We start from the raw sequence: 57,671 nt of genomic DNA on the forward strand, positions 1-57,671 counted from the left end.
GCACGCTGTCAGTGGCCGTGAGCTGATACGCCTCCTGCATCCAGGCCAGGCGGTTGTGCAAGGCGACATGGCGGTTGCCGGCGCCCTTCGGCTTGCCGGTGGAGCCGGAGGTGTAGATGACGTAGGCCAGGTTTTCCGGGTGCAGTGCCACCTCCGGGTTGTGCGCACCCAGCGCACCCCAGGCTTCGGTTCGATCCAGATCGAGCACCGTCAGCCCGGCCGGGATCGGCAGGCCGTCGCGCAGGTGCGACTGGGTCAGCAGCAAGGTAATGCCGCTGTCCTCGAACATGTAGGCCAGGCGGTCCTGCGGATATTCCGGGTCCAGCGGCACATAGGCGCCACCGGCCTTGAGGATTGCCAGCAGGCCGACGACCATTTCCACCGAGCGCTCGGCGGTGATGCCGACCAGCACGTCCGGGCCGACACCCTGACCGCGCAGATACAGAGCCAGGCGGTTGGCCTCGGCATTGAGTTCGGCATAGCTCAAGGTGCGGTCGGCGAAGGTCAGTGCCGGCGCTTGCGGTTGGCGGGCGGCTTGCTGTTCGAACAGCTGGTGTACATAAGGCGTGCCCGGGTAGTCCCGTGCCGTGTCATTCCAACCCTTCACGATTCGCGAATGAGCCTCTGCGTCGACCAGCCCGAAGCTGCCCAGCAAGGCGTGCGGCGCATTGGCGAAGCCTTGCAGCAAGTGGCGCAGCTCGGCCGCTATTTGCTGCACCTGCGCATCGCCTAAGACCTGGCGCTGGTAGGCGAAGGTCAGCTGCATCTGATCCCGCGCTTCGGCAATCAGGGTCAGCGGGTAGCCGCTGTATTCCTGATAGTCCAGGCCAGACAGACGCAACCCGGCACTGTTGTCGGACAGGCTCTGGGCCAGCGGGTAGTTCTCGAACACCAGCAGGCTGTCGAACAACGCCTCGCCATGGCGCCCGGCCGCTGCCTGGATGGCGTAAAGCGGCAGGTACTCGTACTCGCGCAGGCGCAGGTTGAGCGCCTGCACTTCACGCACCCAGTCGGCGACCGGCATCTGCCCTTGCGGCTCGGCGGCCACCGGCAGGGTGTTGATGAACAGGCCCAGTTGCTGCTCGATCCCCGGCAACTCCGCCGGGCGCCCGGACACGGTGGCGCCGAAGCACGGCCGCCGCTGGCCGGTGCGGCGCTGCAACAGCAGTGCCCAGGCAGCCTGCAGCACGCTGTTGAGGGTGACTTGCTGAGCCTGCGCAAAGTGCTTCAGGGCCTGGCTCAAGGCCTCGCCCAGCTCCAGCACTACGGCGCCCTGCCCGGCTTCACTGGCATCGCGTGTGCCGCCGAGCAGTGTCGGGCCGTCCAGGTCGAGCAGTTGGGCTTTCCAGAACGCATCGGCAGCGGCGCGATCCTGCTGCTGCAACCAGCCGAGGTAGTTGCTGCGGGTGGCCTGCGCCAGCGCGGCAGGCTGCCCCGAATAAGCCTGCATCACGGCGGCAAAGAGCAACGAATTGCTCCAGCCGTCCATCAGGATGTGGTGGCTGGTGTAGATCAGGTGATGGCGCTGCGGCCCGGTGCGCACCAGTACCAGGCGCAGCAGCGGCGCCTGGCCAAGGTCGAAGGCACGAGCCTGCTCGGCCTGCGCCAGCGCTTCCAGGCGGGCGCCGATATCGGCCTCGCCAGCCCAGTCGAAGCGTTCGACCGGCAGCTGGACGTGGCGCAGAACCACTTGGCGTGGCGCTTCCAGGCCCTGCTCCCAGGCAAACCCGGCACGCAGCGATTCGTGCTGGTCCAGCGCCTGCTGCCAGGCCTGGATGAAGCGCTCGGGGTCGAGCTCGTCGAGGTCCAGGCGCAGGCGGTTGACGTAGCTGCTGGCTTGGCCGTCGTACAGGCTGTGGAACAGCATGCCTTCCTGCATCGGTGCCAGCGGGTAGATGTTCTCGACCTGGCGCAGGTCGACCGGCAACGCATCAAGCTGCGCCTGGGTCAGGCCAGCCAGCGGGAAGTCAGCCGGGGTGGCGCCGCCGGCCTGGCTGTCGAGGCAGTGGGCGACCAGCGCGGCCAGCTCACCGGCGTAGTCATCGGCCAGGCTGGCGATCACCGGCTCGTCGAACATCGCCTGGCTGAAGGTGAAGCCCAGCTCCAGTTCGCCGCCCAGCACCTGGCCGTTGACGCTCAGCCAGTTGCCCAATGGCGCATCGGCCGCCTGGGTAGCGCCAACGCTTTCCAGGGCGGGCGCGAACAGCCGGTCTTCGCCGAAGCCCTGGTCGAACTGGCCGAGGTAGTTGAAGGTCACCCGCGCTTGCGGCAGCGCTTGCAACGCCGCCTGCTGCGCCGGGCTGCCGAGGTAACGCAGCACGCCATGGCCGATGCCGCGCCCGGGCACGCCACGCAATTGTTCCTTGATGGCCTTGAGCGAACCGCTCAGGTCGTCGGTCGGGGTCAGCGCCACCGGGAACAGGCTGGTGAACCAACCCACGGTGCGGCTCAGGTCCACGCCGTCGAACAGGTCCTCACGGCCGTGACCTTCCAGCTGGACCAGCGCACTGCCCTGCCCGGTCCAGCGGCACAGCACCCGCGCCAGGGCAGTCAGCAGCAGGTCGTTGACCTGTGTGCGATAGGCGGCTGGAGCCTGCTGCAGCAGGCTCTGCGTGGTGTCGGCATCCAGCCGGCAGCGCACGGTGCGTGCGTGACGCACCTGCAGCCCGGCGTCGCGGCGTGCTGCAGGCAGGTCGCCGGTCTGCCCCGCGAGAGTCGCTTGCCAGTAGGCCAGCTCTGCATCACGGGCAGGCGCCTGGGCCCAGCCCACCAAGCCCTCGGCCCAGACCTTGAATGCCGTGCCCTTCTCCGCCAGTGCGGGTGTGCGCCCGGCCAACAGGGCGACGCAGGCCTGCTCCAGGTCTTCCAGCAGCACCCGCCAGGACACACCGTCGACCACCAGGTGATGAATCACCAGCAGCAGGCGCTGCCCGCCTTCGGCGAGGTCGCAAAGCACGGCGCGCAGCAGCGGCCCCTGGGCGAGATCGAGACTGCCCTGCGCTTCTTCGGCGATGGCCAGCAGTTGCGCGGCATCGGCCGCCTGGCGGTGCCAGAGCAGCCCACCAGGCACGCCGGTGCGGTGCTCGGCATGCCAGCTGCCGTCCACCTTGCTGAAGGCCAGGCGCAGTGCGTCGTGCTGGTTGACCAGCAACGCCAGGGCCTGTTCGACGATGCTCGCCGTCAGCGCCTGGCGTGGCTGCAGCATGACCGCCTGGTTGTAATGCCCAGGCTGATCCAGGCCCAGCTCGAAGAAGCGCGCCTGCACCGGCAGCAGCGGCATGCCACCACTGACCTGCGCAACAGCGGCAGGCTTGGCCGCTGCAGTGATCACCTTGGCGACCTGGGCCAGCTGGGCGATGGTCTGCTTCTCGAACAGCTGGCGCGGGCTCAGCCTGATGCCCTGGCGCTTGGCCCGGGCGATGATCTGCAGGCTGAGGATGGAATCGCCCCCGAGCTCGAAGAAGTTGTCCTCGACGCCGATGTCGTCACGCTTGAGCACCGCTTGCCAGATGGCCAGAAGTTGCTCTTCCAGCGGTGTGCTGGCGGCGACATGGCGCTTGAGCTGCACCTGCGGCTGCGGCAGGGCGCGGCGGTCCAGCTTGCCGTTGGCGGTCAGCGGCAGGCGCTCCAGCAACAGCAGATGGGCCGGTACCAGGTAGTCCGGCAGCAGCGCCTGCAACTGCTCGCGCAGGGCCTCGACGCTCAGCTGAGGTGTGCCCGGCACACACCAGCCGACCAGTTGCAGCTGCGCGGCGTCATCCCCTTGCGGGACGGCCAGCACCACGGCGTCATGCACGCCCGCCAGGCCACGCAGCACGCGGCCGACCTCTCCCGGCTCGACACGATAGCCACGGATCTTCACCTGATCGTCGGCACGCCCGAGGAAGTGCAGCAAGCCTGCGTTGTCGCGCTGCACGCGGTCACCGCTGCGGTACAGGCGCGTGCCCGGCGCGCCGAACGGGTCGGGCACGAAACGCTCGGCGGTCAGAGCCGCCTGGCCCAGGTAGCCTTGCGCCAGGCTGTCGCCGCCAATGTACAGCTCGCCAGCGACCCGCGCCGGCACCCCGTTGAGCACATCGTCCAGCACCCGCACGCTGGCCCCCGGCAGCACAGTGCCCAACGGCACCGCCTGGGTCACTGCACCTTGCAGCTCATGGGTCAGTACACCGACCGTGGTTTCGCTGGGGCCGTAATGGTTGATGAAGCGGCAGCCTGGCTTGAGCTCGCGCACCTTCTGGTACAACGCGGGTGAGCAGGCCTCGCCACCGACGATCAGCGCATGATCGGGCAACACGTCGCCAGCATTGGCCGCCTGCAGCAAGCCGTTGAGGTGGCTGGGGACGATCTTCAGCACGCCGATGCGCTGCTCGGCCATGTAGGCGGCGAAGGCATCCGGGTCGAAGCCCAGCGTCTCTGGCAACACATGCAGCGTGCGCCCGGAGCACAGGGCGCCGAACACTACCGTGTGACCAAGGTCGGCGGCGACGGTGGAGACCAGCGCCATGCTCGCGTCCGTGGCCAGATCCAGGCGTTGCAGCAGGCCGTCGACATAGCTGGCCAGCGCGCCATGGCTGACCACCACCCCCTTCGGTTGGCCGGTGGAGCCGGAAGTGTGGATCACGTAGGCTGGCGCACCTGCCAGTGTCCCGGTTTCTGGCGCATCACCCGGCAGCGAGGCCCAGCGCTCTGGCGCATAGGGCTGTACCTGGCAACCAGACGCTGCCAACGCCTGCTGACGCAGTTCAGCAGCCTCACACAGCAGTACCTGCGCGCCGCTGCGCTGCAGCATGCCTTGCAGGCGTTCGGCTGGCGCCTTGCTGTCCAGCGGCAGGTACACGCCACCGGCCTTGAGAACGCCCAACAGGCACACCAGCCAGTCCAGCGAGCGCTCCATCAGCACCGCGACCGGTGCCCCCGTGGCGACACCCAGGTCGCGCAGCTGATGGGCCAGGCGATTGGCTTGGCTGTCCAGTTCGGCATGGCTGAGCTGCTGCCCCGCACACGCGGCCGCGATGCCTTCGGGCTGGCGGCGCACCTGCTCGTCCCAACGCTGCAGAACCAGGGCCGGCTGCTCACGGTGGCTGGCAACCTCTGCGACAGGCCCCTTGACCAGGGTATGCAGCGGCGTGTCTGGCGCAGTCAGCAACGTGTCGAACAGCTCACGCAACGCAGCGATGAACCCTTCGATGGTGGAACGCTGGTAGAGATCGCTGGCATAGGTCATCTCGCCGTGCACCAGGCTACCGTCGTCGGTGATGTCCAGGGCAAGGTCGAAGTGGGTGCCTTCCTTGCGCAGCGGATACTCGCTGACGGCCAGCCCTGGCAGTTGCAGCGCGGTCTGCTTCTGCACGCCGACGTTCTGGTTGAACTTGGCCTGGAACAACGGGTTGTGGCCAAGGCTGCGCTCGGGCGCGAGCACTTCCACCAACTGCTCGAAGGGCAGCTCCTGATTGGCCTGGGCGGCCAAGGTCGCTTCGCGCACCTGCACCAGCAGTTCACTCAGCGACAGGCGCTCGTCGACCACGCAGCGCAACACTTGGGTGTTGACGAAGAAGCCGATCAACCCCTCCACCTCCTCGCGCCCGCGGTTGGCGTTGGGCACGCCGATGCGCATGTCGCGCTGGCCGGAATGGCGCGAGAGGAACACGGCGTAACCGGTCAGCATCAGCATGAACAGCGTCACCCCCTGCGCCCGGGCTGCGTCGCGCAGGCGCTGTGACAGCGGCCCGCCGAAATCGAACTTGAGGGTCTCGCCTTGCAGGCTCTGCACTGGCGGGCGCGGGAAGTCGGCCGCCACCTCGAGCAAGGGGTGGTCATCGCCGAGCTGCTCGCGCCAGTGCTGCAACTGCCGCTCGCCCTCGCCGGCTTCCAGCCAGCGGCGCTGCCACACGGCATAGTCGGCATACTGCAACGGCAAAGCTGGCAGGCTCTGAGGACCGGCCTGGTAGCACTGGACGAACTCGCGGACCATCACGTCCATCGACCAACCGTCGCAGACGATGTGGTGCATGCACACCACCAGCACGTATTCGTCCTGGCCCAGGCGGAACAGGCTGGCGCGCAGCAGTGGGCCCTTGAGCAGGTCGAACGGGCGACTGACTTCGTCTTCTACCTGTCGGGCCAGCTCAGCCTCGCCGGCGGTGCCAAGGTCGACATGCCGCAAGGCCAGGGGCTCGGCCGCCAGCACCCGTTGCAGCGGCTGCTCGCCGTCGACCTGGAACACAGTACGCAGCGCTTCGTGGCGCTCGATCAGGGCGTCGAAGGCGCCTTGCAGACGGTCATGGTCCAACTTACCGCGCAGGCGCAGGCCGGCGGCCATGTTATAGGCCGCGCTCTGCGGGTCCAGTTGCCAAAGGAACAGCAGGCGCTGCTGGGCGTAGGACAGTGGAATGGCCTCAAGGCCATGGCGGCTGACCGGGATCGGCAGCAGGCCGAAGTCCTTGCCATCCTGGCGCAGCCTGGCGAGGAACTGACGGCGTTGTTCGAGCGGCAACCCGATGAACTTCTCGGCGATACGCAGCGTCGTGTTGCGGGTCATGCTCAAACCTCCTCCAGTGAATTCATGAACGCTTCCATGTCGGCCCAGTCCTCGTCGGCGCTACCGCCCAGGGTCTCCAGCTCTTCGGCCAGGGCAGCCAGGTGTGGGCGTTCGAACAGGCTGCGCATGGGCAGCGCGACGCCCAGTTCGGACTTGATCCGGGCAATGACCTGGGCTGCCAGCAGCGAATGCCCGCCCAGGTCGAAGAAACTGTCGTCGAGGCCGACGCGGGGCACCTGCAAGACTTCCATCCAGATTGCCGCCAGGCGTTGCTGCGGCTCGCTGACTGGCGCACGGAAGCCGGCCTGCAACTGGCTCGGGTCTGGCACGGGCAGGGCCTTGCGGTCGAGTTTGCCGCTGGCGGTCAGCGGCAGGCGGTCCAGCAGCACCAGATGCGACGGCACCATATAGTCCGGCAGCGTCGCACGCAGGCCTTGGCGGATCGCCTGGCGCTGTGCTTCGGCATCGCTGCCGTCGGCGTCGGTGACCGCATAGGCCACCAGCTGCCGCCCACCTGCCATGTCCAGGGCCAGCACCGCCGCTTCGCGAACGCCGGGGCATTGCTGCAGGCGCATCTCGATCTCGCCAAGCTCGATACGGAAGCCGCGCACCTTCACTTGATGATCGACCCGGCCGATGTACTCGATGGCGCCATTGGCGTCGAAACGGGCACGGTCGCCCGTGCGGTACAAGCGTGTGCCGGGCACGTCGGGGTCGGGCAGGAAGCGTTCGGCGCTGAGTGCGGGCTGGCCGTGGTAACCGCGCGCCAGGCCCGGGCCACCGATATACAGCTCGCCAATGGCGCCAACCGGTACGGGCTGCATCTCGCCGTCGAGGATGCACAGGCGCCGGCCGGCCAGCCCCTGGCCGATGGGGATGCCGCGCCAGGACACATCCCGCGAGGCAAGCGCCGTGCAGTCGTGGATGCTGGACACTACCGTGGCCTCGGTCGGGCCATAGGTATTGAGCAGGCGCACACCGGCCAGGCCGGCGCGGCGCCACAGGTCAAGCCCGTCCACCGCCATGGCTTCGCCGCCAACATGCACTTGGCGCAATGCGGCAAATGCCGGTGGCGTGTCGCGCGCGTAGTCCTGCACCAGCATGTGCCAGTAGGCAGCCGGCAGGTCGGCGACAGTGATGCCGTGCTGTTGCAGTGCGTGCAGGAAGCGGGTGCTGTCCCACAGGTGGTTGTCGCGCAGCACCACACCGGCACCGACGCACAGCGGTGGGTAGAACTGCTCGACGAAACCGTCGAAGCTGCAGGTGGCGAACTGCAGCACGCGATCATCGGCGGACAGGCGCGAATAGTCGCTGGCCAGTTCGCAGAACTCGGCCAGCGCGCCGTGGCTGATGGCGACGCCCTTGGGACGGCCGGTGGAGCCGGAGGTGTAGATCACATAGGCCAGGTTGCCCGGCTGCAGTGATACCTGTGGTGCATGCTCAGGTTGCTCGCCCTGTGCCTGGTCCAGGCACAGAACCTCGATACCCTCAGCCACTGGCAGTTGGCTCAGCAGGGTCGATTGGGTCAACAGCAGACGCAGGCCGCTGTCGGCGAACACCTGGGCGATGCGTTCGCCGGGCGCTTGCGGGTCCAGCGGGACATAAGCACCGCCGGCCTTGAGCACCGCGAGCAGGGCGACCCCCATGTCCAGCGAACGCTCAAGCGCCACACCGACCAGTACCTCGGGGCCGACACCCGCCCGCACCAGGCACTGGGCCAGGCGGTTGCTGCGACGCTCCAGCTCGGCATAGCTCAGGCTGGCGCCCTGCCCTTCGCCAGCCAGCACCAGCGCGACCGCCTCGGGCGTACGCGCTGCCTGGGCCTGAAAGCGCTGGTGGGCCAACGCCGCTGCCTGAGGTGCAGGTGCTCGCAGTGCCCAAGCCTGCAGTTGGCGGGATTCAGCCGCATCGAGCAATTCCAGCTCGCCGATTCGACATTGCGGGTTGGCCAGCACGCTGCGCAGCAGGTTGCGCCAGTGGCCGGCCATGCGCTCGACGGTGGCGGCATCGAACAGATCCGTGGCGTAGGTGAAGGCCGCCAGCAGGCGTTCGCCTTCCTCGCGGGTTTCCAGCATCAGGTCGCTGGCAGCGGCATGGCTGCGGGCGCCGGCCACGCTCTGCTCGGCGTCCAGATGCGCCAGTTGCAAGCCGCAACCCAGGCGCATGCCCTGGATGTCGGTGACCAGCGGCTGATGGTTGTACATTACCTGGAACAACGCGTTGTGGCTCTGGCTGCGGTTGGGCTGCAGCGCCTCCAGTAGCGCATCGAATGGCAGCTCCTGGTGGGCCTGGGCGCCGAGGGCAGTCTGACGCAGCGCTGTCAGTAGCTGCTCGAACGTCTGCTGCCCATCCAGCTGACTGCGCAGCACCTGGGTATTGACGAAGAAGCCGATCAGTCCCTCGACCTCACCGCGGTTGCGGTTGGCGATCAGGCCTCCGACGCGGATATCACCCTGCCCGCTGTAGCGGTACAACAGGGTTTTGAAGGCTGCCAGCAGCACCACGAACAAGGTCGTACCCTGACGTTGGGCCAGCGCCTTCAGGCCGCTGCGCAGCTCGGCGTCGATGGCGAATTCAAGGCGCGCACCGGCATGGCTCGGCTGTGCCGGGCGTGGCCGGTCGGTGGGCAATTCCAGGGGTTCATGCTCCTCGCCCAGCTGAGCTCGCCAGTAGTCGAGCTGACGGGCCTGCTCACCGGCTTCCATCCAGCTGCGCTGCCACAGGGCGTAGTCACGGTAATGCACGGCCAGCGCTGGTAATTGGGCCTGGTTTCCGGCGCTGCGGGCGTCCAGGCAGCGCATGAACTCGTCGATCAGGATGTTCATCGACCAGCCGTCGGCAATGATGTGGTGCATGGTCAGCAGCAGCACATGTTCATCCGCAGCCAGTTGCAGCAGCGCGGCCCGCAGCAGCGGGCCTTGTCGCAAGTCGAACGGCTGGCCGGCTTCGCGGGCGACTTCTTCACGGGTTCGCTGCAGGCGCTGATCCGCATCAAGGGCGGACAGGTCGACATGGCGGACCTGCACCTGCGCACCGTCACCGACACGCTGCAACACCTGCCCGTCAACTTCCTCGAAGGTGGTACGCAGGCACTCGTGGCGCTGCACTAGGTCGGCAAAGGCCAGGTCAAGCGCCTGATGATCAAGCCTGCCGAGCAGGCGCACGGCCCCTGGCAGGTTGTAGGCAGCGCTGCCCGGCTCCAGCTGCCAGAGGAACCACATGCGCTGCTGGGCATAGGAGAGCTGGTCGCGGCCGGCGATGCCGCTGCAGTCGGGGATGGGGTAGCTGGTGAAATCGACCTGCTCGTCGCGCAGGGCGGCGAAGAAGACACGGCGTTTTTCCAGCGGCAGTTCAATGAAGCGGCGCGCCAGCTTCAGGGATTGATCGAGGGTGCTCATAGGTCGTCCGAACCGGTGATGGGAGCCGCCCTGGGCTCCGCGATACCTGTTGAACGAATGATTACGGCTCGCATTTAGGTGCTATATGTAAAACCCGCCGGTACGCCCGAAGGTGTGCCGGCGGACTCCGCCCTGCCGCCTGATTCAGCCCGCAGCGTGGCCTTCAGCCATGGCCACGATCACCTTGCGCTTGCCGGTGAAGGTGCTGCGGGCGTGGGCGGCGAGCATGTTGTCGAGCATCAGCACATCGCCTTCCTGCCACGGGAAAGCGATGGTGCACTCATCCAGCACACCGCGCACCTCGTCGAGGATCGAGTCTTCGATGGGCGAACCGTCGCCGTAGTAGACATTGCGTGGCAGGTCTTCCTCGTCGACGACCTCCAGCAGGCTCTCGCGCACCTCGGGCGGCAGGTTGGACACATGGAACAGGTGCGCCTGGTTGAACCACACATCCTCGCCGGTTCGCGGGTGGCGGGCCACGGCCTGACAGATCTGGCGGGTGCGCAACTCGCCGTCGTCCTTCCAGTCGCAGGTGATCGCCTGGCGCTGACAGTAGGCTTCCACCACTGCCGGGTCGTCACTGTTGAACACCTGCTCCCAAGGCACATCCAGGCCATTGCCGAAGTTGCGCACATACATCAGCCCATGGCGGTTGAAACGTTCGTGGATGCGCGGGTCGATCCGGCGGAACACTTCGCGGCTGTCGGCGATGGGTGTTTCCCCTCCACTCTCGGCGGCGATCATGCTGTAGAACCAGATCTTCATCGGCCATTCACGGGTGTAGGCCTGTTCGTTGTGCAGCGGGATCTTCTGGTGCGGCGGGTACTCGGTGGAGGTGTACACGCCTTGGGTAACGTTGCTGCGCGGGGTAGAGCCGAATTCGTAATTGAGCAGCGGGTGGCCGAAGCCGCCGGCGAAGCTACGGAAAGCCTCGGCGCCGCCCACATCGAAGCCGCGAAAGAGGATGCCGCCGGCGTCGAGCAAGTGGCGGTCGACCAGCTCGCGGATCGGCTCCAGCGCCTCGTTGAGGTCCAGGCCGGCGTGGGGCGCCTCGACCAGCAAGGGCAGGCTGCGCTGGCCAGGCAGCAGAGGCCGGGCCAGCAGTTCCAGTATGGCGCTCATGATCTCCCCCTTGCGGCAACCGGCCGCAGCGGGCTGAGCAGCAATTGATAGGCAACAGGCAGCGCCTGGCTGGCCTTGAAGCAGGTGGCGGCAAGCATCCTTCGACCCTCGATGAAATGACAGCAAGCTCCGGTTCGGGCGCGCGCAGCGCACGTCGGCCTTGTGCAAAGGAAACGAGGGGAAGAGGGAGGGATTTAGCGTGGATGGCGTCCCCGGCAGGAATCGAACCTGCACCAGAGTCTTAGGAGGACCCCGTTCTATCCATTAAACTACAGGGACTGAAACCCGCCAGCCATGTGCTGACTGAATGCAGCAACAGCGGGACGGCGAGCATGTTAACCAGCGCGCCACCGTTTGTCATGCCTGAATCGGGCTTTTTGCACGCAGGTTTTTTCTGAGTGCCGTTCAGGCAATCAATTTTTCCTGACGCAGCAGACCGAGCAGGGCCACAACTGCCGTTGCCAGGTCACCTGAATTGTCGAGGTGGTGGATCGACGGTGCAGCTTCCAATTTCAGCCGGGCATTGCGCGCCAGGCGCTGGTCGACCTGCCCCGGCGTTTCCCGCCCACGGGCGAGCAAGCGTTCACGCAGCACCTCGGGTTGCACTTCCAGGCACACGGCCAAAAGATCAGGGTAGCGCGCCTGCGCTTCAGGCAGATAAGCCCGCGAACCATTGACCAGCACCGAGTGCCCTTGCGCCAGCCACTGATCCACCTGGGCCGGGATCCCGTACTCCAGGCCATTGGCCCGCCAGTGCATGGCGAAGGCGCCCTCCTCGCGCATCTGCGCGAACCGCTCCGCGCTTACGCCATGGGCTGCTTCACCCTTGGCCTCGGCGGAACGCGTGATAACGCGACGGGCAATTTCCACCCCTGCGGCGGACAATTGCGCGCGAGAAGCATCGATCAGGGAATCTTTTCCCGAACCCGAGGGTCCTATCAGGAATATCAGGCGGCCTGAGGCTCCATCTCGGGCGCTTGCGTCATGTTGCATAGCCACTATGCTCTATGGAAGGAAACCCGCGCATTCTAGGTGTTTTCTGTGTCCTTTGCTGCGTTTTACAGGTTTTTGGCGGCAAAAGGCTGACGGTGCGACGGGCCGGATGATGTAAAACTTTTCAAACCAGTACTCATTTCTGATAATTGGTACTGGCAAAAAGCCTTTATCCGGCTCACTATTTGTCACAGAATTGACGCCAAGGAAACGGCGACCATGAGGCAAGATGACCTTCCAAATATTCATGACGGTTGAACATTTTGTCGTCGCCACGGTCGTACTTCCACCCCGTGCGGCCAATTTGAGAACCGCTTCCCCTGAACCAGTAAATCCGGTCAATTTATATGCGCCCAATGAAACAGGCTATTTATTCGAGCCGCACCGCTGACAAGTTCGTCGTCCGCCTGCCAGACGGGATGCGTGAGCGCATTGCCGAGGTAGCGCGCAACCATCACCGCAGCATGAACTCCGAGATCATCGCGCGCCTGGAGCAGAGCCTTATCCAGGAAGGTGCGCTGGGCGACGAGCTGAGCATGCGCCTGGACAGCCCGGAGCTGTCGCTGCATGAGCGCGAGCTCCTGCAACGTTTCCGCCAGCTGTCACACCGCCAGCAGAATGCGCTGGTGGCCCTCATCGCTCACGATGTGGAAATGGCCGCCGACGCCTCCTGAGGCCGGCAGCGAGCAGACACGAAAAAGCCAGCGTATGCTGGCTTTTTTGGTTGCGTCTTAAAAGCGACACGGCCGCTCCTGCATGATCCGTCTCAGAGCAGGAACAGTGTCGCCAGGCCCAGGAAGATGAAGAAGCCGCCACTGTCGGTCACGGCGGTGATCATCACGCTCGAGCCCATGGCCGGATCGCGCCCCAGGCGCGTCAGGGTCATGGGAATCAGCACGCCCATGAAGGCCGCCAGCAACAGGTTCAGCGTCATGGCGGCGGTCATCACCACGCCAAGAGACCAGCTGCCATAGAGCCAGAAGGCCACCGCGCCGATGACCCCACCCCAGACCAGGCCATTGAGCAGCCCCACCGCCAGCTCCTTGCGCATCAGCCGGCTGGTATTGCCCGGCGACACCTGGTCCAGCGCCATGGCACGGACGATCATGGTGATGGTCTGGTTGCCCGAGTTGCCACCAATACCGGCAACGATTGGCATCAGCGCAGCCAGCGCCACCAGCTTCTCGATCGATCCTTCGAACAAACCGATCACCCGTGAGGCGACAAAGGCGGTAATCAGGTTGATCGCCAGCCAGGCCCAACGGTTGCGCAGCGAACGCCAGACCGAGGCGAAGATGTCTTCCTCTTCACGCAAACCGGCCATGTTGAGGACTTCGCTTTCGCTCTCCTCACGGATCAGGTCAACCATTTCGTCAATCGTCAGACGGCCGATCAGACGATCACCCTTGTCGACCACTGGCGCCGAAACCAGGTCATAACGCTCGAAGGCCTGAGCCGCGTCGTAGGCATCTTCCTCAGGATGGAAAGACACGGGGTCGGTCGCCATGACCTCCGCCACTTTCTTCTCTGGGTCGTTGACCAACAGGCGCTTGATTGGCAATACGCCCTTGAGAATGCCTTCATAATCGACCACGAACAGCTTGTCGGTATGGTTGGGCAGCTCTTTCAGGCGGCGCAGGTAACGCAGCACCACTTCCAGGCTGACGTCTTCGCGGATGGTGACCATCTCGAAGTCCATCAGCGCACCGACCTGCTCCTCGTCGTAACTCAGTGCCGAGCGCACCCGCTCGCGCTGCTGGGCATCGAGGCTTTCCATCAGCTCGTGAACCACGTCACGCGGCAGCTCTGGCGCCAGGTCGGCCAGTTCGTCGGCGTCCATTTCCTTGGCGGCAGCCAGGATCTCGTGGTCGTCCATGTCGGCGATCAGCGACTGACGAACAGAGTCGGAAACCTCGAGGAGGATGTCGCCGTCGCGGTCCGAGCGCACCAGCTGCCAGACCGTCAGACGGTCTTGCAAGGGCAAGGCTTCGAGGATGTAGGCGATGTCGGCAGGGTGCAGGTCGTCCAGCTTGCGCTGCAGGTCGACCAGATTCTGACGGTGGACGAGGTTTTCCACCAGGTCGTTGTGCTGACCTTCCTGACGGTGGGTCAGGTCTTCCACCACACGTTGGCGCTGCAGCAGTTCGACCACCTGGGCCAGGCGATCCTGCAGGCTCTCTTGAGCTTTCTTTACTTCTACTTCAGTCATAGGCGAACTCCACTCCCAGCAGCGGAGCACGCCGGGAGAATCAATCAGTCAGATCTAGCTGTAAGAAACTTGTTAGGGAGTAACTACTGGGTAAGTCCATGGTGGTTTTCCACAAGCCCCGGCGGGGCTGACGGGCGCAATCATACACTGCCTGAGCTGTCAGATCGCTTAAAATTTCGGCCAGAACAATCGTTTGCGAGATAAAGCTGGGACAACGCTCGATGCCACCTGTGCGACGGCATGCGCGTGATAAAGAACACATTTACCGCGCAAAAGTCAGTCGGGCTGGTTACTGTGCAGTCTAGTCAGGCATCACTGACAAAACAGTGAAAGAGAAAAACAAAAAGCCCGCTCAAGTGAGCGGGCTTCTTATCGTGTATGGCGGACTCAGCAGGATTCGAACCTGCGACCGCTCGGTTCGTAGCCGAGTACTCTATCCAGCTGAGCTATGAGTCCGTGGGTGGCAGTTTCAAACCAGATACCGCTGGTGAATGAAGCGACTTTGCAAGCAGAGCCACTTCAAAAGTGGCGGACTCAGCAGGATTCGAACCTGCGACCGCTCGGTTCGTAGCCGAGTACTCTATCCAGCTGAGCTATGAGTCCGTGGTTGGCAGTTTCAAACCAGATACCGCTGGCGCATGAAGCGACTTTGCAAGCAGAGCCACTTCAAAAAAGTGGCGGACTCAGCAGGATTCGAACCTGCGACCGCTCGGTTCGTAGCCGAGTACTCTATCCAGCTGAGCTATGAGTCCGCGTTTGGTAATTTTAGACCAGGTTACCACTGGTGATTTGAAGCAGCCTTGCATGCAAAGCCACTTCAAAAGTGGCGGACTCAGCAGGATTCGAACCTGCGACCGCTCGGTTCGTAGCCGAGTACTCTATCCAGCTGAGCTATGAGTCCGTGTCTTGCCGCGCATGATAGTTCGCTGAAACATTTTTGCAAGAACTTTTTCGTTTAACTTCAACGACTTAGCGTTCTTACCGTTTACAGCGCCCTACGCAAATAATGGCGGTGAAGGGGGGATTCGAACCCCCGATACCCTTATGAGGTATACTCCCTTAGCAGGGGAGCGCCTTCGGCCACTCGGCCACCTCACCGCAACACGAGGCGAATATTAAACAGGCTCTTCCTCGTTTGCAACCCTTTTTTTGAAAAAAACTTCAAAAAAATTAAAGGCTTGGCTCCTCGTCCTTCTCTTTCTTGATCCGCAGGTAGATTTCTTCGCGGTGAACGGCCACTTCTTTAGGGGCGCTGACACCAATACGCACCTGGTTGCCTTTCACGCCAAGCACCGTCACGGTGATCTCGCCGTCTCCAATGATCAGGCTCTCGGCGCACCGACGAGTCAGAATCAACATAGCTTTCTCCTTACGCAAAACATTCAGGGATTACAGTCTTGGGATGTCAGGCCTGAGCGCGGACGACGCACATGGCCTGGATGATCGCCCCGCTGGCAGGCCAACGCCTGCGTGGCGACCAGAAACGCGAAGGGCGCGGCCAAGCCGCGCCCTCCAGGCAAGGCGTTACTCGCCCTGTCGGGCCGGAGCGTCAAGTTCGAACGCGGTGTGCAGCGCGCGTACGGCCAGCTCCAGGTACTTCTCTTCAATGACCACCGAGACCTTGATTTCGGAGGTGGAGATCATCTGGATGTTGATGCTCTCCTTGGCCAGGGCTTCGAACATGCGGCTGGCAACGCCCGCGTGGGAGCGCATGCCAACGCCGACGATCGACACCTTGGCGATCTTGGTGTCGCCGATCACTTCACGGGCACCGATCTCACGCGCGGTGTTTTCCAGCACGCTGTAGGCCTTCTCGTACTCGTTGCGGTGCACGGTGAAGGTGAAGTCGGTGGTGTTATCGTGGGAAACGTTCTGCACGATCATGTCCACTTCGATGTTCGAAGCGCTGATCGGGCCGAGGATCTTGAAGGCAACGCCCGGGGTGTCCGGTACGCCACGAATGGTCAGCTTGGCCTCATCACGGTTGAAGGCGATACCGGAAATGATCGGCTGTTCCATGGATTCCTCTTCATCAATGGTAATGAGGGTACCTGGACCCTCCTTGAAGCTGTGCAGCACGCGCAGCGGAACGTTGTACTTGCCGGCGAACTCCACCGAGCGGATCTGCAACACCTTGGAACCAAGGCTGGCCATTTCCAGCATCTCTTCGAAGGTGATCTTCTCCAGGCGCTGCGCCTGCGGCACAACACGCGGGTCGGTGGTGTAGACGCCATCGACGTCGGTGTAGATCTGGCACTCGTCTGCCTTCAGCGCAGCCGCCAGGGCCACGCCGGTGGTGTCGGAGCCACCACGGCCGAGGGTGGTGATGCTGCCGTGCTCGTCGACACCCTGGAAACCGGCCACCACGACCACGCGGCCTTCCTTGAGGTCGGCACGGATCTTCTGGTCGTCGATCTGCAGGATGCGCGCCTTGTTGTGCGCGCTGTCGGTGAGGATGCGCACCTGGTTGCCGGTGTAGGACACCGCTGGCACACCACGCTTGATCAAGGCCATGGTCAACAGGGCAATGGTGACCTGCTCACCGGTCGACACGATCACATCCAGCTCACGCGGAACCGGCTGATCGGTGATCTGCTTGGCCAGATCGATCAGGCGATTGGTTTCACCGCTCATGGCCGACAGCACAACCACCAGGTCGTCGCCCGCTTCACGGTGTTTCTTGACCTTTTCGGCTACCTGCTCGATCCGCTCGATGGAACCGACAGAGGTGCCGCCAAATTTCTGTACGATCAACGCCATTTCAATGGTGCCTCAGCCCGTACCGGGCCTCAAAAAAACCATCCAACATGAAGGGGCAGATGACTAGACCACCCGCCCCTTCATCTCAAAGTCCCTGCTCTGCGAACGGCACGGCCAGCGCCAGCGCCTGGTCCAGCGCAGCGACGTCGACGCCACCACCCTGGGCCATATCCGGACGGCCACCGCCCTTGCCACCCACTGCCGCAGCGGCTTGTTTCATCAGGTCACCAGCCTTGAGTTGGCTGGAGAGGTCCTTGGTCACGCCGGCCACCAGCACGACCTTGCCCTCATGCTCGCTGCCCAGCAGGATCACTGCGTGGCCGAGCTTGTTCTTCAGCTGATCGACCAGCGCCAGGAGTGCCTTGCCATCCTGCCCATCCAGGCGGGCGGCAAGCACCTTGACACCTTTGACCTCAACGGCCGCATTGGAGAGATCGTCCCCGGCGGCGCTGGCGGCCTTGGCCTGCAGCTGCTCGAGCTGCTTTTCCAGCTGGCGGTTGCGCTCGAGCACAGCCGACAGCTTGTCGATCAGGTTGTCACGGTTGCCCTTGACCAGCTGCGCGGCTTCCTTGACCTGCTCTTCGGCAGCGTTCAGGTAGGCCAGTGCAGCGGCACCGGTAACCGCTTCGATACGGCGCACACCCGAGGCCACGCCGCCTTCGCTGATGATCTTGAACAGGCTGATATCGCCGGTGCGCTTGGCGTGGATACCGCCGCACAGCTCGACGGAGAAATCGCCGCCCATGCTCAGCACGCGCACGGTGTCACCGTACTTCTCGCCGAACAGGGCCATGGCGCCCTTGGCCTTGGCGGTTTCGATATCGGTCAGCTCGGTTTCAACCGGGGTGTTCTTGCGCACTTCACGGTTGACGATGTCTTCCAGGGCCTTGATCTGCGCAGGCGATACCGCCTCGAAGTGGCTGAAGTCGAAACGCAGGCGCTGGCTGTCGACCAGCGAGCCCTTCTGCTGTACGTGCTCGCCCAGCACCTGGCGCAGCGCTTCGTGCAGCAGGTGAGTGGCCGAGTGGTTCAGCGAGGTGGCGTGCTGCACGTCGGCATCGACCTTGGCCTCGACAGGCGAGCCGATGACCAGCGCACCGCTGGCGACCACGCCGTGGTGCAGGAAAGCACCGCCGGTCTTGGTGGTGTCGCGCACGTCGAAACGTGCGGCGCCGGCCTGCAGGAAGCCGCTGTCGCCGACCTGGCCACCGGATTCGGCATAGAACGGGGTGCGGTCGAGCACCACGACGCCGTGCTCGCCTTCACCCAACTGGTCGACAGACTGGCCGTCCTTGTACAGGGCGATGATCTTGCCCTGGCCTTCGGTGGCGTCATAGCCGAGGAACTCGGTGGCGCTGTCGATCTTGACCAGGCTGTTGTAGTCCATGCCGAAGCTGCTGGCAGAGCGGGCACGCTCGCGCTGGGCTTCCATTTCACGCTCGAAGCCGGCTTCGTCGATGGTCAGCTCGCGCTCGCGAGCGATGTCGGCGGTCAGGTCCATCGGGAAACCGTAGGTGTCGTACAGCTTGAACACCACGTCGCCCGGGACCACGTCGCCCTTGAGCTGAGCCAGGTCCTGCTCGAGGATGCGCAGGCCCTGCTCCAGGGTCTTGGCGAACTGTTCTTCCTCGGCCTTGAGCACGCGCTCGATGTGCGCCTGCTGGCTCTTCAGCTCGGGGAAGGCCTCGCCCATCTCGGCGGCCAGCGCAGCGACGATCTGGTAGAAGAAGCTGCCCTTGGCGCCCAGCTTGTTGCCGTGACGGCAAGCGCGGCGAATGATGCGGCGCAGCACGTAGCCACGGCCTTCGTTGGACGGCAGTACGCCGTCGGCAATCAGGAAGCCGCAGGAACGGATGTGGTCGGCAACCACTTTCAGCGAAGCCTGGCCGTCGTTGCTGCAGCCGATGGCCTTGGCCGCGGCAGACAGCAGGTTCTGGAACAGGTCGATCTCGTAGTTCGAGTGCACGCGCTGCATGACCGCACTGATGCGCTCCAGGCCCATGCCGGTATCCACCGACGGCGCTGGCAGCGGGTGCAGCACGCCGTCGGCGGTGCGGTTGAACTGCATGAAGACGTTGTTCCAGATCTCGATGTAGCGGTCGCCGTCTTCTTCCGGCGAGCCGGGTGGGCCACCCCAGATGTCGGCGCCGTGGTCGTAGAAGATCTCGGTGCAAGGGCCGCACGGGCCGGTGTCACCCATGGTCCAGAAGTTGTCGGAGGCGTATGGGGCGCCTTTGTTGTCGCCGATGCGCACCATGCGCTCGGCCGGCACGCCGACTTCCTTGGTCCAGATGTCGTAGGCTTCGTCATCGGAGGCGTAGACGGTGACCCAGAGCTTTTCCTTGGGCAGGTTCAGCCACTTGTCGGAGGTCAGGAAGGTCCAGGCGAAGGTGATCGCATCGCGCTTGAAATAGTCGCCGAAGCTGAAGTTGCCCAGCATTTCGAAGAAGGTGTGGTGACGCGCGGTGTAGCCGACGTTTTCCAGATCGTTGTGCTTGCCACCGGCACGCACGCACTTCTGGCTGCTGACAGCGCGGGTGTAGGCACGCTTCTCGGCACCGAGGAAGCAGTCCTTGAACTGGTTCATGCCAGCGTTGGTGAACAGCAGGGTCGGGTCGTTGTTCGGGATCAGCGAACTGGAGGCGACTCGGGTATGGCCCTGCTCTTCGAAGAAGCGGAGGAAGGCTTCACGGATTTCTGCGCTTTTCATAGGTTCTTCCACGGAAACGGCGGCCCTAGGGGGCAAACACGTCGACGAAACGACGGCAAAGGGCCGCATTATATCGGTCCTGCAAGCAAGGTGCAGTGTGTTTATGCGATAGAAAGCGTCGATTGGACGGCTTTCAAGGCGCTTGCAAACGAAAATGACATGCCCGGATGCTAAATGCAGCCTTTCGCCACTGGCAAGCCAATTACCGCCCAAGGGAAGGGAAAATGGAACAGGCGGTGAATTAAAAGGTTTTCATCAGCGATCGGATCCGACAACCTGCCGCCGTTTTCAGCGGCGGCCACGGCCTCAGCCCAGGCGCTGCCCCGAATCAGGCACGATCAGGATGCCGGCGCGCAGGCCATTCTTGACCCTGGGATTGGGAAAAATGATCCGCGCCCCCTCCTCCTCCACCACCCAGCGCATCTCCGCCAGGTCCTCGGCCAACAAGTACCCTTTGCTCAGCTCGGAGAAGTTTTCGATGTCCGCCGGCAGGTGCAGGTGGAAGTTGTCGCTGTGCTTGATGATCTCGCGGGCGACGCTGAACAGCTTGAGGCCGTCCAGCGAGCCGTCGATTTCAGGCTCGGTATCCTCGATGATATGAATCAACCGTTCTTCAAGCCTGTCGAGGTTGACGAGCTCGTTCTGCCCGAACGGCCGCGCCTTGCCCAGCTCCAGGGTGAACGCCTCGGCATCCAGTTGCTCGTAGGTGAAGGCACTGAAGGTGATGGATGACTTGCTTTGCAACAGCACCGCCTCCATGCCGGCAGCAGCCAGGCGGGCCAGCTCGCGACGGGAATGCTTGCGCCCCTCCTTGTAAGGGTAAAGGGCGAACTGCTCGATCTTCGAACCACGGATGGCGGTATGCAGGTCGTAATGCAGGCGGGTACGCCCAGGCTTGCTGAAGAACACCCGGGCGAACTGTTCCAGCTCGGCAGCACGCAATGCCTCGAACCCACTGGAGAGCTCATGACGACCGTTGAACAGCCGGTTGATATCCTGCTCGATAAAACGCTCGCCCTTGCGGATGGCGACCGGGTTGCCGAACAGGAACAGAATCCGTGCTCGCGGCTTGATCTTGCCATTGGCCACGCCATGCAGGAGCCTTTCGAGCAGTTCGATCGGTGCTGTTTCGTTACCGTGAATACCGGCCGACAGCAGCAGATCGAGCCCACAATCCTCGTTTTCGGGCGGACGCACTTCCAGTGCGCCCTCCCCCAACCAGCGCAAGCGCACGCCCTTGGTTGTCACTTGGGTCTTCTCGGCCGGTTCGTGATCGGTCAGGGTCAGCTCGAGCAATTTGCCAAGGGCGAGCATAGGCGCTTCCTTAGTGGTGGTGGCCGCAGTCAGGGCCATGGACATGATCGTCCTCTTCGCCGACTTCCGCCGGCTCCATTTCCAGCTGCAGGCTGACCAGGTTGGTGGCCATCGGACGCAGCAGCAGGTTGGCGTATTCGACATCGCCTTCCTCGACATCCACGCCGATCAGCAGCTGGCCACGGCCGTCCTGCTGGACCCACACTTCCTTGCCTTGCCAGACAATGGCAAAACGGGTGCAGGAGGTTTCCAGCTGGGTGCCGTCTACATCTTCGAGGATCAGGCGCAGGGCGTCGGTCATTGCAAATTCTCTCTTCAAGGTTGGCGTTGGAACGGGTACACCGAGCCCAACTTCAGGATCTGGGTCAATTCATCCAGCGCGGTGCGGCACTCCAGCAGCAGCTGCGGGTCGGCAAGGTCGGCTTCGCCAAGGCGATCGCGGTAGTGCTTGTCGACCCACTGCAGCAGAGTGTCGTACAGCGGGGCGGTCATGATAACGCCTGGATTGACCGCTGCCAGTTCCGATTCCTTCAATGCCACGCGCAACCGCAGGCAAGCCGGGCCACCGCCGTTCTGCATGCTCTGCTTGAGGTCGAACACCTTGACCTCCTTCACCGCACCGCCTTGGGCGGTCAACTGCCCCAGGTAGGCCCAGACCCGCTCATTGTTGCGGCACTCTTCCGGCACCACCAGCAGCATCGAGCCATCGTCACGGCTGAGCAGCTGGCTGTTGAACAGGTAGGAGCGCACGGCATCTTCTACCGTCACCGCCGCACGCGGCACACGGATGGCCTGGAAGTTGCCACCCTTGCTGGCCAGTTTAGCCTGCAGCTGGCCAAGCACCGCGTCAGTCTCGAGGAAAGCGTCCTCATGATAGAAAAGCACTTCACCGTTACCGACCGAAATCACATCGTTGTGAAACACGCCCTGGTCGATCACCGCCGGGTTCTGTTGAGCGTAGACCACACCGTCCTCGTTCAGGCCGTGCAGCCGCGCCACAGCCTGGGAGGCCTCCAGCGTTTGCCGCGCCGGATACTTCTGCGGCGCGGGGTAGCGGCTATCGAAGGCACTGCGGCCATAGACGAAGAACTCCACCCCGGCTTCACCGTATTCGCGGCAGAAGCGCGTATGGTTGGCCGCGCCTTCATCGCCGAACTGCGCCACGGCGGGCAGCGCTTCGTGGTGGGCGAAGTGCTTGTCGTCGTTGAACATCGCCGCCAGCACACGGCTGGTGGTCGGGTGCTCGATACTGCGGTGGTACTTGCAGTTGAGGTTGGCAGCCGTGAAGTGCACGCGACCATCGGCCGTGTCGGCGCTCGGGCTGACGGTGGCGGCGTTGGCCACCCACATGCTTGAGGCCGAGCAGCTGGCGACCAGCAGTGGCATGGCCTCCTTGGCGGCACGCCGAATCACCTCGGCATCGCTGCCGCTGAAGCCCAGGCGGCGCAGGGCGGCCACGTCCGGGCGTTCCTGCGGCGCCAGCACGCCCTGCTTGAAGCCCAGGTCGGCCAGCGCTTTCATCTTGGCCAGGCCCTGGCGCGCCGCTTCCCGCGGGTTTGACCCTTGCTGGCTGTTGCTCTGCGAAGCCACGTTACCGTAGGACAGGCCGCCGTAGTTGTGGGTTGGCCCCACCAGGCCATCAAAATTCACTTCATAGGATTTCATCGGCTAGGCTCCGTGACCTGTTGTTATAGGGTGACGCCCGGCGTCAGGGTCGCCGGCAGGGCAAGGCTGGCGGTCTCCAGCGAAGCCACGGGGTAAGCGCAGTAATCAGCTGCGTAGTAAGCACTGGCGCGGTGGTTGCCACTGGCACCGACCCCACCGAACGGCGCACTGCTGGCGGCGCCGGTCAGCTGTTTGTTCCAGTTGACGATACCGGCGCGGCTGCGCAGCCAGAAGTACTGGTAACGCGCCCGGGAATCGGACAGCAGGCCGGCGGCCAGGCCGTACTGGGTGTTGTTGGCCTCGTCGATGGCGGCATCGAAGTCGGCGTAGCGGATAACCTGCAGCAACGGGCCGAAGAACTCTTCGTCCGGGCGCTCGGCCAGCGCAGTCACATCCACAATACCCGGGGTGAGCAGCGCGGCGTCGGCCTGGGGCTGGGTCATTGCCAGCAGCTCCAGCGCACCTTTGGCCAGCAGTTCGGCCTGGGCCGTCATCAATGCCTGCGCAGCCTGCAACGAGATCACCGAGCCCATGAAAGGTGCCGGCTTTTGGTCGAAAGCGCCGACGGTAATGCTGCGGCACACCTCGACCAGCCTCGCGATCAGCGCATCGCCCCAGGCGCCCTGCGGTACCAGCAGACGGCGCGCACAGGTGCAGCGCTGGCCGGCAGAAATGAATGCCGACTGGATGATGGTGTACACCGCGGCATCAAGGTCCTTGACCTCATCCACCACCAGCGGGTTGTTACCGCCCATTTCCAGGGCGAGGATCTTCTCCGGCCTGCCGGCGAACTGCTGGTGCAGCAGGTTGCCGGTGCGGCTGGAGCCGGTGAAGAACAGGCCATCGATACCCGGGTTGGCGGCCAGCGCCACACCGGTTTCACGGGCGCCCTGCACCAGGTTGAGCACACCGGCCGGCAGGCCAGCGGCGATCCAGCAGTTGACCGTCAGTTCGGCGACCTTGGGGGTCAGCTCGCTGGGTTTGAACACCACGCAATTGCCCGCCAACAGTGCCGGCACGATGTGGCCATTGGGCAAATGGCCGGGGAAGTTGTACGGGCCGAACACCGCCACCACGCCGTGGGGCTTGTGCCGCAGCACGGCGGTGGCATCGGCCAGCGGGCCACTCTTCTCGCCGGTACGTTCGCGGTAGCTCTGCACGGAGATCGCCACCTTGTTGACCATGCTGGTCACTTCCGTGGCCGATTCCCACAGCGGCTTGCCGGTTTCCTCACCGATGCAATGTGCCAATGCCTCGGCATGCTGCTTCAGCTGCTCGGCGAACTTCTCCAGCACCTCGATGCGGGCGTCCAGGCTCAGTTGCGCCCAGGCCGGGAATGCCTGGCGAGCCGCCTTGACGGCTGCGTCGACCTGGCCGGCATCGGCCCCCTGCCCTTGCCAGACGACCGCCTGGGTCACCGGGTTGAGCGACTGCAGGGCTTCGCCCTGGCCTGCCAGCCAGTTGCCTGCGATGTAATGCGTAGTCATTTACTGGGCCTCCCGGCTTGCCGACAGCGGCACGGCGCGTACGTTGTCGCCGGCGCCCATGCGCAGGCGCTTGGCGGTCAGCGGGTCGACCACCAGGGTGCCCGCGGCGAGGCGCGCGGGGGCTGCGGTGATGCGGCAGTCGTCGCGCTTGCGGTTGTGAATGATGTAAGGGGTCGCGTCATCACCCGGCGTGCCCACGGCCAGCACAAGGGTCTCGCTGTCGCGCACGGCGCGGATCTTCGACGTCTCGCATTCGATGGCCGGGCCGGCATCGAAGATATCGACATAGCCCTGGTAGCTGAAGCCTTCCTGCTTGAGCATCGCCAGCGCAGGTTCGGTGTCGGTGTGCACACGGCCGATGACATTGCGCGCAGCTTCGGACAGGAAGCAGGTGTACAGCGGGAACTTGGGCATCAGCTCGGCAATGAACGACTTGTTGCCCACGCCAGTGAGGTAGTCAGCCTGGCTGAATTCCATCTTGAAGAAGTGCCGGCCCAGGCTTTCCCAGAATGGCGAACGTCCCTGCTCGTCGGACATGCCGCGCATTTCAGCGATGATCTTGTTGCCGAACAGTTCAGGGAACTCGGCAATGAACAGCATGCGCGCACGCGACAGCAGGCGGCCGTTGAGCCCGGAGCGGTGATCGCTGCGCAGAAACAGCGAGCACAGCTCGGAGTTGCCGGTCAGGTCGTTGGCCAGGAACAGCGTGGGGATTTCGCGGTAGATCTTCAGCTCCTGGGAGGCGCTGACCGTGAGGCCGACCCGGTAGTTGTACCAAGGCTCACGCAGGCCCACGGCGCCGGCGACGGCGCTGATGCCAACCACCAGTCCCTCATCGTTCTCCAGCACGAACAGGTAGTCGGTGTCACCACGCTCGGCTTCGCCGCGGAAGCTCTTTTCGGCCCAGCCGACGCGGTGGCCAAGGCGCTCCTCGTTGGCCGGCAAGGTGGTCAGCCCGGTGGTGCCGGTGCTGCGGGCCAATTCGATCAGCGCGGGTAAATCGCTGCTGCGTACAGGACGAACGATCATGCTATCTCCTTGTGCGGTGGCCAGTGCCTGCCGCATGACTCTCTATACCTGCCGGTTCTCCCGGCTAGCGCACCGTGGCTCAGGCGGCGACCAGACGCACGCTGGCGCCTTCCCCAACACCGAGGGCTTCGGCCGCCTGGTTGCTGAGGCTGACCGGCTTGCCCGGCACCCAGTCCAGCTCCAGCAGCACGGCGCGGTAATCCTGCAACTGGCCGTTGCACACCAGGTAAGGACGACCGCCCTTGACCGGGGTGTCGTCCACCTTGACCGGCACCACGCGGCTCTGGGCGATCGAGCGAATGCCCGAGGTACGCGCATGCAGCGTCGGGCCGCCGTCGAAGATATCGATGTAGTGCTCGGTCTCGAAGCCTTCGCGCATGAGGATGTCGAAGGTGATCTGTGCCCGTGGGTGCACCTGGCCCATCGCTTCCTGGGCGTCGTCGGGCAGCAGTGGCACGTAGATCGGGTAATGCGGCATCAGTTCGGCGAGGAAGGTGCGGCTCTTGAGGCCACACAGGCGCTCGGCGTGGGCATAGTTGAGGTCGAAGAAGTTGCGACCGATGGCATCCCAGAACGGCGATTCGCCTTGTTCGTCGCTGTAGCCGACGATCTCGGTAACCACCGAGTCGGCGAAGCGCTCCGGATGCGAGGCCATGAACAGCAGGCGGCCGCGGGAGTTGAGCTCGGCCCAGCCACTGTTCACCAGTTCGGGCAACACATAGAAGCTGGTCAGCAGGCTGTTGCCGGTCAGGTCGTGGCACAACGAGAGGACGTGGATCTTGTTGTGAATCTTCAGTTCACGCGAAGCATGCACGAAGGTTTCGTTGCGGAAGCTGTAGAACGGCTCGGAATAGCCAGCCGAGGCGACGATGGCCGAACACCCCGAAAGCTTGCCCGTCTCGCTGTCCTCGAGCACGAAGAAGTAGCTTTCCTCACCGTTGAAGCTGACTTCAGCGGCGAAGGAGGTTTCCGAGGCGGCAATCTTGTCGCCCAGGCGGGCGGCATCGTCCGGCAGCGAGGTGACACCAACGGGGCTGTCGGCAGCCATGCGCTGCACTTCGTTCAGATCAGCCATTTGCGCGGGGCGCATCACCAGCATGGTGTCACTCCTTTGGAAAAACGGGCCATTCACGACGGCACGGAAAATCGGCGGGCGCATCAGCCCCCGCACTGGAATTCGAGGTTCACCGGCCCGAGGCCTCGAACGGCCCCGGCCGGTGAACGGACCGCAGGCCGATCAGCCTTGGGTCAGTTGCGCCACAGCGCGTTCGAAGCGATCGAGTCCTTCGTCGATGTCGGCATCTTCGACCACCAGGCTTGGCGCGAAGCGGACCACATCCGGGCCGGCCTGCAACACCATCACGCCGTCTTTTTCAGCAGCGTTGAGAACGTCCTTGGCCTTGCCCTTCCAGGCTTCGGACAGCACGCAGCCGATCAGCAGGCCGACGCCCCGTACCTGGCTGAACAGACCGTACTGCTGGCCGATCTTTTCCAGGCGGGACTTGAAGCGCTCGTGCTTGGCCTTGATGCCCGCCAGGGTTTGCGGGGTATTGACCACGTCCAGCACCGCGCAGGCGACGGCGCAGCCCAGCGGGTTGCCGCCGTAGGTGGTGCCGTGGGTGCCGACCGCCAGGTGCTTGGCGATGTCGGTGGTGGTCAGCATGGCGCCGATCGGGAAACCGCCGCCCAGGCTCTTGGCACTGGTCAGAATGTCCGGGGTCACGCCGAAGTGCTGGTAAGCGTACAGCGAGCCGGTGCGACCAACGCCAGTCTGCACTTCGTCGAAGATCAGCAGGGCATTGTGCTCGTCGCACAGCTTGCGCGCGCCTTCCAGGTAAGCCTTGTCGGCCGGTACCACGCCACTTTCGCCCTGGATCGGTTCGATCACCACGGCGCAGGTCTTGTCGGAAATCTGTGCCTTCAACGCTTCCAGGTCGTTGTAGGGCACATGGCTGATGCCGGTGATCTTCGGGCCGAAGCCGTCGGAGTACTTGGGCTGGCCACCGACGCTGACGGTGAACAGGGTGCGACCGTGGAAGCTGTTCACGGTAGAGATGATCTCGTGCTTCTCAGGGCCGAAGCGGTCGTGGGCGACGCGACGGGCCAGCTTGAAGGCGGCCTCGTTGGACTCGGCGCCGGAGTTGCAGAAGAACGCCCGGTCGGCAAAGGTGGCATCGACCAGCTTGTGCGCCAGGCGCAGGGCTGGTTCGTTGGTGAATACGTTGGATACGTGCCAGAGGGTGTTGGCCTGTTCGGTCAGGGCCTTGACCAGGGCCGGGTGGCAATGGCCCAGGGCGTTCACCGCGATGCCGCCGGCAAAGTCGATGAGTTCGCGGCCCGACTGGTCCCAGACGCGGGAACCCTCGCCTCGCACAGGAATGAAGGCCGCCGGAGAATAATTGGGGACCATAACCTGGTCGAAATCGGCACGTTGCACCGGGGCTTGCTCAACGGACATCTGAGTCTCCTGAAGAGGAACGCTGGCCTGGAAGTGGCGAGCGATGGGGGGATTGTAAGGACTGAACCGCGCCTGTCCTTGCGGCCAAGCGACAACTTGTTACAGCGCAAAACCCTGTTTTAGCCAGGCTTTCGGCAATGCGACAAACACTGTCGCAATCGCGCAGTGTACGGGAGAGAGAGGGCTGGGTGAACGGGTGTTCACAAGGGATTGGACGGCTGCAGGCGTATGCCGATAGTTTGGCGGCGCCTGTGAGATCGAGCGCCGCCCGCGCGGCGCATCGCGGGCAAGCCCGCTCCCACATCTGTTTCGGACCAGTCCCTCCTGTGAAGCCAACAGGGACCGCCTTGGTGCATGACAGGAGATTGATGGAAGGCAGCTGCGCAACCCTCGATATCGAAAGGAACAAACAAGGCAGATCCTGTTGGCAGCACAGGAGGGACTGGCCCGAAACAGATGTGGGAGCGGGCTTGCCCGCGATGCGCCGCGCGGGCGGCGCTCGATTTCGGCACCACCATCAAACCCAAGGCATGCGCCCGAAACACACCGACACCTCAGCCTTTTTCGGCCGGTGCCGAGCTCAATTCGAACGGGCTGCTGCTGCGCCGCTGGTTGCGATCCTCCCGCGGCGTGGCGCCGAAGAAGTTGCGATAGGCACTGGAGAAATGCGGCCCCGAGGAGAAGCCACAGGACAAGCCAATCTGGATGATCGACTTGCTGGTCTGCATCAGCATCTGCCGCGCCTTGTTCAGCCGCAGTTCCAGGTAATACTGGCTCGGCACGCGGTTCAGATACTGCTTGAAAATCCGCTCCAGCTGCCGACGCGATACGCAGACATGCTGGGCGATTTCGTCGGTGGTCAGCGGTTCTTCGATGTTCGCTTCCATCAACAGCACGGCCTGGGTCAGCTTCGGATGGCTCGAGCCAAGGCGGTTTTGCAGTGGAATTCGCTGACGCTCGCCCCCTTCGCGAATGCGCTCGACCACCAGTTCCTCGGATACCGCCCCCGCAAGCTCCGCCCCATGATCGCGGGCCAGCACCGCCAGCAGCAGGTCGGTAACTGCCATGCCACCACAGGCCGTCAGGCGGTCACGATCCCAGTCGAACAAGTGGCTGGTAGCAATCACCTTGGGGAATCGTTCGGCAAAGTCGTCCTGCCAGCGCCAGTGCACCGCAGCGCGATAGCCGTCGAGCAGGCCGAGCATGGCCAGCGGGTAAACCCCGGCGGACAGGCCGCCAATCATGCAACCACTGCGCGCCAGCTGCTTGAGCGCCGCCGCAAGCGCCGAACCCACTGGCTGAGGCAGGTCGTCGGCCAGCAGAAAGAGCTTGTGGCAGCCCTCCAGGCGCCCGTTCCACGGCTCGCCCGGAAGGCGCCAGGCGCCCTCCCCGGCGGGCTCCGCCTGAAGGAAGGCGATCTCGTAGACGACCTCTGGGTGCACCCGCTGGGCCACCAGCAACACTTCCTCAGCCAGCGCCAGGGTCAAAGGCTTGGTGCTTGGCCAGATGAGAAAACCGATTCGCTGGGTGGTCATAGGGTGCGGTCCGAAACCTGGGTTCGTTCGAGTCTGTGGCGCCGGGTCACGCTGCGCTCGCTGCGCAGCATGCCCTATTCTGGTGCAAAGGTGCAGCCTTTACTTCAGGCTGCCGGAGAGGAACTGCTGGAGCCGCTCCGATTGCGGGTTAGCGAGCACTTCACGCGGGCAGCCGGTTTCTTCGACCAGGCCTTTGTGCAGGAACACCAGCTGGTTCGACACCTCGCGGGCAAAGCCCATTTCGTGGGTCACCACCACCATGGTGCGGCCTTCCTGGGCCAGTGCCTGCATCACCTTGAGCACGTCCCCCACCAGCTCCGGGTCGAGCGCCGAGGTTGGCTCGTCGAACAGCATGACCTCTGGCTCCATGGCCAGGGCCCGGGCAATCGCCACACGCTGCTGCTCGCCGCCGGACATATGGCCGGGGAAAGCGTCCTTGCGGTGCGCCACGCCGACCTTGGCCAGGTAGTGCTCGGCCTTCTCCAGGGCCTCCTTCTTATTCACACCCAGCACATGCACCGGCGCTTCGATGATGTTCTCCAGCGCAGTCATGTGCGACCACAGGTTGAAATGCTGGAACACCATCGACAGGCGCGAGCGCATGCGCTGCAGCTGGCGCGGGTCGGAGGCCTTGAGCGCGCCATCCTTGCCCGGTACCAGCTTGAGTTCTTCGTTGTTGAGCAGGATCTTGCCTGCATGGGGCTGCTCGAGCAGGTTGATGCAGCGCAGGAAAGTCGACTTGCCCGAACCGCTGGAGCCGATGATGCTGATCACGTCGCCTGCCTTGGCCGCCAGGGACACGCCCTTGAGCACTTCATGGCTGCCGTAGCGCTTGTGCAGGTCTTGGACTTCGAGTTTATACATGCTGTCGGTTCTCACAGAGCGTTCAGTGCTTGCGCGGCGCCAGGTAGCCGAGCCAGCGGCGTTCGGCCATCTTGAACAGGCGCACGAGGATGAAGGTCAGGCACAGGTAGAACACGCCCGCCGTGATATAAGCCTCGAAAGGCAGGTAGTACTGGGCATTGACCGTGCGCGCGGCACCAGTGATGTCGATCAGGGTGACGATCGACGCCAGGCTGGTGGTCTGCAGCATCATGATCACTTCGTTGCTGTACTGCGGCAGGGCCCGGCGCAGGGCCGATGGCAGCAGGATGCGGCGGTACATCTTCATGCGCGACATGCCCATGGCCTTGGCCGCTTCGATCTCGCCATGGGGCGTGGCCTTGAGGCTGCCAGCGATGATTTCCGCAGTGTAGGCACTGGTGTTGATGGCGAAGGCCAGGCAGGCACAGAAGGTCGCGCTGGACAGCCACGGCCAGAAGATGCTTTCGCGCACCGTCTCGAACTGGGCCAGGCCATAGTAGATCAGGAACAGCTGCACCAGCATCGGCGTGCCGCGGATCACGTAGGTGTACAGCCAGGCGCTCAGGTTCACCAGCGGCTGCCTGGATACCCGCATCAGGCCCAGCGGGATCGCCGCCAGCAGCCCGAACAGCAGCGACAGCACCAGCAGCTTGAGGGTGGTCAGCAGGCCGCCGAGATACAGCGGCATGGCTTCCCAGACGACGTTGTAGTCGAAAATCATAGTTCAGCCACCTTGACGCCAACCGAGTAGCGGCGCTCCAGATACTTCAGCGCCAGCAGCGAAATACTGGTGATCACCAGGTACAGCGCAGCCACGGCCAGGAAGAAGGTGAAAGGCTCGCGGGTGGCGTCGGCCGCCTGCTTGGCCTTGAACATCATGTCCTGCAGGCCGACCACCGAGATCAGTGCCGTGGCCTTGGTCAGCACCAGCCAGTTGTTGGTGAAGCCCGGGATGGCCAGGCGGATCATCTGTGGCACCTGGATGCGGAAGAACACCTGGCGCGCGCTCATGCCATAGGCCACGCCGGCTTCAGCCTGGCCCTTGGGGATACCGAGGAACGCACCCCGGAAGGTTTCCGACAGGTACGCACCGAAAATGAAGCCCAGCGTGCCGATACCGGCCACCAGCGGGTTCAGGTCGATGTAGTCGTCATAGCCGAGCAGCGGCGCCACCCGGTTGATGATGTCTTGGCCGCCGTAGAAGATCAGCAGGATCAGGACCAGGTCGGGGATGCCACGGATCACCGTGGAATACAGATCCCCCAGCCAGGCCAGCCAGCGCACCGGCGACAAGCGCAGCGCCACGCCGATCAGGCCGAGGACGATGGCCAGGGCCATCGACGACAAGGCGAGCTGTAGCGTCAGCCACGCCCCGTCGAGGATGACTGCCCCATAGCCTTTCAACATGATTGGGATTCCTCAGGGCTTGGGAATGAAAAATGGTGCAAACCTCAGAGCCTCTGCTGTTTGCACCATTGCACAGGTGAAACCCGACGTCTTAGTTCGAGTCTGGACCGTAGATGTCGAAGTTGAAGTACTTCTTCTCGATTTCTTTGTACTTGCCGTTGGCGCGGATGGCGTCGATGGCCTTGTTGATGCGCTCGCGGTTGGCGTCGTCGCCCTTGCGCACGGCGATGCCGACGCCGTCACCGAAGTACTTCACGTCGGTGAACGATGGGCCGACGAAGGCAAAGCCTTTGCCAGCATCGGTTTTCAGGAAGCCGTCTTCGAGCAGGGTGGCGTCGGCCACGGTACCGTCGAGGCGACCGGCGGCGACGTCCAGGTAGATTTCGTTCTGGGTGCCATAAGGCACGACAGTGGCGCCCTTGGGAGCCAGCACTTCCTTGGCGAAGCGGTCGTGGATCGAGCCGCGCTGCACGCCGATTTTCTTGCCCTTGAGTTCGTCGAGGCTGTCGCTGACAGTGGTGCCTTCCTTCATGACCAGGCGCGCTGGAGTCAGGTAGTAGCGCTTGGTGAAGTCGACCGACTTCTTGCGGTCGTCGGTGATCGACATCGACGACAGGATGGCGTCGATCTTGCGCACCTTCAGCGCCGGGATCAGGCCGTCGAACTCTTGCTCGACCCAGGTGCACTTGGCCTTCATCTCTTCACACAGGGCGTTGCCGATGTCGTAGTCGAAACCGGCGATGCTGCCGTCTGGCTGCTTGAAGGCGAATGGTGGGTAAGCGGCTTCGATGCCGATCTTCAACGGTTTTTCATCGGCCTGCGACACCAGGGAAAACACAGAAAGCGCCAGGGCGCCAAGCAGTGCGAGCTTCTTCATCAGGTAACTCCATCGGTACGGGGCAATACGAGGCAGGGGTAACAACTGCCCGATATGCGAATGGGTACAACGCGAGCCGCGCAGGTTTCGACCAAGGTCGCAGACCACGAGCGAGTGAGTGGCATTTTAACGACAGCCCGGTAGTCGATATTTCTTCAAAGCGACAACTACTTACAGAAGCGCTTGAAATCGCGGCGGGCGATGTTGACAGCTTTTGCAAAACATGCAAGAGCTCGAGAGAAATAACCTGTAAGCCAAGCAATTACCGGGCCTATTATTGGCAAACCCTTGCGATACGGCAAGTGCAGCGTTTCACCTTGCTCAGAACAGCCAGGCGAACGCACTGAAATGGCACGAACCTGTTTCCCTGCGCCCCGATCCTGTGCGAAATCGGTGACAGAAGAGTTACCGATGATTGTCGGGTAACAGTAAAGCAAAAACCCCGCCGGTTGCCCTGGCGGGGTTCAAGTAGGCCTCCCTCTTGAGGGAGCGGGTTCACCCGCGAAGACGTCGGCAGCGTTACCGGCCTCTTCGCGAGTGAACTCGCTCCCACAGGACAGGCGATCAGCCCTCAGGGCAGGGTCAGGCCGAAGCCAGGCTCATCGCTTTGTGAGTGTCGATCAGGTGTTGCACCACACTCGGGTCGGCCAGGGTCGAGATATCACCCAGAGCATCGTATTCGGCAGTGGCGATCTTGCGCAGAATACGCCGCATGATCTTGCCCGAGCGGGTTTTCGGCAGCCCCGGCGCCCACTGGATCACATCCGGCGAGGCAATCGGGCCGATCTCCTTGCGCACCCAGTTTTTCAGCTCCAGGCGCAGCTGCTCGCTCGGCTCGATGCCGGCATTGAGGGTGACATAGACATAGATGCCTTGCCCCTTGATGTCGTGGGGCACGCCAACCACTGCAGCTTCCGCCACCTTGGCATGGGCGACCATGGCGCTTTCGATCTCGGCGGTCCCCATGCGGTGGCCGGACACGTTGAGCACATCGTCCACGCGGCCGGTGATCCAGTAGTAGCCATCCTCGTCACGACGTGCGCCGTCACCGGTGAAGTACATGCCGCGGAAGGTCTTGAAGTAGGTGTCGACGAAACGGTCATGGTCACCGTACAGCGAACGCGACTGGCCCGGCCAGGAATCGAGGATCACCAGGTTGCCTTCGGCCGCCCCTTCGATCAGGTTGCCCAGGTTATCCACCAACGCCGGCACCACGCCGAAGAACGGACGGGTCGCCGAGCCCGGCTTGAGGGCCGTGGCCCCTGGCAGCGGGCTGATCAGCACGCCACCGGTCTCGGTTTGCCACCACGTATCGACGATCGGGCAGCGCTCCTTGCCAACCGTCTTGTAGTACCAGTTCCACGCCTCAGGGTTGATCGGTTCGCCCACCGAGCCCAGCAGGCGCAGGCTGGAACCGTCGGCGCCCGCTACGGCTGCCTGCCCTTCGGCCATCATGGCGCGGATCGCGGTCGGTGCGGTGTAGAGGATGTTGACCTTGTGCTTGTCGACGATCTTCGACACGCGGGTGATGTCCGGGTAGTTAGGCACTCCTTCGAACAGCAGCGTGGTGGCGCCGTTGGCCAGCGGGCCGTAGACAATGTAGCTGTGGCCTGTAACCCAGCCGACATCGGCAGTGCACCAGTAGACTTCGCCCGGGCGGTAGTCGAACACGCGCTCATGGGTCAGCGCCGCATAGACCAGGTAGCCACCGGTGGTGTGCAGCACGCCCTTCGGCTTGCCCGTGGAGCCGGAGGTATAGAGGATGAACAGCGGTTCCTCGGCGCCCATTTCCTTCGGTGCACAGTGGCTGGAAGCAACCTTCATCAGGTCTTCGAACCAGATGTCGCGGTGCTGGTGCCAGGCGATCTCGCCACCGGTGCGCTTGCACACGATGATTTTCTGCACGCTGTTGGTTTCCGGGTTGGTCAGCGCCAGGTCGACGTTGGCCTTGAGCGGGGTACGACGGCCACCACGCAGGCCCTCATCGGCGGTGATGACAACCTTCGACTTGCAGTCGATGATGCGGCCGGCCAGTGCTTCCGGGGAGAAGCCGCCGAACACCACCGAGTGGATCGCACCGATGCGGGCGCACGCCAGCATGGCGACCACGGCCTCGGGGATCATCGGCATGTAGATGGTCACCACATCGCCACGATGCACGTCCTGACCGCGCAGGGCGTTGGCGAACTTGCAGACCTGCTCGTGCAGTTCACGGTAGGTGATGTTGCGGTGTTCGGAAGGGTCGTCGCCTTCCCAGATGATTGCCAGTTGGTCGCCGCGCTCTTCGAGGTGGCGGTCCAGGCAGTTGGAGGAGACGTTCAGAGTGCCGTCGGCAAACCACTTGATATCGACATGGTGGTCATCGAACGAGGTCTGCTTGACCTTGGTGAACGGCTTGATCCAGTCAAGACGCTGGGCCTGCTCACGCCAGAAGCCGTCCGGGTTGATCACCGATTGCTGGTACATGGCCTTGTAGGTGGCCTCGTCGGTCAGGGTAGTGGCCGCAACCTCGGGACGAACGGGATACAGTGGAGCCGCACTCATCTGTGTTACCTCGGTGTAATAGTTGTTTTTGTATGGAACCGTTTGTAACTGTACCAGAGCGGGAAAAACCATACGACGATGGTAGTAGCGCGACAGCGAAATCTTCATGCGAACGGCACAGAAGGCTCTAGCCCGCAGCTGTCGGCCCGGCAAGGGAAAAATGCGACAACGCCTCCCGGCGGATTGTTACAGATTATGGAAAAAGGCAAAAAAACTTTATCAAAACGCCATCTGTTTCCCTTAGTTGCCCAGGCATAAGATTCACCTCGCCAGCAACGGCAAGGCGATTAACTACTGGAAACAGCCCCCACGAAGGCAATCAGTTAATCCCTCTCTAATTCTGATAGTTGAACTTTGGCAGTACTCGCGGCGCCACAAGCGCCGCGTGCCCCCTCACGACCTTAGACAGGTAAAATGAAAATGAAAGCTTTACTGGTATTGGTACTTGGCGGTCTTTGCGGCGCGGCGATGGCCGGCGAAGCAGACAATGTCGAGCAGATTCCGGTTGAACAGTACAGTTACTCGCAGCACCTGGACATTGCTCGGGTCATCTCCATGAGCGAAGTGCCCAACGTGTGTGAAGTCGTGCCCGCCCGCATGACCTACGAGGACTCCAAGGGCCAGAAGCACATTCTCGAATACCGCGTGATGGGGAACGGTTGCTCCAACGGCTAAGCCTTGAGATTGGGGCCCCTGCGGGGCCCTTCGCGGGCTCGCCCGCGAAGAATAGTGCACAAGATTAACAGGCTATTAATGATCCGGTTTAATCCGCGGACTTGCCCAATGAGTAATCCCTTAACTTATTGGCAATCGTAGTATGCGAAACCCCCAATCTTTTCCCTAAAGCCCGGCTACTTGGAAACTCCCCCATCAGACTTTCCAGTACGGCCTTTTCAAATCGTCCGACAATCTGCGCAAGATCCCCGTCCAGCGAAAACTCGCCCAACGGTTGCCGCACGCCGTAATCCGGCAAGCGAATGTGCTCGCCTTTCACCACCCCGCCTTCGCATAACGAAACCGCCTGGAACAGCACGTTCTCCAACTGCCGCACATTGCCCGGCCAGTGATACTGACTGAGCTTGTCCATGGCCGCCGGTGCCAGGCGTGGCATGGCGCAGCCGATCTGCCGGCTGGCCTGGTCGAGGAAATGCTGCACCAGCCCTTCCAGTCCATCCATGCACTCGCGCAGTGGCGGAATGTGCAGCGACAGGACGTTGAGCCGGTGATACAAGTCCTGGCGGAACTCGCCACGGGCACACAGCTCGGACAGGTCCACCTGGGTAGCACAGATCACCCGCACATCCAGGTACACCTCTTCGTCGCTGCCGACGCGGCGGAAGCAACCATCCTGCAGGAAGCGCAGCAGCTTGACCTGCAAGCGCGGGCTCATCTCCCCCACGCCATCGAGGAACAGGGTACCGCCGGCGGTCAACTCCAGCAGCCCCAACTTGCCCTCGGCACGTGCCCCCTCGAAAGCCCCGGGGCCATAACCAAACAACTCGGTCTCGGCCATCGACTCGGGCAGGCCAGCGCAGTTGAGGGCCATCAAAGGCGCCTGGCCACGCGGACTGGCCAGGTGGCAGGCGCGGGCCAGCAATTCCTTGCCGGTGCCGGTCTCGCCTTCGATCAGCAGGGGCGCATCCAGCGGCGCCATGCGCCGCGCCTCACGCACCACCGCCGCCATTACCCGCGAACTCTGGAAGATGCTGTCGAAGCCGCGCAATTCCTGTTTGCGCACGTTGTAGATGCGCTCCCCGATGCGGTCGGCGCGGTGCAAGGTGAGCACGGCACCGGCCAGGGCCTCGCTGTCATCATGCTCGGACTGCAGCGGCGCAATATCGGCCAGGAACACGTCACCTTTGACCTTGATGCGCAGGCCATTGATGCGCGACTTGTTGGCACGCACCAGTTCAGGCAGGTCGAAATCCTCGACATAGCGCGCCAGCGGCATGCCCGGCACTTCGTCGACGCGAACCCCGAGCAACTGCGCCGCAGTGCGGTTGGCCGCGACGATGCTGCCACCCATGTCGACCGACAATACCGGGAAATCCAGCGCGCCAAGCAGTGCGTTGAGTTCCATATGCCGGCGCTCGCTGGGCATCAGGCCGACGCGCTTGACACCGAATACGCCAGCGATCGACTCGAACTTGGGCCGCAGTGCCTGGAACTGCAGATTGATCAGGTTCGGGCAATGCAGGTAGATGGCGTTGCCATGGTCTCCACCCACCTCGCCGCGCAGCACGTTGATGCCGTATTCCACCAGCAGGTTGAGGATGTCGCGAAGAATGCCGATGCGGTTCTGGCAGTGCACTTTGATACGCATGGATGCTCTCGAAGCGGCGAGATTTTTCAACCTCGCTCACAAAAGTCGTAAAGATAAGCTGACAAAAACCCCATCAAGGGCAGCTTGATGAGCCGGATTTTCCGGCATGCGCGGCATTTTGTAAAATAATCGTTACGCAACACAGACCAAAGAGCACCCGGCAGCAGCGTCGACCCTCGTGCAAATCACCCAGTGAAGGGATATTCCTAGGTCATGTCGTGGACATAACAAGAAAAGCCTCACCAGGAGAGCCACATGAAACAGACGCAATACGTGGCACGCGAGCCCGATGCGCATGGTTTTATCGACTACCCGCAGCAAGAGCATGCGGTATGGAACACCCTGATCACCCGCCAGCTGAACGTCATCGAAGGCCGCGCGTGCCAGGAATACCTGGACGGCATCGAGCAGCTCAAACTGCCCCATGAGCGCATTCCGCAGCTGGGCGAAATCAACAAGGTGCTGGGTGCCACCACCGGCTGGCAGGTTGCCCGCGTACCGGCGCTGATTCCCTTCCAGACATTCTTCGAGCTGCTGGCAAGCAAGCGCTTCCCGGTCGCCACCTTTATCCGCACCCCGGAAGAACTGGATTACCTGCAAGAACCGGACATCTTCCACGAGATCTTCGGCCACTGCCCGCTGCTGACCAACCCGTTCTTTGCCGAATTCACTCACACCTACGGCAAGCTCGGCCTGGCCGCGACCAAGGAACAACGCGTCTACCTGGCGCGCCTGTACTGGATGACCATCGAGTTCGGCCTGATGGAAACCGCGCAGGGCCGCAAGATCTATGGCGGCGGCATCCTCTCCTCGCCGAAGGAGACCGTCTACAGTCTCTCTGGCGAGCCTGAGCACCAGGCCTTCGACCCGATCGAGTGCATGCGCACGCCGTACCGTATCGACATCCTGCAGCCGCTGTACTTCGTGCTGCCGAAAATGAAGCGCCTGTTCGACCTGGCCCACGAAGACATCATGGCCATGGTCCAGCAAGCCATGCAGCTGGGGCTGCACGCACCGAAATTTCCACCCAAGGTCGCTGCCTGAGCGCCTTGCCGATAACAACTCGAAGCGGAAAACACACCCATGAATGCCTTGAACCAAGCCCACTGTGAAGCCTGCCGCGCTGATGCACCCAAGGTCACCGACGAGGAACTGGCGGTACTGATCCGCGAGATCCCGGACTGGAACATCGAAATCCGCGATGGCCACATGGAACTGGAGCGCGTATTCCTGTTCAAGAACTTCAAGCAGGCCCTGGCCTTCACCAATGCCGTGGGCGAAATCGCCGAAGCCGAAGGCCACCACCCTGGCCTGATGACCGAGTGGGGCAAGGTCACCGTGACCTGGTGGAGCCACTCGATCAAGGGCCTGCACCGCAATGACTTCATCATGTGCGCACGCACCGACAAGGTCGCCGAGACGGCTGAAGGCCGCAAGTAACCACCAACGACAGGGCCTGATGGCCCTGTTTTTTTGCCGCAATCCGTCCGGTATCCGCCCGCAAAACCGACAAGTGACGGGGAAAAATTACAAACTGTCATCCAGACTTGTGTATCCTGCCCACGCTTCATGAAGCTCCAAACGCGCCTGGCGCAGACTTTTCACTCACACTTGCGAGGAACGACGAGATGCATGAAATCCCGAATCTTCCCTTCCCAAGCCTGAACCCCGAAGAGCCATCCGTTACCGTCCACGCCGAACCGACGCCTGCCGTCGATCAGGATGGTGACGACCAATCCAGCGCTGACCAGGAATAAACCGCGCATCCCTCCGACTGTGTGAAAACGGCTGACCTGCGGGCTACCCCCGTCATCACGTTTTCACACCGTCACGAACCTCTGCCACGAAGACCCCCATGCCTGACTCACCGCGCCCTCTTGCGGTCACCCTGCAAGTCGTTTCCATCGTCCTGTTCACCTTCATCGGCTACCTGAACATCGGCATCCCCCTCGCCGTACTGCCCGGCTATGTGCACAACGACCTCGGCTTCAGCGCCGTGATCGCAGGCCTGGTGATCAGCGTGCAGTACCTCGCCACCCTGCTCAGCCGCCCTACCGCCAGCCGTATCATCGACAACCATGGCAGCAAGAAGGCGGTCATGTATGGCCTGGCAGGCTGCGGCCTGAGCGGTGTGTTCATGCTGGCCTGTGCCTTCCTCACCCACCTGCCTTGGGTCAGCCTCGGCTGCCTGCTGGTCGGCCGGCTGGTGCTGGGCAGTGCGGAAAGCCTGGTGGGTTCCGGCTCGATCGGCTGGGGCATCGGCCGGGTCGGTGCCGAGCACACCGCCAAGGTCATTTCCTGGAACGGCATCGCCAGCTATGGCGCGCTGGCCATCGGTGCGCCACTGGGCGTGCTGATGGTCAAAAGCCTGGGGCTGTGGAGCATGGGAACGAGCATCCTCCTGCTGTGCGCCCTGGGCCTGCTGCTGGCCTGGCCGAAGCGCGCAGCGCCTGTGGTCAGCGGCAAGCGCCTGCCATTCATGCAGGTGCTGGGCAAGGTGTTCCCGCATGGCTCGGGGCTGGCGCTGGGCTCGATCGGCTTTGGCACCATCGCCACCTTCATCACCCTGTATTACGCCAGCCGCGGTTGGGCCAATGCGGCGCTGACCCTGAGCCTGTTCGGCGCCAGTTTCATCTGCGCGCGGTTGCTGTTCGGCAACCTGATCAACCGGATCGGTGGGTTCCGGGTGGCAATCGTTTGCCTTTCGGTGGAAACACTGGGGCTGTTGATGCTGTGGATGGCGCCCAATGCCGAGATGGCACTGGCGGGAGCAGCGCTGAGTGGCTTCGGCTTCTCGCTGGTGTTCCCGGCGCTGGGCGTGGAAGCGGTGAACCAGGTGTCGGCGGCCAACCGCGGGGCGGCGGTGGGGGCGTATTCGCTGTTCATCGACCTGTCGCTGGGGATTACCGGGCCGCTGGTGGGTGCAGTGGCATCGGGGTTCGGGTTTGCTTCGATGTTTCTGTTTGCCGCGGCGGCGGCGTGCTGTGGGCTGGTGTTGAGCCTTTATCTGTACCGGCGGGCCCGGCTGGAGCGCGGCTAGTAAAGCTGGGAGCGCTTTGCGCTCCTTTCGCGACACAAGGCCGCTCCTACAGGGGATCGCATTCTCTTGTAGGAGCGGCCTTGTGTCGCGAAAGGGCTGCATAGCAGCCCCCGGGGCCCTCAAGGTCAGCGCTTGGCGTACTGCAACACCACTTCCAGCGGGTGGCGCATCTGCCGCTCGGTCATGCGCTTGACCTGGCTGCGGCACGAGTAGCCGGTCGCCAGCGCCTCGCCTTCCTTGTCCAGCTTGGTCGCCCACGACTGCTCGAAGATGGTGCGTGAAGTCGCCTGGTTGCGCGCCTCGTGCCCGTAGGTACCGGACATGCCACAGCAGCCGGTCGCCTCGGTCACCAGCTTCAACCCCAGGCGGGCAAACACCTGCTCCCACTGCTTGGTACTGGCCGGCACGTTGGTCTTCTCGGTGCAGTGCGCCATCAGGCGGAAGTTGCCCGGCGCGGTCGGCGCCTGTTCCGGCAGCACATCCATCAGCCACTCCTGTGGCAGCTTCACCTGCGGGCACTCTTCCAGGCCCGGCACCTTCTGGTACTCCTGGCGGTAGACCAGGGTCATCGCCGGGTCCAGGCCCACCAGCGGCACGCCGCAGTCAGCCAAGGCCTTGAGCTGGGTCGCATTGCGGATCGCCGCCTTGGCGAAGGCGCCGAGGAAGCCCTTCACATGCAGCGGCTTGCCGTTGGCGCTGTACGGCGCCAGGAACACCCTGTGCCCCAAGCGATGGGCCAGCTCGATGAACGCGGCCAGCAGCGGCGTTTCGAAGTAGCGGGTGAAGGCATCCTGCACCAACACGATGCTGCGCTCGCGCTGGGCCGGGGTCAGCTCGCGCAGGGCCGGCACGCTGGCCACGCCGACGCGGCAGCGGGTCAGGGTCGACTGGAAGTTGAAGCGGCTGATCAGCGGGCTGTCGACCATGCCGACCTTGTCCGCCAGCAGCTTGCTGACCCACTTCGAGCCCATCACCGCGTTGTACAGGCCAGGCGCATGGGCCAGGTACGGAATGGTGAATTCCAGCGAGCCGATCAGGTAGTCACGCAGCGGGCGCTGGTAGCGGCCGTGGTACAGCTCGAGGAAGCGCGAGCGGAAGTCCGGCACGTTGACCTTGATCGGGCACTGCCCGGCGCAAGACTTGCAGGCCAGGCAGCCGGCCATGGCGTCATACACCTCATGGGAAAAGTCTTCCTGGCCCTGGTTGCGGGCGCGGTTGTTGCGCAGCCGCGCCGGCAGCCCCTTGAGCCACGACACCTTGTTGCGCGCCGCCGCCAGCACGTCGATGTTGGCCTCGCCCTGCAAGCGCAGCCATTCGCGCATCAGCGAGGCACGGCCCTTGGGCGAATGCTGGCGTTCGCGGGTGGCCTTCCACGACGGGCACATGGCGTCGTTGGGGTCGTAGTTGTAGCAGGCGCCGTTGCCGTTGCAGTGCACGGCGCTGGGGAAGTCCTGCCACACGCGCTCATCGATGGTGCGGTCGAGGTCGCCTCGCAGGGTCACGCCGTCGACCTTGGTCAGGCCTTCGGCGCTGTCTGGCGGGGTGCAGATCTTGCCAGGGTTGAGCTGATTGTGCGGGTCGAAGGCGCCCTTCAGACGCTGCAATGCAGGGTACAGTTCGCCGAAGTACTCCGGCACGTATTCCGAGCGCAGGCCCTTGCCGTGCTCCCCCCAAAGCAGGCCGCCATAGCGTTTGGTCAGCGCGGCCACGGCGTCGGAGATCGGCTTGACCAGCGCAGCCTGGGCCGGATCTTTCATGTCCAGCGCCGGGCGCACGTGCAGTACGCCGGCATCGACATGGCCAAACATGCCATAGGCCAGGCCGTAGCCGTCGAGCAGCGCGCGGAAGTCAGCGATGTAGTCGGCCAGTTGCTCTGGCGGCACGGCGGTGTCTTCAACGAACGGTTGCGGGCGCACTTCACCTTCGACGTTGCCGAGCAGGCCCACCGAACGTTTGCGCATGGTGTAGACGCGGGTCACCGCTTCGGCGCCCTCGGCCAGGGTATGGCCCAGGCGCTCGACACTGGTATCGCGCTGCAGGTGGTCGATGAAAGCCTGGACCCGGGCATTGACCTCGGCCGGCTCGTCGCCACAGAACTCCACCAGGTTGATGCCCAGGGTCGGGCGCTCGGGGTCGGCCGGGAAGTACTCGGCAACGCTGTGCCAGACGATGTCCTTCATTGCCAGCATCAGCACCTTGGAGTCGACCGTCTCGATCGACAGCGGCTTGAGCGCCATCAGAGCGTTGGCGTCGCGCAGCGCGTCCATGAAGCTGGTGTAGCGCACGTTGACCAGCACGGCATACTTCGGGATCGGCAGCACATTGAGCTTGGCTTCGACCACATAGCCCAGCGAGCCTTCGGCACCGCACAGCACACTGTTGAGGTTGAAGCGGCCTTGTTCGTCACGCAGGTGCGCGAGGTCGTAGCCGGTCAGACAGCGGTTGAGCTTGGGGAAAGTGGTCTCGATCAATTCGCTCTGGGTTTCCTGGATCTCCCGGGCAATGCGGTACACCTCACCAACCCGGCCAGGCGCGGCGCAGGCCTGCTCCAACCCAGCGTCGTCAATCGGCAGGCTGTGCAGGCGCTCGCCGCCGAGCAGCACAGTGTGCAGTTCCAGCACGTGGTCGCGGGTCTTGCCATAGGTGCAGCTGCCCTGGCCGCTGGCGTCGGTGTTGATCATGCCGCCGACAGTGGCGCGGTTGGAAGTCGACAGCTCAGGGGCGAAGAACAGGCCGTGGGGCTTGAGCGCGGCATTGAGCTGATCCTTGACGGTACCGGCCTGGACCCGCACCCAGCGCTCCTCGACGTTGATTTCGAGGATCTGGTTCATGTGCCGCGACAAATCGACGACGATACCGTCGGTCAGCGACTGGCCGTTGGTGCCAGTACCACCGCCACGTGGGGTCAGCTTGACCTGCTGGAAACGCGGCTCACCCATCAGGGTGGCGACACGCGCCACGTCATCGGCGTCCAGCGGGAACACCGCCGCCTGAGGCAGGCGCTGGTAGATCGAGTTGTCGGTGGCCAGCACCGTACGGGTGCCGTAGTCAGCGCTGATCTGGCCACGGAAGCCGCTGTTGCGCAGGGCTTCGAGGAATTCGGGGTAGTTGGCGCTCGGCGCAAGGGTCGACAGCTGGGCGATCATCGAAGGATGGCCTCTTGATAGTGGCTAATTCACGGGAATCCTGTCGTTCCGGCATGCATTGCTTCATGCAGGGATGACGTATAGACCAATGTTCCTGTAGTTTCGCTTCAGGGGCAAACGGATAATCCTGCCGCTATCAATGACTTTTATGAATGAATTACCGCCACCTGACTCCATCCATGTCGCTGCTGCTGGCTTTCGAGGCCGCGGCCCGGCATGAAAGCTACACCCGCGCCGCCGCCGAACTGTCGCTGACCCAGAGCGCGGTCAGCCGTCAGGTGCAGGCCCTGGAGCATCAACTGGGCCTGACCCTGTTCCGCCGCGAGGGCCGCCAGGTGCAGCTGACCGACGTCGGCCGGCTGTACCAGCGCGAGCTGAGCGAGGCGCTGGGGCGCATACGCAGCGCCACCTTGCAGGCGCTGGCCTACCAGACCGGGGTCGGCACCCTGCGCCTGGCGACCCTGCCCACCTTCGGCTCGAAGTGGCTGCTGCCGCGCCTGCATGCGTTCTACAGCGCCCACCCGGGCATGCTGGTGCATATTCATTCACGCATCGAAGCGATCAACTTCGACACCAGCGAGATAGACGCCGCCATAGGTGTGGCCAGCCATGACCTGCCGGGCCTGATCTGCCATCGGCTGCATGCCGAGGAACTGGTGGTGATCCTGCCGCCTGAAGCGGGTGGCGACGCCCAAGGCTGGAGCCCGGCGCGGATCAGTGAAGAGGTACTGTTGAACGTCGCCAACAACCCGCACGCCTGGGGCGAGTGGTTTTCCCACCACGCCCTGCCGCACCGGGCGATGCGCCTGGGGCCGAGCTTCGAACTGACCTCGCACCTGATTCAGGCGGTGCGGGCCGGGATCGGCATCGGCCTGGTGCCGAGGATCCTGGTGGAGGAAGAGTTGGCCAAGGGCGAGTTGTTCAGCCCGGGGGCGGCGTTTGCCAGCCAGCGCAGTTATTACCTGATCTATCCGCCCAGGAACGAGGCATTGCCATCCTTGAGGGCGTTTCGCAGTTGGCTGCTGGAACAGATCTGAAACCTGTGCCGGCCTCTTCGCGGGCAGGCCCGCTCCCACAGGTACTCCACAAGTCTCAGGCCTGTGGTGATCCTGTGGGAGCGGGCGCGCCCGCGAAGAGGCCGGTACAGGCAACAAAAAACCCGACGCCAGTCACCTGACATCGGGTTTCTTCAACTAGCCAAAGATTTACTTGGCCACGGCACCGGCAGTGCCATTGGCCTGCGGCCGGCGCTTGCCCTTGGCCAGGTACGCCAGCAGCATCGCCGCCAGCCACACCGGGATCGCATACACCGACACCTGGATGCCTGGAATCATCAGCATGATGCCCAGGATCAGCACCACGAAGGCCAGCACCACATAGTTGCCGTACGGGTACCACAGCGCCTTGAACAGCGGCTTCTGGCCAACACGGTCAAGGTGCTGGCGGAACTTCAGGTGCGAGTAGCTGATCATCGCCCAGTTGATCACCAAGGTCGCGACCACCAGCGACATCAGCAGCTCCAGCGCATTCTGCGGCATCAGGTAGTTGAGCAGCACGGCTATCAGGGTCACACCCGCCGACACCAGGATCGAACGCACCGGCACGCCGCGCTTGTCGACCTTGGCCAGCGAGGCCGGAGCATCACCCTGCTCGGCCATGCCCAGCAGCATGCGGGCGTTGCAGTAGGTGCCGCTGTTGTAGACCGACAGCGCTGCGGTCAGCACCACGAAGTTCAGCAGGTTGGCCGCCACATCGCTGCCCAGCAGCGAGAACACCTGGACGAACGGGCTGCTGCCATAGCTGCCACCGGACGCATCGATGCTGGCGACCAGGTTGTCCCATGGGGTCAGCGACAGCAGCACGACCAGAGCGCCGACATAGAAGATCAGGATGCGGTAGATGACCTGGTTGATCGCTTTCGGGATCACGGTCTTTGGCTTGTCGGCCTCGGCGGCGGTGAAACCGAGCATTTCCAGGCCACCGAACGAGAACATGATGAACGCCAGGGCCATCACCAGGCCGCTGACACCATGCGGGAAGAAGCCGCCGTGGCTCCACAGATTGCTCACCGAGGCGTCAGGGCCGCCGTTGCCGCTGGTCAGCAGGTAGGCACCCAGGCCGATCATGCTGACGATGGCTACGACCTTGATGATGGCGAACCAGAATTCAGCCTCACCGAAGAACTTCACGTTCATCAGGTTGATGGCGTTGATCAGCACGAAGAATGCTGCTGCCGTGACCCAGGTCGGGATCTCCGGCCACCAGTAATGCACGTACTTGCCTACCGCCGACAGCTCCGACATGCCCACCAGGATGTACAGCACCCAGCAGTTCCAGCCCGACAGGAAACCGGCAAAGCCCCCCCAGTAGGTGTGTGCGAAGTGACTGAACGAGCCGGCCACCGGCTCTTCGACGATCATTTCGCCGAGTTGGCGCATGATCATGAAGGCGATGAAGCCGCATATCGCGTAACCGAGGATCATCGACGGGCCGGCTGATTTCATCACGCCTGCCGAGCCGAGGAACAGGCCGGTACCAATCGCGCCGCCGAGGGCGATCAACTGGATGTGGCGGTTCTTCAGGCCCCGCTTGAGCTCGCCTGAATGCATGTTTTGTCCACTCATGAACGAAGTCACCTGCATTGTTTTTATCTGTGACGGAATCGGACCCACCGCGCTCGTGGCGCAGCGGAATGGGCAAGGTGGTTACCTTGGGTTTCCTGCCAACGGATACCGCCGGGGCGGATCAGCCAGGTGTGGGCAGGAGTGCGCGGTACGCAAGAGGGTCACAGGTAAAACGCGGCGCACTGTATACCCCTGCAAACGCGCAGGCGTCAACGCGTTGCATCGTTTCCTTGGGAAAAAACGCAGCGATCCTGTGGTAGGAGCCTGAAAAGGCGAAGTGATCGGCGTACATGGCGCCTCCATTTGTTGTTCTGTCGGCCCGGCTCTGTGGACGGGCTTTTGCACACGGCAATGAGCGCTATATCACCGTGGTACGGGGGTTTGGGCAATATGGAGCAATGTGGAAGCTGGGGGTTTGCGGAGGGTGGCGCGGCAAGTTCTGTTTACACCAACAAGAAAAATCCGAATTGCGCGCTAATTTCAGCCCGTTCTGTATAAATTTCTTTACATGGTGGTTTGCAAACTTGCCAGTCGTCCGAAAATTTCTTTTTGTTCAATATCTTGGGGCCGCTTTGCGGCCCCAAATTCTCACAGGCATAAAAAAACCAGCCCGAAGGCTGGTTTCTCATGGCTGCAAAGAGCAATCAACCCCGCGGCTTGCCGCGACCACGGCCGGCCGGCTTATCACCGTCAGGCTTGCCTGGGCGCTTGCGCATCTCGCTCGGGCGTTCGGCCACGGCGCTGCCACGGCTGCCCTTGCGCGGTGCTTCGTCACGCGACTGACGTGCCGGACGCTCGGCTGCGGCCCCCTCATGGGCCGGGCGCAGGCTGCGCACGCGCTCGTTGCGCCCCAGCGGACGGCTCGACTTGCGCTGCAAGCGCTCCATCTTGTCCTTGGCCTTGAGGTTCAGGGTCGGCAGCGCTACTGGCTGCAGGCCCACTTCAGCGGCGAGGATGTCGATTTCGCCTTGGGTCATTTCACGCCAGCGGCCCATCGGCAGGTCGGAGTTGAGGAACACCGGGCCGAAGCGCACGCGCTTCAGGCGGCTGACCACCATGCCCTGGGATTCCCACAGGCGGCGCACTTCACGGTTACGGCCTTCCATCACCACGCAGTGGTACCAGTGGTTGAAGCCTTCGCCGCCTGGCGCCTTCTGGATGTCGGTGAACTTGGCCGGGCCGTCTTCGAGCATCACACCGGCCTTGAGGCGATCGATCATTTCGTCATCGACTTCACCACGCACGCGCACGGCGTACTCGCGGTCCATCTCGTAGGACGGGTGCATCAGGCGGTTGGCCAGTTCGCCGTCGGTTGTGAACAGCAGCAGGCCTGTGGTGTTGATGTCGAGGCGGCCGATATTGATCCAGCGCCCTTCTTTTGGCCGCGGCAAGCGGTCGAACACGGTCGGGCGGCCTTCCGGGTCGTCACGGGTGCAGATCTCGCCGTCGGGCTTGTTGTACATGATTACCCGGCGCGTGGCCTCGGCGGCCTCTTCACGCTTGATCAGCTTGCCATCTACGGTAATGGCGTCATGCAGGTCGACGCGCAGGCCGAGGGTGGCTTCGACGCCGTTGACCTTGATGCGGCCCTGACTGATCCAGGCTTCGACGTCACGGCGCGAGCCGACGCCAATGCGTGCCAGCACTTTCTGCAGCTTTTCGCCGGCTGGTGGGGTAATTTCGGTATTTTGCAGGTCTTGCTCACTCATCTGGGCACCTCCCGGTGTAGGAATGAAATAAGGGTCTTGGCAGCGAACGCGCCAAAGGGCCGCGCATCATACGCGGTTCGCTGAGGGAACGCACTGCAGGGTAGAGGGTTTTGTCGGCTTTGGCAGTGAATTCTGCCTAATGGTGATGAGTAGGCAGTACCGGCCTCTTCGCGGGTAAACCCGCTCCCACAGGTACCATGCCGCATTCAGCCACTGTGATTTCCCTGTGGGAGCGGGTTTACCCGCGAAGAGGCCGCACAGGCAGCAGAAGAGTCAGGGCTGCGACTTGCCCTCTTCCTCCCCCGAGGCCTCAGGCTCTTCCTCGCGCAGGTCGTCGAAGTCGGTCTTCAGCCCCTCCTCCATGGCATCGAGCTCCACCAGTAAACTGCGGAAACTGGTCTCTTCCCTGGGCTCAACCTGCACCTCTTCGTCACCCAGGCTGGCATCGGCCAGGGCCTGTATGTGCGCCGGCACCGGGGCATCATCCGGATCAAGCACCGGTTGAGGTTCCATCTCGCGCAGTTCGGCCAGCGCTGGCAGCTCGTCCAGGCTCTTGAGATTGAAGTGATCGAGAAATGCCTTGGTGGTGGCGAACATCGCCGGGCGCCCGGGTACCTCGCGGTAGCCGACCACGCGAATCCACTCGCGCTTCATCAGCGTCTTGATGATGTTGCTGTTGACCGCAACACCCCGCACATCCTCGATCTCGCCACGGGTGATCGGCTGGCGGTAGGCGATCAGCGCCATGGTTTCGAGCAACGCACGGGAATATCGCTGCGGGCGTTCTTCCCACAGCCTTCCGACCCAGGGCGCGAAGTCTTCACGAATCTGCAGGCGGTAACCGGTGGCCACCTCCTTGAGCTCGAACGCCCGCCCGGCGCAGGACTTGGCGAGCACTTCCAGGGCCTTCTTGAACACCTTCGGCTCGGGGCGCTCGGCCTCCTCGAACAGCTCGTAGAGGCGTTCGAGGGACTGCGGCTTGCCCGAAGCGAGCAGGAAGGCTTCGATCAGCGACGCCAGGTCGCGGGGTTCATTCAGGTTCATCAGGTTCTTCGACAGACTCGGGACGCAGCCGCACATGGATCGGCGCAAAGGGCGCATTCTGCACCAGTTCGACCAGCGATTCCTTCACCAGCTCGAGGATCGCCATGAAGGTCACCACCACGCCAAGCTTACCCTCGTCTGAGGAGAACAGCTCGGCAAACGGCACGAAAGCGCCACCTTTGAGGCGCTCCAGTACATCACTCATGCGCTCGCGGGTGGACAGCGTCTCGCGAGTGATCTGGTGGCTCTCGAACAGATCGTTGCGGCGCATGACTTCGGCCATGGACACCAGCAGCTCTTCCAGGCTGACCTGCGGCAGCAGCTTGCGCACCTTGGCCTGGGGGGCCTCCAGACGCGGCACGATGACCTCACGGCCCACCCGCGGCAACTCGTCGATGCCTTCGGCGGCAGCCTTGAAGCGCTCGTACTCCTGCAGGCGGCGGATCAGCTCGGCGCGCGGGTCGCCCTCCTCTTCCTCGACCTCGGCCGAGCGCGGCAACAGCATGCGCGACTTGATTTCGGCGAGCATCGCGGCCATGACCAGGTACTCGGCGGCCAGCTCCAGGCGCACGCTCTTCATCAGCTCGACATAGCCCATGTACTGGCGTGTGATCTCCGCCACGGGAATGTCGAGGATGTCGATGTTCTGCTTGCGGATCAGGTACAGCAGCAGGTCCAGCGGCCCCTCGAAGGCTTCGAGGATGACCTCCAGGGCATCCGGCGGGATGTACAGGTCCACCGGCATTTCGGTGAGTGCTTCGCCGTAGACCAGCGCCAGTTGCAACTGCTGGGGCGAAGCGGCCTGCTCGGCCGGCGCCTCGGCTACTTCCACCTGACTCACACGTTGACCATGAACGGCGTGGGGTCGCCGCAGCCTTCGCGGATCAGCTCAGGTTCGTCGCCGGACAGGTCGATGATGGTCGAGGCCTTGAGGTCGCCAAAGCCGCCGTCGATGACCAGGTCCACATGGTGCTCCAGGCGCTCGCGGATCTCGTAGGGATCGGTCATCGGTTCGGTGTCGCCCGGCAGGATAAGGCTCACGCTCATCAGCGGCTCGCCCAGCTCGGCCAACAGCGCCAGGGTGATGCCGTGGTCAGGCACGCGCAGGCCGATGGTGCGGCGCTTTTCATGCAGCAGCAGGCGCGGCACTTCGCGGGTACCGTTGAGAATGAAGGTGTAGGGCCCGGGCACATGGGCCTTGAGCAGGCGGAAGGTGCCGGTGTCGACCTTGGCGTACAGCCCCAGTTGCGACATGTCGCAGCACATCAGGGTGAAGTTGTGGGTCTTGTCCAGGCCGCGCAGGCGGCGCACGCGCTCGATCGCCGCCTTGTCGCCGATCTGGCAGCCCAGGGCATAGGCCGAGTCGGTCGGGTAGACCACCACGCCGCCCTTGCGGATGATCTCCACCGCCTGGCGGATCAGGCGCGGTTGTGGGTTCTCCGGATGAATCTGGAAAAATTGGCTCACAAAGTCGTCCTGTTCATAGCGCCATAGGCTGTTCATGGCTGAATCGACGCCACAGAGGTGGCAAGTCCTCGGGCAATGGCCGGTAGGCACCGATCTCGCCCCAGGTGCCGGGGCCGTGGAAATCGCTGCCAGCGCTTGCCAGCAGGCCGAACTCACGGGTGAGGATGGACATCGTGCCCACCTGCTCGGCCGGCATCATCCCGTTGACCACTTCAAGCGCCTGCCCGCCTGCCTGAATATAGTCGGCAATCAGGCGCCTGCGCTTGCTGCGGGTCAGATCGTAATGCATGGGATGCGCAAGGCTCACCCAGGCGTTGGACTGGCGCAGGGTGGCGACAGTTTCATCGAGCGTCGGCCAGTGCTGCTTGACATCGCCCAGCTTGCCGGCCCCGAGCCACTTGCGGAAGGCCTCGGCGCGGTCCTTGACATGGCCGGCGCGCACCAGGAATTCGGCAAAGTGAGGCCGCGCCGGGGCGTTGCCGCTGTCGCCCAGCTCCTGCTGCACGGCCCGTGCGCCGTCGAGGGCGCCTGGCATGCCCTTGGCTGCCAACCGTTTGTCGATTTCCTCGGCGCGCAACCAGCGGCCGCGATGCAAGGCCTCGATGGCCTGGAGCAAGGGCGGCGCTTCGAGCGGGAAATTGTAGCCCAGCACGTGAATGGTCGCGCCACCCCAGGTGCACGACAGCTCAACGCCGCTGACCCAGTGCATGCCACGCGCGTGGCAGGCCTGGCGCGCCTCGGCCAGCCCTTCGAGGGTATCGTGGTCGGTCAGTGCCAGCGTTTGCACCCCGTGCTCATGGGCCCGGGCGACCAGGTCCGTAGGCGACAGGGCGCCGTCGGAGGCCGTGCTGTGACAGTGCAGATCAACATTCATGGAGGAGCGCTTTCGCTGGAATCGATGTTTGTTATTATGCCGTCACATCCCGATCCTGGCTGCCATTGTGAAACAATTCATCGATTTCATCCCGCTGCTGCTCTTCTTCATCGTCTACAAGCTCGACCCGCGCCCGGTGGAAGTCGCCGGTCACAACTTCGAATTCGGCGGCATCTACAGCGCCACGGCGATGCTGATCATCAGCTCGCTGGTGGTTTACGGTGCACTGTTCCTGCGCCAGCGCAAACTGGAAAAGGGCCAGTGGCTGACCTTGATCGCCTGCCTGGTGTTCGGTGGCCTGACCCTGACCTTTCACAGCGAAACCTTCCTCAAGTGGAAGGCGCCGGTGGTCAACTGGCTGTTTGCCCTGGGCTTCGCCGGTAGTCACTTCATCGGCGACCGGGTGCTGATCAAGCGCATCATGGGCCACGCCTTGACCCTGCCCGATGCCATCTGGTCGCGCCTGAACGTGGCCTGGGTCGCCTTCTTCGTGTTCTGCGGCGCCGCCAACCTGTTCGTTGCCTTTACCTTCCAGAACTTCTGGGTCGACTTCAAGGTGTTCGGCAGCCTGGGCATGACAGTGCTCTTCCTGGTGGCGCAGGGTGTGTACCTGTCGCGTCACCTGCACGACGACCCCTCCACCTCCAAACCCAAGGATTGACATGCTCTACGCCATCATCGCCAGCGACGTCGCGAACTCCCTGGAAAAACGCCTGGCCGCGCGCCCGGCGCACATCGAGCGCCTGCAGCAGCTCAAGGCCGAAGGCCGCGTGGTACTGGCCGGCCCGCACCCGGCCATCGACAGCAACGACCCGGGTGAAGCCGGCTTCAGCGGCAGCCTGATCGTCGCCGAGTTCGACTCCCTGGCCGCCGCCCAGGCCTGGGCCGATGCCGACCCGTACATCGCCGCGGGCGTGTACGACAAGGTCATCGTCAAGCCGTTCAAGCAAGTCCTGCCTTGAGCTGCCACCGCGTCGCCGATCAAGCCGGCGACGCGGTCTCCCCCGCTCGAATTGCACGCTCGCCCTCAGTCTGCGGTATCTTTGCCACTGGCGGACACAGAAGACGCCGTCAATGGTTGAATTGAGTGAGTCATGAGCGAGCTGTTACTGATTGATGATGACCAGGAACTCTGCGAGCTGCTCGGCAGCTGGCTGACCCAGGAAGGGTTTGCGGTACGCGCCTGCCACGATGGCTTGAGCGCGCGCCAGGCCTTGGCCGAGCATGCCCCGGCGGCCGTGGTGCTGGATGTGATGCTGCCCGACGGCAGCGGCCTGGAGCTGCTCAAGCAACTGCGCAGCGAACATGCCGAACTGCCGGTGCTGATGCTGTCGGCCCGTGGCGAACCGCTGGACCGCATCCTCGGCCTGGAACTGGGCGCCGACGATTACCTGGCCAAGCCCTGCGACCCCCGAGAGCTCACCGCGCGCCTGCGCGCCGTGCTGCGCCGCAGCCACCCCACCGCCACCACCACCCAGCTGGAAATCGGTGACCTGGCGTTCAGCCCGGTGCGCGGCGTGGTCAGCATCGATGGCCGCGACATGAGCCTGACCCTGTCCGAAAGCCGCATCCTCGAAGCGCTGCTGCGCCAACCGGGCGAGCCGCTGGACAAGCAGGAACTGGCGCAGATCGCACTGGGGCGCAAGCTGACCCTGTATGACCGCAGCCTGGACATGCATGTCAGTAACCTGCGCAAGAAGATCGGCCCGCATGCCGATGGGCGGGCGCGGATCGTCGCGCTGCGTAGCCGCGGTTACTATTACTGCCTGTAAGCCTGCATGGGGCCGCCCGCGCCCCATCTTTACCCTGCCTTTACCGTGAGCTGACTGCGCTTGACCTTGATCTCCCTAGACTGAGCTCATCCGGTAACCACCGGCCCATGACAGGAGAGACACCATGCGCAAGACCCTTATCGCCCTGATGTTCGCCGCCGCCCTGCCGACCGTGGCCATGGCCATGCCTGACGGCGGCCCGCGTCACGACGGCCCGCATCATCGCGGTGATGCGCCTTTCGCCCAACTGGACCTGAGCCGCGACCAGCGCCAGCAGATCGGCAAGTTGATGGGCGAGCAGATGCACAACCGCCGCGAAATCACCGAGCGCTACCTGAACAAGCTGCCAGCCGCCGAGCAGAAGGCCATGAAAGACGAACTCAAGGCCAGCCATGACAAGACCGACAGCCAAGTCCGCGCGCTGCTCAAGCCTGACCAGCAGAAGAAGTTCGATGAACTGCAGAAGGAACGCGAAGCACGCAAGGCTGAATGGAAGGAATTCCAGGCCTGGAAAGCTGAAAAGGCTGGCAAGGCCCAGTAAGCTGTCAACCCGATGCCCGGCCCGCCCTCAAGCGGGCCGGGCTTTTCCCGTTTTCAGGAGGTGCTCTTGCGTTCTCTGTTCTGGCGCATCCTGGCCAGTTTCTGGCTGGCTATAACCCTGGTCGCGGGCCTGTCGATCCTGCTCGGCCACGTGCTTAACCAGGACGCCTGGATCCTCAGCCGTCACCCGGGCCTCAAGACCATGGCCAGCGATTGGGCCAAGCACTATGAGCAGGAAGGCCTGGAATCTGCCCAGGCCTTTTTGGAACGACGCAAGGAGCGCTACAAGATCGATGTGCAGGTGCTCGACGACAGCGGCGATGCCGTGGTGCCGGGTACCTTCCCGCGCCGCGCTGCGGCGTTCGAGGCGCGCCAGCACAATGACGAGCGCCACCTGCCGTGGCGGCGCCTGACCGAGGAATACACCAGCCCCGAAACCGGCAACACCTACCTGCTGATCTACCGCATCCCGCACCCGGAGCTGGACGCCTGGCACCGCGAGAGCCTGCTCTGGCCGTTGAGTGCGCTGGGCATCGCCTTGGTGGTGCTGACCTTGTTCAGCCTGCTGGTGACCTTGTCGATCACCCGCCCCCTGAACCGCCTGCGCGGCGCCGTGCACGACCTTGGCCAGGCCAGCTACCAACAGAACAGCCTGGCCCGCCTGGCCGCCCGGCGTGACGAGTTCGGCGTGCTGGCCAAAGACTTCAACAAGATGGGCGCGCGCCTGCAGAGCCTGATCGGCAGCCAGCGCCAACTGCTGCGTGACGTGTCCCACGAGCTGCGCTCGCCACTGGCGCGCCTGCGCATCGCCCTGGCCCTGGCCGAGCGCGCCGAAACCGAACAGCGCCAGGCCTTGTGGCCACGCCTGACCCGTGAATGCGACCGCCTGGAAGACCTGATCAGCGAAATCCTGACGCTGGCCCGGGTCGATGCCGAGCAGGCCCACGCCGAGCCTGTCGACCTCAACGCCTTGCTCGGCAGCGTGCGCAAGGACGCTCAGCTCAGCGCACCGGAGCAGGAGGTGAAACTGGAGGCGCAGCCGGGGCTGACGCTGCAAGGCTGGCCGACGCTGATCGAGCGTGCCGTGGACAACCTGGTGCGCAATGCCCTGCGCTTCAACCCGGAGGGCCAACCGATCGAGATCAGTGCGCAGCGCGAGCAGGACAAGATCGTGCTGAGCGTGCGCGACCATGGGCCAGGGGCGGCGCCGGAGCATCTGGCGCAGTTGGGTGAGCCGTTCTTCCGGGCGCCGGGGCAGGAGGCGGCGGGGCATGGCCTGGGGCTGGCCATTGCGCGCAAGGCGGCCGAGCGGCACGGCGGGAGTCTAGTGCTGGAGAATCACCCGCAGGGTGGGTTCGTGGCCCGGTTGGAGTTGCCTGAGAACATTGCTGCCAACTGACAGAATGCCGGGGCTGCTTTGCAGCCCTTTCGCGACACAAGGCCGCTCCTACAGGGGATCGCGTTACCTGCAGGAGCGGCCTTGTGTCGCGAAAGGGCCGCAAAGCGGCCCCCTACGTTATTCGCCCCAGCCGCTGACGTAATCGGCGGTTTCCAGAATCGGCGCCGTGCGCGGCTCGGCCATCGGCGTGCCGACATACAGGTAGCCGATCAGCTCCTCGTTCTCCGCCAGCCCCAAGCCCTTGTGCACATGCGCATCGAAGGCCATGTCGCCGGTACGCCACACCGCACCGATCCCCTGGGCATGCGCCGCAATCAGGATGCCATGGGCCGCGCAACCGGCCGCCAGGCGCTGCTCGGACTTGGGCACCTTGAAGTGATCCTGCAGCTTGGCGATCACCACGATCAGCAACGGCGCACGCAGCGGCATCGCGCGCGCCTTGTCCAGCGCAGCCTGGCTGGCGTCGCCCTTGTGCTGCAACGCTTCGGCAAACAGTTCACCGAGCTTGTCGCGGCCCTGGCCCTCGATGGTCAGAAAGCGCCACGGCCGCAGCTGGCCGTGGTCCGGTGCGCGCAAGGCGGCCTGGAACAGCGCCTCACGCTGGGCCTCGTTGGGCGCAGGGTCGGTCAGGCGTGGCACGGAAACACGGTTGAGCAATGCGTCGAGAGCCTCCATCGGCTACCCTCCTGGCAGGTAAATGTGCGGCCATTCTAGCGTTTACATCACCAGACCCATAGGTAGAATGGCGCCCTTCCGTTTCGAGTCAGAGCAGATCACATGGCGTTGCCGACCTTAAGGATCATTGGTTTCATCATCGGCATCTTCCTGATCACCCTGGCAGTCAGCATGGTCGTGCCCATGGCGACCCTGGTGGTGTTCGAACGCACCGGCGACATGCCGTCGTTCCTCTGGTCGAGCCTGATCACCTTCATCGCCGGCCTGGCCATGGTGCTGCAGGGGCGCCCCGAGCACGTCCACCTGCGCCCGCGCGACATGTACCTGCTCACCGTCAGCAGCTGGGTGGTGGTGTGCGTCTTCGCCGCACTGCCCTTTCTGCTGACCCAGCACATCAGCTACACCGACGCCTTCTTCGAGAGCATGTCCGGCATCACCGCCACCGGCGCCACGGTGCTCAGCGGGCTGGACAGCATGTCGCCGGGCATCCTGATGTGGCGCTCGATGCTGCACTGGCTCGGTGGCATCGGCTTCATCGCCATGGCGGTGGCGATCCTGCCGCTGCTGCGCATCGGTGGCATGCGCCTGTTCCAGACCGAATCGTCGGACCGTTCGGAAAAGGTCATGCCGCGCTCGCACATGGTCGCCAAATCGATCGTCGGCGTTTACGTCGGCTTCTCCATCTTTGGCGCACTGGCCTTCTGGTGGGCCGGCATGAGCCCGTTCGATGCCATCAACCACGCCATGTCTGCGATCTCCACTGGCGGTTTCTCCACCTCTGACCAGTCCCTGGCCAAGTGGGACATCCCCGCCGTGCACTGGGTCGCGGTGGTGGTAATGATCCTCGGCAGCCTGCCCTTCACGCTGTATGTGGCAACCCTGCGCGGCAACCGCAAGGCGCTGATACGCGACCAGCAGGTGCAGGGTTTGCTGGGCATGCTGGTGGTGACCTGGCTCGTGCTCGGCACCTGGTACTGGCACACCACCAACCTGCACTGGCTCGATGCCCTGCGCCACGTGGCACTGAACGTGACCTCGGTGGTCACCACCACTGGCTTCGCGCTGGGCGACTACAGCCTGTGGGGCAACTTCTCGCTGATGCTGTTCTTCTACCTGGGCTTCGTCGGTGGCTGCTCTGGCTCGACGGCCGGTGGCATCAAGATCTTCCGTTTCCAGGTCGCCTACATCCTGCTCAAGGCGAGCCTCAACCAGCTGATCCACCCGCGCGCGGTGATCAAGCAGAAATACAATGGCCATCGCCTGGACGAAGAGATCGTGCGCTCGATCCTGACCTTTTCGTTCTTCTTCGCCATCACCATCTGCGTAATGGCGCTGCTGCTGTCATTGCTGGGCGTGGACTGGATGACCGCGCTGACCGGTGCCGCCGGAACGGTGTCGGGCGTTGGCCCGGGCCTGGGCGAAGTGGTCGGTCCTTCGGGCAACTACTCGACGCTGCCGGATGCCGCCAAGTGGATTCTCGCTACCGGTATGCTGCTGGGCCGCCTGGAGATCATCACCGTGCTGGTGTTGTGCATGCCGGCGTTCTGGCGTCATTGACCTCGGCAGGCTCCGCGCCCAGCCGGGCGCGGTATTCGCTGGGGGTCTCATCGAACCAGCGGCGGAATGCCCGGTAGAAGTTGCTCGGGTCGGCAAAGCCCAGCAGGTAGGCGGTTTCCAGCAGGGTCATGCCTGGCTGGGCCAGATACTGTTCGGCGAGTTCACGACGGGTATCGTCGAGCAACGCCTGGAAACTGGTGCCCTCTTCCTGCAAACGACGCTGCAGGGTGCGCTGGGACAGGTGCAGGGCCTGGGCGAGGGTTTCACGCTTGGGTTCGCCCTGGGGCAGGATACGGCACAGCACCTGGCGCACCCTATGGGTCACGCGGCTTTCGGAAAAACGCGCCAGGTATTCGCCAGCAAAGCGGTCATGCAGGATGGCCATGGCTTCGTTGGCAGTGGGCAACGGCGCTTCCATGTCGGCCCGTTCGAATACCAGGGCATCGTGCGGAGCGCCGAATACCAGCGGGGAATGAAAGGCCACCTTGTACGGCTCGATATCCTTCGGCTGCGGCCCTTGCACCAGCACCCGCCGCGGCTGCACCGGCCGGCCACTGAGCCATTTGCACAAGGCCAGCGCGCAGGCCAGGG

Annotated in this window: 44 protein-coding genes and 6 tRNA genes (1 of these 50 running past the window's edge); 13 read left to right on the forward strand and 37 right to left on the reverse strand. The window is 63.5% G+C overall.

Annotated features, from left to right (window positions below):
* The 5 genes from CQW31_RS22025 to phnN all read right to left on the reverse strand — a co-directional run.
* A partial coding sequence (locus tag CQW31_RS22025; RefSeq protein WP_099815403.1) for a non-ribosomal peptide synthetase occupies positions 1-6,538 on the reverse strand: 6,538 nt, incomplete at its 3' end.
* A gap of 2 nt (positions 6,539-6,540) precedes the next feature.
* On the reverse strand, positions 6,541-9,936 hold the full coding sequence (locus CQW31_RS22030) for a non-ribosomal peptide synthetase (RefSeq protein ID WP_099815404.1): 3,396 nt from the start codon (positions 9,934-9,936) through the stop codon (positions 6,541-6,543).
* 144 nt (positions 9,937-10,080) lie between these two features.
* Positions 10,081-11,058 carry a TauD/TfdA family dioxygenase gene (locus CQW31_RS22035; RefSeq protein ID WP_099815405.1) on the reverse strand — a complete coding sequence of 326 codons (978 nt, stop codon included), beginning with the start codon at positions 11,056-11,058 and terminating at the stop codon, positions 10,081-10,083.
* A gap of 204 nt (positions 11,059-11,262) precedes the next feature.
* Positions 11,263-11,337 (reverse strand) — tRNA-Arg (locus tag CQW31_RS22040).
* A 126-nt stretch (positions 11,338-11,463) separates the two neighbouring features.
* On the reverse strand, positions 11,464-12,051 hold the full coding sequence (gene phnN, locus CQW31_RS22045; protein ID WP_099815406.1) for a phosphonate metabolism protein/1,5-bisphosphokinase (PRPP-forming) PhnN: 588 nt from the start codon (positions 12,049-12,051) through the stop codon (positions 11,464-11,466).
* 347 nt (positions 12,052-12,398) lie between these two features.
* Between phnN and CQW31_RS22055 the strand changes: the two genes are divergently transcribed.
* The gene (locus tag CQW31_RS22055) at positions 12,399-12,725 is read left to right on the forward strand and encodes an Arc family DNA-binding protein (protein WP_003254499.1); all 327 of its coding nucleotides are present in this window, start codon (positions 12,399-12,401) and stop codon (positions 12,723-12,725) included.
* 92 nt (positions 12,726-12,817) lie between these two features.
* Here the strand turns inward: CQW31_RS22055 and mgtE are convergent, their stop codons facing one another.
* From mgtE to acs, 22 genes are all read right to left on the reverse strand, one after another.
* The gene (gene mgtE, locus CQW31_RS22060) at positions 12,818-14,260 is read right to left on the reverse strand and encodes a magnesium transporter (RefSeq protein WP_054886203.1); all 1,443 of its coding nucleotides are present in this window, start codon (positions 14,258-14,260) and stop codon (positions 12,818-12,820) included.
* A 379-nt stretch (positions 14,261-14,639) separates the two neighbouring features.
* Positions 14,640-14,716: transfer RNA gene (locus tag CQW31_RS22065), tRNA-Arg, on the reverse strand.
* A 70-nt stretch (positions 14,717-14,786) separates the two neighbouring features.
* Positions 14,787-14,863 (reverse strand) — tRNA-Arg (locus tag CQW31_RS22070).
* Positions 14,864-14,935: 72 nt separating this feature from the next.
* Positions 14,936-15,012 (reverse strand) — tRNA-Arg (locus tag CQW31_RS22075).
* 72 nt (positions 15,013-15,084) lie between these two features.
* Positions 15,085-15,161 (reverse strand) — tRNA-Arg (locus CQW31_RS22080).
* 106 nt (positions 15,162-15,267) lie between these two features.
* Positions 15,268-15,358 (reverse strand) — tRNA-Ser (locus CQW31_RS22085).
* Between the two features lie 72 nt (positions 15,359-15,430).
* Positions 15,431-15,619, reverse strand: coding sequence for a carbon storage regulator CsrA (gene csrA / locus CQW31_RS22090; RefSeq protein ID WP_003254503.1), 189 nt, complete (start codon positions 15,617-15,619; stop codon positions 15,431-15,433).
* 165 nt (positions 15,620-15,784) lie between these two features.
* Entirely contained in the window at positions 15,785-17,020 is a 1,236-nt protein-coding gene (locus CQW31_RS22095; RefSeq protein WP_099815407.1) for an aspartate kinase, read from the reverse strand.
* Positions 17,021-17,105: 85 nt separating this feature from the next.
* Positions 17,106-19,730, reverse strand: coding sequence for an alanine--tRNA ligase (alaS, locus tag CQW31_RS22100; protein ID WP_158238183.1), 2,625 nt, complete (start codon positions 19,728-19,730; stop codon positions 17,106-17,108).
* Between the two features lie 306 nt (positions 19,731-20,036).
* Entirely contained in the window at positions 20,037-21,044 is a 1,008-nt protein-coding gene (astE, locus tag CQW31_RS22105) for a succinylglutamate desuccinylase (RefSeq protein ID WP_054886206.1), read from the reverse strand.
* 10 nt (positions 21,045-21,054) lie between these two features.
* Entirely contained in the window at positions 21,055-21,345 is a 291-nt protein-coding gene (locus CQW31_RS22110) for a hypothetical protein (RefSeq protein ID WP_054886207.1), read from the reverse strand.
* Between the two features lie 14 nt (positions 21,346-21,359).
* Positions 21,360-22,709 (reverse strand): N-succinylarginine dihydrolase, encoded by a 1,350-nt coding sequence (astB, locus tag CQW31_RS22115; protein ID WP_054886208.1) that lies wholly within the window; start codon positions 22,707-22,709, stop codon positions 21,360-21,362.
* 23 nt (positions 22,710-22,732) lie between these two features.
* Positions 22,733-24,196 (reverse strand): succinylglutamate-semialdehyde dehydrogenase, encoded by a 1,464-nt coding sequence (gene astD / locus CQW31_RS22120; RefSeq protein ID WP_099815409.1) that lies wholly within the window; start codon positions 24,194-24,196, stop codon positions 22,733-22,735.
* Positions 24,197-25,225, reverse strand: coding sequence for an arginine N-succinyltransferase (gene astA, locus CQW31_RS22125; RefSeq protein WP_099815410.1), 1,029 nt, complete (start codon positions 25,223-25,225; stop codon positions 24,197-24,199). It lies immediately after the preceding gene.
* 79 nt (positions 25,226-25,304) lie between these two features.
* Positions 25,305-26,324, reverse strand: a complete 1,020-nt coding sequence (aruF, locus tag CQW31_RS22130) for an arginine/ornithine succinyltransferase subunit alpha (protein WP_099815411.1) — start codon at positions 26,322-26,324, stop codon at positions 25,305-25,307.
* 138 nt (positions 26,325-26,462) lie between these two features.
* A complete protein-coding gene (locus CQW31_RS22135) occupies positions 26,463-27,683 on the reverse strand; it encodes an aspartate aminotransferase family protein (protein WP_054886212.1) in 1,221 nt (406 codons plus the stop codon).
* Between the two features lie 554 nt (positions 27,684-28,237).
* Positions 28,238-29,218 (reverse strand): transcriptional regulator ArgR, encoded by a 981-nt coding sequence (gene argR, locus CQW31_RS22150; protein WP_054887051.1) that lies wholly within the window; start codon positions 29,216-29,218, stop codon positions 28,238-28,240.
* A 99-nt stretch (positions 29,219-29,317) separates the two neighbouring features.
* Complete coding sequence (locus CQW31_RS22155) at positions 29,318-30,082, reverse strand: ABC transporter ATP-binding protein (protein ID WP_054887052.1); 765 nt, start codon at positions 30,080-30,082, stop codon at positions 29,318-29,320.
* 22 nt (positions 30,083-30,104) lie between these two features.
* The gene (locus tag CQW31_RS22160; RefSeq protein WP_099815413.1) at positions 30,105-30,803 is read right to left on the reverse strand and encodes an ABC transporter permease; all 699 of its coding nucleotides are present in this window, start codon (positions 30,801-30,803) and stop codon (positions 30,105-30,107) included.
* A complete protein-coding gene (locus CQW31_RS22165) occupies positions 30,800-31,489 on the reverse strand; it encodes an ABC transporter permease (RefSeq protein WP_027921088.1) in 690 nt (229 codons plus the stop codon). Before CQW31_RS22165 ends, CQW31_RS22160 begins: the two co-directional genes overlap by 4 nt.
* A gap of 91 nt (positions 31,490-31,580) precedes the next feature.
* Positions 31,581-32,366: an ABC transporter substrate-binding protein gene (locus CQW31_RS22170; RefSeq protein WP_054887054.1), complete on the reverse strand. Its 786-nt coding sequence runs from the start codon at positions 32,364-32,366 to the stop codon at positions 31,581-31,583.
* A 582-nt stretch (positions 32,367-32,948) separates the two neighbouring features.
* A complete protein-coding gene (acs, locus tag CQW31_RS22175) occupies positions 32,949-34,910 on the reverse strand; it encodes an acetate--CoA ligase (protein ID WP_054887055.1) in 1,962 nt (653 codons plus the stop codon).
* 420 nt (positions 34,911-35,330) lie between these two features.
* On the opposite strand from acs, the gene CQW31_RS22180 reads away from it, so the two are divergent.
* Positions 35,331-35,585: a DUF2790 domain-containing protein gene (locus CQW31_RS22180; RefSeq protein WP_054887056.1), complete on the forward strand. Its 255-nt coding sequence runs from the start codon at positions 35,331-35,333 to the stop codon at positions 35,583-35,585.
* Between the two features lie 88 nt (positions 35,586-35,673).
* On the opposite strand, the gene CQW31_RS22185 is transcribed toward CQW31_RS22180, so the two are convergent.
* Positions 35,674-37,233 (reverse strand): sigma-54-dependent transcriptional regulator, encoded by a 1,560-nt coding sequence (locus CQW31_RS22185; protein ID WP_054887057.1) that lies wholly within the window; start codon positions 37,231-37,233, stop codon positions 35,674-35,676.
* 255 nt (positions 37,234-37,488) lie between these two features.
* On the opposite strand from CQW31_RS22185, the gene phhA reads away from it, so the two are divergent.
* The 4 genes from phhA (at position 37,489) to CQW31_RS22200 (ending at position 40,273) form a co-directional block, all read left to right on the forward strand.
* Complete coding sequence (phhA, locus tag CQW31_RS22190; protein WP_099815414.1) at positions 37,489-38,277, forward strand: phenylalanine 4-monooxygenase; 789 nt, start codon at positions 37,489-37,491, stop codon at positions 38,275-38,277.
* Positions 38,278-38,316: 39 nt separating this feature from the next.
* Positions 38,317-38,673 carry a 4a-hydroxytetrahydrobiopterin dehydratase gene (locus tag CQW31_RS22195; protein WP_054887059.1) on the forward strand — a complete coding sequence of 119 codons (357 nt, stop codon included), beginning with the start codon at positions 38,317-38,319 and terminating at the stop codon, positions 38,671-38,673.
* A 188-nt stretch (positions 38,674-38,861) separates the two neighbouring features.
* Complete coding sequence (locus CQW31_RS31745) at positions 38,862-38,990, forward strand: hypothetical protein (protein WP_256587427.1); 129 nt, start codon at positions 38,862-38,864, stop codon at positions 38,988-38,990.
* A 98-nt stretch (positions 38,991-39,088) separates the two neighbouring features.
* Positions 39,089-40,273: an MFS transporter gene (locus CQW31_RS22200; RefSeq protein ID WP_054887060.1), complete on the forward strand. Its 1,185-nt coding sequence runs from the start codon at positions 39,089-39,091 to the stop codon at positions 40,271-40,273.
* A 125-nt stretch (positions 40,274-40,398) separates the two neighbouring features.
* On the opposite strand, the gene CQW31_RS22205 is transcribed toward CQW31_RS22200, so the two are convergent.
* Complete coding sequence (locus CQW31_RS22205; protein WP_099815415.1) at positions 40,399-43,419, reverse strand: FAD-binding and (Fe-S)-binding domain-containing protein; 3,021 nt, start codon at positions 43,417-43,419, stop codon at positions 40,399-40,401.
* 152 nt (positions 43,420-43,571) lie between these two features.
* On the opposite strand from CQW31_RS22205, the gene CQW31_RS22210 reads away from it, so the two are divergent.
* Positions 43,572-44,456, forward strand: coding sequence for a LysR substrate-binding domain-containing protein (locus CQW31_RS22210; protein ID WP_099815416.1), 885 nt, complete (start codon positions 43,572-43,574; stop codon positions 44,454-44,456).
* Positions 44,457-44,624: 168 nt separating this feature from the next.
* Here CQW31_RS22210 and CQW31_RS22215 read toward each other — a convergent pair whose 3' ends face one another.
* From CQW31_RS22215 to CQW31_RS22240, 6 genes are all read right to left on the reverse strand, one after another.
* Complete coding sequence (locus tag CQW31_RS22215; protein ID WP_177332435.1) at positions 44,625-46,043, reverse strand: amino acid permease; 1,419 nt, start codon at positions 46,041-46,043, stop codon at positions 44,625-44,627.
* Between the two features lie 644 nt (positions 46,044-46,687).
* Complete coding sequence (gene rluB, locus CQW31_RS22220; RefSeq protein WP_054887064.1) at positions 46,688-47,752, reverse strand: 23S rRNA pseudouridine(2605) synthase RluB; 1,065 nt, start codon at positions 47,750-47,752, stop codon at positions 46,688-46,690.
* 273 nt (positions 47,753-48,025) lie between these two features.
* Positions 48,026-48,796: an SMC-Scp complex subunit ScpB gene (gene scpB / locus CQW31_RS22225; protein WP_099815417.1), complete on the reverse strand. Its 771-nt coding sequence runs from the start codon at positions 48,794-48,796 to the stop codon at positions 48,026-48,028.
* Positions 48,783-49,508 carry a ScpA family protein gene (locus CQW31_RS22230; protein WP_178075582.1) on the reverse strand — a complete coding sequence of 242 codons (726 nt, stop codon included), beginning with the start codon at positions 49,506-49,508 and terminating at the stop codon, positions 48,783-48,785. Before CQW31_RS22230 ends, scpB begins: the two co-directional genes overlap by 14 nt.
* A gap of 125 nt (positions 49,509-49,633) precedes the next feature.
* Entirely contained in the window at positions 49,634-50,263 is a 630-nt protein-coding gene (locus tag CQW31_RS22235; RefSeq protein WP_054886972.1) for an L-threonylcarbamoyladenylate synthase, read from the reverse strand.
* A gap of 13 nt (positions 50,264-50,276) precedes the next feature.
* Positions 50,277-51,137, reverse strand: coding sequence for a PHP domain-containing protein (locus CQW31_RS22240; protein ID WP_054886953.1), 861 nt, complete (start codon positions 51,135-51,137; stop codon positions 50,277-50,279).
* Positions 51,138-51,204: 67 nt separating this feature from the next.
* Here CQW31_RS22240 and CQW31_RS22245 point away from each other — a divergent pair, with 67 nt between their 5' ends.
* The 5 genes from CQW31_RS22245 to CQW31_RS22265 all read left to right on the forward strand — a co-directional run bounded on the left by CQW31_RS22245 (position 51,205) and on the right by CQW31_RS22265 (position 54,848).
* The gene (locus CQW31_RS22245; protein WP_054886954.1) at positions 51,205-51,798 is read left to right on the forward strand and encodes a septation protein A; all 594 of its coding nucleotides are present in this window, start codon (positions 51,205-51,207) and stop codon (positions 51,796-51,798) included.
* A gap of 1 nt (position 51,799) precedes the next feature.
* Positions 51,800-52,099: a YciI family protein gene (locus CQW31_RS22250; RefSeq protein ID WP_008091826.1), complete on the forward strand. Its 300-nt coding sequence runs from the start codon at positions 51,800-51,802 to the stop codon at positions 52,097-52,099.
* A 132-nt stretch (positions 52,100-52,231) separates the two neighbouring features.
* On the forward strand, positions 52,232-52,909 hold the full coding sequence (locus tag CQW31_RS22255; protein ID WP_054886955.1) for a response regulator transcription factor: 678 nt from the start codon (positions 52,232-52,234) through the stop codon (positions 52,907-52,909).
* A gap of 124 nt (positions 52,910-53,033) precedes the next feature.
* Positions 53,034-53,450 carry a Spy/CpxP family protein refolding chaperone gene (locus tag CQW31_RS22260; protein ID WP_054886956.1) on the forward strand — a complete coding sequence of 139 codons (417 nt, stop codon included), beginning with the start codon at positions 53,034-53,036 and terminating at the stop codon, positions 53,448-53,450.
* Between the two features lie 60 nt (positions 53,451-53,510).
* Positions 53,511-54,848, forward strand: coding sequence for a HAMP domain-containing sensor histidine kinase (locus tag CQW31_RS22265; RefSeq protein WP_054886957.1), 1,338 nt, complete (start codon positions 53,511-53,513; stop codon positions 54,846-54,848).
* Between the two features lie 117 nt (positions 54,849-54,965).
* Here CQW31_RS22265 and CQW31_RS22270 read toward each other — a convergent pair whose 3' ends face one another.
* Positions 54,966-55,523, reverse strand: a complete 558-nt coding sequence (locus CQW31_RS22270) for a nitroreductase family protein (protein WP_054886958.1) — start codon at positions 55,521-55,523, stop codon at positions 54,966-54,968.
* 102 nt (positions 55,524-55,625) lie between these two features.
* Between CQW31_RS22270 and CQW31_RS22275 the strand changes: the two genes are divergently transcribed.
* Positions 55,626-57,080 carry a TrkH family potassium uptake protein gene (locus CQW31_RS22275; protein WP_054886959.1) on the forward strand — a complete coding sequence of 485 codons (1,455 nt, stop codon included), beginning with the start codon at positions 55,626-55,628 and terminating at the stop codon, positions 57,078-57,080.
* Here CQW31_RS22275 and CQW31_RS22280 read toward each other — a convergent pair.
* Positions 57,037-57,671: the 3' portion of an AraC family transcriptional regulator gene (locus CQW31_RS22280; RefSeq protein WP_099815419.1), read on the reverse strand. It continues 427 nt past the right edge of the window; 635 of the gene's 1,062 nt are visible here — the last part of the coding sequence; its start codon lies off the right edge, out of view — the gene reads right to left on this strand; its stop codon occupies positions 57,037-57,039. The two genes, CQW31_RS22275 and CQW31_RS22280, sit on opposite strands and share 44 nt — an antisense overlap.

It is taken from the genome of Pseudomonas sp. 382 (assembly GCF_002759075.1).
Classification (GTDB): domain Bacteria; phylum Pseudomonadota; class Gammaproteobacteria; order Pseudomonadales; family Pseudomonadaceae; genus Aquipseudomonas; species Aquipseudomonas vlassakiae.

Excerpts from the sequence above, each read along its gene's own strand:
- CQW31_RS22240 (WP_054886953.1), bottom strand. The coding sequence starts at position 51,137 with ATGAATGTTGATCTGCACTGTCACAGCACGGCCTCCGACGGCGCCCTG.
- phhA (WP_099815414.1), top strand. The coding sequence starts at position 37,489 with ATGAAACAGACGCAATACGTGGCACGCGAGCCCGATGCGCATGGTTTT.
- csrA (WP_003254503.1), bottom strand. The coding sequence starts at position 15,619 with ATGTTGATTCTGACTCGTCGGTGCGCCGAGAGCCTGATCATTGGAGAC.
- CQW31_RS31745 (WP_256587427.1), top strand. The coding sequence starts at position 38,862 with ATGCATGAAATCCCGAATCTTCCCTTCCCAAGCCTGAACCCCGAAGAG.
- astB (WP_054886208.1), bottom strand. The coding sequence starts at position 22,709 with ATGAAATCCTATGAAGTGAATTTTGATGGCCTGGTGGGGCCAACCCAC.
- CQW31_RS22165 (WP_027921088.1), bottom strand. The coding sequence starts at position 31,489 with ATGTTGAAAGGCTATGGGGCAGTCATCCTCGACGGGGCGTGGCTGACG.
- CQW31_RS22210 (WP_099815416.1), top strand. The coding sequence starts at position 43,572 with ATGAATTACCGCCACCTGACTCCATCCATGTCGCTGCTGCTGGCTTTC.
- CQW31_RS22170 (WP_054887054.1), bottom strand. The coding sequence starts at position 32,366 with ATGAAGAAGCTCGCACTGCTTGGCGCCCTGGCGCTTTCTGTGTTTTCC.
- CQW31_RS22215 (WP_177332435.1), bottom strand. The coding sequence starts at position 46,043 with ATGAGTGGACAAAACATGCATTCAGGCGAGCTCAAGCGGGGCCTGAAG.
- rluB (WP_054887064.1), bottom strand. The coding sequence starts at position 47,752 with ATGAGTGAGCAAGACCTGCAAAATACCGAAATTACCCCACCAGCCGGC.
- CQW31_RS22275 (WP_054886959.1), top strand. The coding sequence starts at position 55,626 with ATGGCGTTGCCGACCTTAAGGATCATTGGTTTCATCATCGGCATCTTC.
- CQW31_RS22180 (WP_054887056.1), top strand. The coding sequence starts at position 35,331 with ATGAAAGCTTTACTGGTATTGGTACTTGGCGGTCTTTGCGGCGCGGCG.
- CQW31_RS22095 (WP_099815407.1), bottom strand. The coding sequence starts at position 17,020 with ATGGCGTTGATCGTACAGAAATTTGGCGGCACCTCTGTCGGTTCCATC.
- mgtE (WP_054886203.1), bottom strand. The coding sequence starts at position 14,260 with ATGACTGAAGTAGAAGTAAAGAAAGCTCAAGAGAGCCTGCAGGATCGC.
- CQW31_RS22035 (WP_099815405.1), bottom strand. The coding sequence starts at position 11,058 with ATGAGCGCCATACTGGAACTGCTGGCCCGGCCTCTGCTGCCTGGCCAG.
- CQW31_RS22185 (WP_054887057.1), bottom strand. The coding sequence starts at position 37,233 with ATGCGTATCAAAGTGCACTGCCAGAACCGCATCGGCATTCTTCGCGAC.
- CQW31_RS22055 (WP_003254499.1), top strand. The coding sequence starts at position 12,399 with ATGCGCCCAATGAAACAGGCTATTTATTCGAGCCGCACCGCTGACAAG.
- aruF (WP_099815411.1), bottom strand. The coding sequence starts at position 26,324 with ATGCTGGTGATGCGCCCCGCGCAAATGGCTGATCTGAACGAAGTGCAG.
- CQW31_RS22205 (WP_099815415.1), bottom strand. The coding sequence starts at position 43,419 with ATGATCGCCCAGCTGTCGACCCTTGCGCCGAGCGCCAACTACCCCGAA.
- CQW31_RS22030 (WP_099815404.1), bottom strand. The coding sequence starts at position 9,936 with ATGAGCACCCTCGATCAATCCCTGAAGCTGGCGCGCCGCTTCATTGAA.
- argR (WP_054887051.1), bottom strand. The coding sequence starts at position 29,218 with ATGACCACCCAGCGAATCGGTTTTCTCATCTGGCCAAGCACCAAGCCT.
- CQW31_RS22155 (WP_054887052.1), bottom strand. The coding sequence starts at position 30,082 with ATGTATAAACTCGAAGTCCAAGACCTGCACAAGCGCTACGGCAGCCAT.
- astA (WP_099815410.1), bottom strand. The coding sequence starts at position 25,225 with ATGATCGTTCGTCCTGTACGCAGCAGCGATTTACCCGCGCTGATCGAA.
- CQW31_RS22160 (WP_099815413.1), bottom strand. The coding sequence starts at position 30,803 with ATGATTTTCGACTACAACGTCGTCTGGGAAGCCATGCCGCTGTATCTC.
- phnN (WP_099815406.1), bottom strand. The coding sequence starts at position 12,051 with ATGCAACATGACGCAAGCGCCCGAGATGGAGCCTCAGGCCGCCTGATA.
- CQW31_RS22110 (WP_054886207.1), bottom strand. The coding sequence starts at position 21,345 with ATGACCGACGCCCTGCGCCTGATCCTCGAAGATGTAGACGGCACCCAG.
- CQW31_RS22195 (WP_054887059.1), top strand. The coding sequence starts at position 38,317 with ATGAATGCCTTGAACCAAGCCCACTGTGAAGCCTGCCGCGCTGATGCA.
- CQW31_RS22135 (WP_054886212.1), bottom strand. The coding sequence starts at position 27,683 with ATGTCCGTTGAGCAAGCCCCGGTGCAACGTGCCGATTTCGACCAGGTT.
- astE (WP_054886206.1), bottom strand. The coding sequence starts at position 21,044 with ATGCTCGCCCTTGGCAAATTGCTCGAGCTGACCCTGACCGATCACGAA.
- CQW31_RS22260 (WP_054886956.1), top strand. The coding sequence starts at position 53,034 with ATGCGCAAGACCCTTATCGCCCTGATGTTCGCCGCCGCCCTGCCGACC.
- acs (WP_054887055.1), bottom strand. The coding sequence starts at position 34,910 with ATGAGTGCGGCTCCACTGTATCCCGTTCGTCCCGAGGTTGCGGCCACT.
- CQW31_RS22200 (WP_054887060.1), top strand. The coding sequence starts at position 39,089 with ATGCCTGACTCACCGCGCCCTCTTGCGGTCACCCTGCAAGTCGTTTCC.
- CQW31_RS22255 (WP_054886955.1), top strand. The coding sequence starts at position 52,232 with ATGAGCGAGCTGTTACTGATTGATGATGACCAGGAACTCTGCGAGCTG.
- scpB (WP_099815417.1), bottom strand. The coding sequence starts at position 48,796 with ATGAACCTGAATGAACCCCGCGACCTGGCGTCGCTGATCGAAGCCTTC.
- alaS (WP_158238183.1), bottom strand. The coding sequence starts at position 19,730 with ATGAAAAGCGCAGAAATCCGTGAAGCCTTCCTCCGCTTCTTCGAAGAG.
- CQW31_RS22250 (WP_008091826.1), top strand. The coding sequence starts at position 51,800 with ATGCTCTACGCCATCATCGCCAGCGACGTCGCGAACTCCCTGGAAAAA.
- astD (WP_099815409.1), bottom strand. The coding sequence starts at position 24,196 with ATGACTACGCATTACATCGCAGGCAACTGGCTGGCAGGCCAGGGCGAA.
- CQW31_RS22270 (WP_054886958.1), bottom strand. The coding sequence starts at position 55,523 with ATGGAGGCTCTCGACGCATTGCTCAACCGTGTTTCCGTGCCACGCCTG.